The following is a 56,593-nucleotide window of genomic DNA, read 5'->3' on the forward strand; positions in this document are numbered from 1 at the left end:
GGGTAAGCTGCGACCGCGACCTTGCAGGATGACCCCATTGACCCACACCACCCCCCAAATCCTCATCAGCGCCTGCCTCCTCGGCCAACCTGTCCGTTACGACGGCAGAGGCAAACCCTTCTCCCACCCGGCGATAGACCGCTGGCGGCAGGAGGGCAGGCTGGTCACGATCTGTCCGGAGATGGCGGGCGGCATGCCTGTGCCGCGCCCGCCGGCGGAAATCGAGAAGGGTGCCTCCGGTGTCGATGTGCTGGAGGGCCGCGCCCGCGTGCTGGAAGTGACCGGCGGCGATGTCACGGCGCAATTTATCGCCGGCGCGGAAAGAGCGCTGGCCTTCGTCAGGGCCAATGGCTGCACATACGCGCTTCTGATCGACGGCAGCCCGTCCTGCGGGTCGGTTGCGATTTATGACGGTTCGTTTTCTGGCGTCAAACACGCGGGCAATGGGGTGACGGCGGCGCTGCTCGAAAAAGCCGGTATTGCCGTATTTTCACCTGCCGATATCGACCGGCTGGATGCGCTGACCCGTTAGAGTGTTTTGGCGCATTTCCGGACGGAAAACCGGGTTCCACTTTTCCTGGAAATGCTTGAAAAGAAAAGCGCCGGAGTTTCCCCCGGCGCCGTTGTTCATCGATGGCCCTGGGGCGTATCACCCCGCCATACGCATCTGCTCCGCCATGCCATGAAGCTGGTGGCCGGAGGAGACGCGGAAGCCGCGGATGAGGTTCAGCAGCTCCTCGGTGTCGACGGCGAGCGCCTCCGCCGAAGCCGTGGTTTCTTCCGCCATCGCCGCATTGTGCTGGGTGGCGACATCGAGCTGGTTGAGCGACGAGGAGATCGAGCGCAGCGTCGTATCCTGTTCGGCGGCCGAATGGGCGATCTTGCTGACGATCTCGTTTGCGGATTTGATCTGGTCCGAGATGCGTTTCAGCGCATCGCCGGCCTCGCCGACAAGCCGCACGCCGTTTTCCACCTGGGCGGAAGAGCGGGCGATCTGGTCCTTGATCTCCTTGGCGGCGGCGGCGGATTTCTGCGCCAGTTCGCGCACTTCCTGCGCCACCACGGCAAAGCCCTTGCCGGCCTCACCCGCACGCGCCGCTTCCACACCGGCATTCAGCGCCAGAAGGTTGGTCTGGAAAGCGATGTCGTCGATTACGCCGATGATGTTGGAAATCTGGTCGGATGACTGTTCGATACCGCTCATCGCGGTGATCGCCTCTTCCACCACCCGGTCGCTGCGCATGGCTTCGGAGCTGACGGTGGTGACGCGCTTGGCGGCGTCTGCCGCCCCTTCCGCCGTCTGGCGCACCGCAACCGTCAATTCATCGAGAGCGGCCGAGGTTTCTTCCAGATTGGCAGCCTGCCGTTCGGTGCGCTGCGAAAGCTCGTTGGAAGCCTTGCGGATTTCCTCCTTGGAGCCGCCGATGTCGATGCTCTTGGAATTCACCTTGGCCATGGCGGCGTCGAGATGGATCAGGGCCTCGTTGAAATTGTCGCGCAGCGCCGCGTAGCGGTTGCCGAGATCGCCGCAACGCACGGTCAGATCGCCGCCCGCCAGCTTTTCCAGCGCCTCGCCGATGGTGGTGACGACACGCGCCTGCAATTCCGCCTCGTCGCGCTGCATGTCGAGATTGTTCTGGCGCTCCGCATTGAGCTGCCGCTGCTGTTCTTCCTCACGGCGCTGCATGGCATGGCGCTCGCGCACCTTGTCCTGAAGCGAGGCGGTGGCTTTCGCCATCATGCCGACCTCGTTGGTGAGGCCGGTATGGGGAATGGCGAGCGAGACGTTCTCATTGGCCACTTCGCCGAGCGCACGGTGAATATCGCCAAGCGGTCTGGAAATGCCACGGATGACGTAGAAAGCGGCGGCAAGCGCCAGTACGAAGATGGCGGCACCGATGGACAGCGCCTTCATCACCTCGCCGCGCACCTGCGCGTTCAGATCGTCAATATAAACGCCGGTCACGACCACCACCTGCCACGGCTCGAAGGCAAGCGCATAGGAGCTCTTGGCGTAGTCATTGCCTTCCATGCCGGGCTTCGGACCATAAAAATCCGTCTGGCCGCCGCCATTGCGGCCAAGCCGCACCAGCTCGTCGCGATAGGCGAAACCCTTGCTGTCCGGCTTGCCCTTGAAGCTCTCACCGACGCGCTTGGCATCGGGATGGAACTTCATCGTCACGTCGTAGTCGTAACCGAACAGATAGCCGTCCGGCGTGAAGCGCATGGCGCTGACGGTGGCGTAAGCCTGTTTCATGGCCTCGTCGCGCGAAAGCGTTCCGGCCTTTTCCTTGTCGTGGAAGGATTGCAGGATGGAGATCGCCGATTGCACCTGCGTCCGCAGCATGCCGTAGCGTTCCTCATAGATTGCATCGGTGGCGGATTTCAGCTGGTAAAACGTCGCCACGGCGAAGGCGGCCATCAGGGCCACCACGAGAACGATCAACTGACGGGAAATGGAAAGGTTCTTCATGGGCGCTCACAAGCGTTTGGGATCGCGCGCCTGAAAACGCCGCGCGGTACCGATGTTTCGGAGAAGGAAGAGGCGCATGATGCGCGATAAAAGGGCCAAAAAGCGCGTGTCCGCGCCGTGGCCTCATTCTGTGCTGCATCGCACTATAGACGCACTTAGCGGCTAAAAATTTGAATAAATATTTAATTAGCGAAAGCTTTATCAGGCCCGACAGGTAGAATATGCGGGAGAAAAAGCAATATTCCCCGCATGGTTGCGGCGCCATTTCGGGAATGCAGCGATGACGCGATTATTTGACCTTCGTCATGAAAGACGTCATCGGCCGGTCAATTGCCGCGCAATTGGAAATCCGGGAACTGGGGGGCGGCGATCACCGAGGCGCTGGCCGGTTCGGCTGCGTTTTCGGTGGAAATTTCCTTGACGGCTGCCGTGGTCGTCGTCACGTCGATACCGGCCGATGTCGAAACCGTCTCAGCGGGATGTGCCACGGGTTCTGCGTCGTCATAGGTCGCGATGGCCGTGCTGGAGGTTTCCGCCATCCATGCGGGATTGGTGCTGACGAAGGTGACGGGCGCGCCGCCAAGCCAGGCTTCGGTGCGCAGCAGGGTGCGCTTGCCGTCGACTTCGCGCATTTCCGTGTGCTGCGTGCCTGGCTCAATGGAGGGAACGGCATAACCCTGCGCCACGGCTTTGCCCTTCATGGGCTTGCAGCCCGCGCAATCGCGACGAATGAAGCTGCCATTGGCCACATGAACGCCGTTTATATATTCGATGGAAGACGCCATCGCCGACCCGCCGGTCAGCGCGACAATCGCTGTCAGAAAAAGACGACGCATCGAAAAACCCCCGAAATGACGGCGCGGCCTCGTGATCGAGACGCAATGCGCCCTTCAATGTTCCGGCGAGTATTACCGATGTTTCGTTTCCATCGGGTCAGCAAACTTGGTAAAAATTGAACGAAATATTCGCGCCCAATCCCGTTTGCCTTAAGGATCAGGCTTTTTCGCGCGCGACGGCCTGCCAGCCGATATCGCGGCGGCAGAAGCCGTTTTCCCACTCCACCTTGTCGGCCAACGCATAGGCGCGAGCCTGCGCTTCCGTGACGGTCTTTCCAAGGGCGGTGACGTTCAGCACGCGTCCACCCGTGGCCACCAGCCCGCCGTCCTTCAGCGCGGTTCCGGCATGGAACACCTTTGCCTCTTCGCTCGCCTCGGGAATATGGGCGATCGGCGTGTTCTTGTCATAAGCGCCGGGATAACCCTTGGAGGCAAGAACGACGGTCAGCGCCGCATCGTCGCGCCATTCCGCCTCCACCTTGTCCAGCGTGCCGGTAGCGGTGGCATAGAGGATCGGCAGCAGATCGCTTTTCAGGCGCATCATCAGCACCTGGCATTCGGGATCGCCGAAACGCACGTTATATTCGATCAGTTCCGGGCCCTTGGCGGTAATCATCAGGCCTGCGAAAAAAACACCGGAGAAGGGATTGCCATCCTTGGCCATGCCCGAGATCGTCGGCTCGATGATCTCCTTCATGGTGCGCTCCACCATGGTAGATGTCATAACAGGGGCAGGGGAATAGGCGCCCATGCCGCCGGTATTCGGGCCGGTATCGCCATCGCCGACACGCTTGTGATCCTGCGCGGTGGCGAGTGCCAGCGCGGTCTTGCCATCGGAAAGGCAGAAGAAGCTCGCTTCTTCGCCATCGAGGAAGGCCTCCACCACCACTTCGGCGCCGGCCGCGCCGAAAGCGCCGTCGAAGCAGTCGTCAATCGCGGCAAGCGCTTCCGCTTCCGTCATGGCCACGGTCACGCCCTTGCCGGCGGCAAGCCCGTCCGCCTTGATGACAATCGGCGCGCCCTGTTGACGAACATAATCCTTGGCCGGTTCAGCGGTCTTGAAACGCTGGTAAGCGCCGGTCGGAATATCGTAGCGCGCGCAGAGATCCTTGGTGAAACCCTTGGAGCCCTCAAGCTGGGCGGCTGCCTTCGAGGGTCCGAAAGTGGCGATGCCGGCGGCGCGCAGATCATCCGCAAGACCGGCAACCAGCGGCGCTTCCGGGCCGACCACGACGAAGTCGATTGCCTTTTCCTTCGCAAAGGCGATGACGGCCGCGTCGTCTTCCACGTTCAGCGCTACCAGCGTCGCGTGATCGGCAATGCCGGGATTGCCGGGGGCGGCATAAAGCTCATCGAGCAGGGGAGACTGGGCGATTTTCCACGCCAGCGCATGTTCGCGTCCGCCGGAACCGATCAACAGAACTTTCATGGTCAATACCCCTGCAAATTCGCCAGTAACCTTGTGTCAGGGGCGTTAAGGGCAGGGGGGCGAAAGGTCAAGGAGAAAGCGCCGCAAATGCCCGTCTTTCCCTTGAACGCCGCCTTTCCTGTGGAATCGTTGCCGCCTCTTGTTGTCACGCCACAATCAGACATTATGTTCGCCGCTCCAGATGTGACATCAGAGAACCCCCAAGAGTCCCCTATGACCGCAGACAATGCCCGCCTCGCCTCGCTCATCGCCTCCGAAATCAACGCCCGCCCCGATCAGGTAAAGGCGGCGGTGGCGCTGCTGGACGAGGGCGCGACCGTTCCCTTCATCGCCCGTTACCGCAAGGAAGTGACGGGAGGGCTGGACGACACCCAGCTTCGCACGCTTTCGGAACGTCTTGTCTATCTGCGCGAACTCAATGCGCGCCGCGGCTCCATCGTGGAGTCCATCACCGGCCAGGGCAAGATGACCGATGAGCTGATGGTCAAAATCATGCAGGCGGGCACGAAGGCGGAGCTGGAAGACCTCTATCTGCCCTATAAGCCGAAGCGCCGCACCCGCGCGGAAATCGCCCGCGAACGCGGTCTCGGCCCGCTGGCAGAAGCGATATGGGAGAACCGCGCCGCCGATCCGTCAAAGCTTGCGGAAGCTTATGTTCAGGGTGAGGTGGCCGATGTGAAGGCGGCACTCGAGGGCGCGCGCGACATCGTGGCGGAAACCATGACCGAAAATGCCGATCTGCTCGGCCGCCTGCGCGATTACATGCGCCAGAACGCCACCTTCCGCGCCAAGGTGGTGGATGGCAAGCAGGCGACGGGTGAGAAATTCTCCGACTATTTCGATCATTTCGAGCGCTGGGCGACGGTGCCGGGCCACCGGGTGCTGGCCATGCTGCGCGGCTGGAACGAGGAAGTGCTGACGCTGACAATCGATGTCGATGCGGACGATCCCTCACCGGTCAAGCCCGCGCAGCGCACCATCGCCGCCGCCTTCGATATCCGCAATGCCGGCCCCGCCGATCAATGGCTGATGGAAGTGGCTGGCTGGACGTGGCGGGTAAAGCTTTCCATGTCGCTCTCGCTCGATCTGATGCGCGAATTGCGCGAGCGTGCCGAAGAAGAGGCGATCCATGTTTTCGCCCGCAATCTCAAGGATCTGCTGCTGGCAGCCCCTGCCGGTTCCCGCGCCACCATGGGTCTCGATCCGGGCATCCGCACCGGCGTCAAGGTGGCTGTGGTGGATGGCACCGGCAAATTGCTCGATACCACGACGGTCTATCCCTTCCCGCCGAAGAACGACGTGCGCGGCACGCAGGCGGAACTTGCCGTCCTCATCCGCAAGCACAATGTCGAACTGATCGCCATCGGCAATGGCACCGGCAGCCGCGAGACGGAAAAACTGGTCGCCGATCTTCTGGCGCAGATGCCGGCTTCGGGTGCAAAGCCCACCAAGGTCATCGTCTCGGAGGCGGGTGCTTCGGTCTATTCCGCTTCTGAACGGGCAGCGGCGGAATTCCCCAATCTCGATGTTTCGCTCCGCGGCGCCGTCTCCATCGCCCGCCGCCTTCAGGATCCGCTGGCGGAACTGGTGAAGATCGAGCCGAAATCCATCGGGGTCGGTCAGTACCAGCACGATGTCGATCAGGGTCGTCTCAGCCGCTCGCTCGATGCTGTGGTGGAAGATGCGGTGAATGCCGTCGGCGTCGATCTCAATACCGCCTCTTCGCCGCTTCTGGCACGGGTGTCCGGTCTTGGCAGCTCGATCGCCGATGCCATCGTTGCCCATCGCGACCAGACCGGCCCCTTCGCCAGCCGCAGGGAATTGCTGAAAGTGCCGCGCCTTGGCCAGCGCACCTTCGAACAATGCGCCGGCTTCCTGCGCATCCCGAACGGCAAGGAACCGCTGGATGCCTCCTCGGTGCACCCGGAAGCCTATGGCGTGGCGAAAAAGATCGTCGCCGCCTGCGGCCGCGATCTGCGCTCGCTGATGGGCGACAGCGCCGCGTTGAAGGCGCTCGATCCGAAGACGTTCATCGACGAGCAATTCGGCCTGCCGACGGTAAAAGACATCATCGCCGAACTGGAAAAGCCCGGCCGCGACCCGCGCCCGAGCTTCAAGACCGCGACCTTTGCCGAGGGTGTGGACGAGATCACCGATCTGAAACCGGGCATGCTTCTGGAAGGCACCGTCACCAATGTCGCCGCCTTCGGCGCTTTCGTGGATATTGGCGTGCATCAGGACGGGCTGGTGCATGTCTCGCAGCTGGCGGACCGTTTCGTGAAGGACCCGCATGAGGTCGTCAAGGCGGGCGATGTCGTCAAGGTGCGAGTCGTGGAAGTGGATGTGAAGCGTAAGCGCATCGGTCTCACCATGCGCAAGGATGGCGGCGAGGCAGCGCCGCAGCCGATGCGCGAAAAGGGCAATGCCAGCGCCATGCGGCACGCCACATCCAAACCGAAAGAGCGCAACGAGGGGTCGCAAACCGGTGGTGCGCTTGCCGCCGCTCTGGCTGAAGCCATGAAGCGACGCTGACCTCCGGTTGAAATGATTTTTTACCAAAAAGCCTCGCCGCACACCCCGGCGGGGCTTTTTGCTTGATGAAATCGTTCAATTTTTTTGAAATAAGACTATCTTGAAACTTGTGCCGAAAGGAATACGGTCAGCGAAATTGATAAGTGAGACTTAGCAATTGGGGGTGCCATGGCGTCGTCTCTGCATGTTCTTCTCGAAAAGATAATCAAGACCGGTGATCTCACCGTCAACAGCCCGGGCGGCAGCCGCACATTCGGCAACGGCGCGGGAAAAAAGGTGGTTCTGAACTTCACCGACGAAGCCGCCATGCAGGAGATCGCCGCCGATCCGGCGCTGAAGCTGGCTGAAATGTATATGGAAGGCCGGGCGAAGGTCGCGGAAGGCGACATCTACGATTTTCTGGCGCTGGTCAAAGGCAATACGCTGAGCGAGGCGCTATCCTTCGGCATGATCTGGCGCGGCATGGCGCGCATCATCGCCGCCCGCATCAAGATGCATCTGCCGGTCAACCACAACAAGAGCAACGTCGCCCATCATTACGATCTGAGCGCCAAGCTGTTCGATCTCTTCCTCGATGAGGACTGGCAATATTCCTGCGCCTATTTCAATCCGCCCGGCATCAGCCTCTATGAGGCGCAGGTTGCCAAAAAACGGCACATCGCCGCCAAGCTGATGACCGAGCCGGGCCAGAGCGTGCTGGAAATCGGCTCCGGCTGGGGCGGCATGGCGATGTATATTGCCGAAAGCGCCGGTGCGGATGTGACCGGCATCACGCTCAGCGAAGAACAGCTGCGCGTTTCCCGCGACCGCGCCGCCAAACGGGGCCTTGCGGCAAATGTCCGTTTCGAATTGCAGGACTATCGCTACCTGCCGGCTTCGAAAAAATATGATCGCATCGTCTCTGTCGGCATGTTCGAACATGTCGGGCCGACCCATTATCGCGATTATTTCGACAAGGTGGCGGAGGTGCTGGACGACAAGGGCGTGATGGTGTTGCATTCCATCGGCCAGCCCTATCCGGCGCTGGCGACCAATCCCTTCATCGAAAAATATATTTTCCCCGGCGGGTATATTCCCTCGCTTGCCGAGGTGCTGCCGGCCATCGAAAAGTCACGGCTGCTGGTGAAGGATATTGAAATCCTGCCCATGCATTACGCCCATACGCTTCGCCACTGGCGCGAGCGTTTCGTGGCGCGCAGGGCGGAAGCGGTAGCGCTTTATGACGAACGCTTCTTCCGCATGTGGGAGTTTTATCTGGCGGGCTCGGAAATGGCCTTTACCCACGAAAACTTCCACATTTTCCAGATCCAGATCGCCAAGGACCGGGATTCCGTGCCGCATAGTCGCGACTACATTGCGCAGAACGAAGCGAAGCTGCTGGAATTCGAGAAGACGCGCGCGCCGCTGGAGAAGGTGACGTTCTGACCACGGCGTAGGTAACGGGCGACCGAATTGTGGAGATTGTTGACAAACATCTCCGCAATCTCGGCGTCATCCTCGGGCTCGTCCCGAGGATCTATCCACGTTGCGTAAAGTCCTTCGGTTGCAGATGCTCGGGACAGGCCCGAGCATGACGGAGGTGGGGTTTTGGGGCCTTGTCGCCACCCTCCGCAGGAGTCGAATTTCAACCCGCGCTGGTTAATGGAATGGAAAGACAATCCCTCTAATTCTACGGACACCTGTCTGTATTGCGTTTCTGGGGTTCTTTCATGTTCAAGCCATCAGCGGCATTCGCCGCCTGTGTCCTGTCGCTTTTTGCCGTGGGCAATGCCCATGCGGAGGGCTGGTTTTCCGGCGACTGGTATCTGAAGCTCGGCGGCGCGGGTTTCACCGCGCCGAAATATCAGGGCGACAACAAGAATGAATTCGGCTTCTCGCCCATCATTTCGCTCGGCCGCCAGGGCCAGGGCGCGCGTTTCACCTCGCGCAACGACAGCGCCTCGATTTCGCTTCTGGACAACGGCCCGATCAGTATGGGTCTTGCCGGAAAGCTGGTGTCCCCGCGTGACGAGGGCGACTCGTCCGATCTGAAGGGCATGACCCGCATCAAGCGCGGCGGCGAGCTTGGCGGTTTCGCCGAGGCCTATCCGACCGACTGGCTGCGCGTTCGCGGCGAAGTCCGTCAGGGCATCCGCAGCCATAGCGGCGTGGTCGGCGACGTTGCCGTCGATGCCTTCACCGATATCGCCCCCGGCATCCAGATTTCCGCCGGGCCGCGCGCGACATGGGTGAGCAGCAAATACAATGAGCGTTATTACGGTGTAAGTGCCGCGCAGACGGCTGCCGGCGCGCCATCGCCCTATAGCCCCGGCGGCGGCCTGCATTCCGCCGGCATCGGCGCCGCCATCACCTGGAAAGTCACCGAGAACGCCGAAGTCGGCTCGTTTGCGGAATATCGCCGCCTGACCGGTGACGCCGCCGATAGTTCGCTGGTGCGCGAGCGCGGCTCGAAGAACCAGTTCATCATCGGCGTTCAGGCGAGCTACAAGTTCAATTTCTCGCTGCCCTGACAAATAGCCGAGATATCGTCCTGCAAAGCCCCGTCGCGAAACCGCTGCGGGGCTTTTCTGCATATGCGGCCAACTGCTGAAATCCATTCCGATTTTCCCGCCGATGCTGTAGAACCATCCCATGGTTCACCACAGCGATTTTTCAGATCGCGTCTCCGACGCGCCATCCAATAACTGGGTCTATCGGATTTTGCCGAGGCCCCTCTGGCCCTATGCGCAACTGGCCCGGTGGGATCGCCCCATCGGCTGGCAATTGCTGATGTGGCCATGTTTCTGGTCCGCAGCCCTTGCGGCAAATGTCGCGATGGCGAGCGGCGGCTTTTCCTGGGCGACGCTGATCTGGCATCTGGTGCTGTTCTTCATCGGGTCGGTGGCGATGCGCGGCGCGGGTTGCACCTATAATGATCTGGCTGACCACAAGATCGACATGGCCGTGGCGCGCACCCGTTCGCGGCCGCTGCCTTCAGGCCGCGTGAGCCGGTCGCAGGCCAAGCTCTTCATCGTCCTGCAGGCGCTTGCGGGGCTTGTCGTGCTCCTGCAGTTCAACAGTTTCGCAATCGCGACTGGCATATTCTCGCTGATCTTCGTGGCGATCTATCCCTTCGCCAAGCGCTTCACCAACTGGCCGCAATTTTTCCTCGGCCTTGCCTTTTCCTGGGGGGCGCCGATGGGCTGGGCGGGACAGTTCGGATCGATCGCCTGGCCGGCTGTCCTGCTTTATGTCGGCTCCATCGCCTGGACGATCGGTTATGATACAATCTACGCCCATCAGGACAAGGAAGACGACACCGCCGTGGGCATCGGTTCAACCGCCCTGCTGTTTGGCGAGAACACACATCGCTGGCTGGTTTTCCTTTATGGCACAGCCCTTGTCATGATGTTCCTGTCGTTCTGGGTCGCGGGTGTTAACGTCATTGCCTATAGCGGCCTTGCCGCTGCGGCCATCATGCTGTTCCGGCAGGTCTGGGTGCTCGATATCGACGATGTCGATCAGTGCCTCGTGCTGTTCAAATCCAACAACCGCGTCGGCGTGCTGATTTTCGCGGGCCTCATCCTGCCGCTCCTATTGGCGTAAGCCTGTGAAAACACGAAATGAAAAAGCCCGGCCGCGTCATCCGCGCCGGGCTTTTTTGATTTGTCTGGCTGAAGATTATCAGCTGCGGGCGATGATTTCCTTGCCCTCGATCTTCATGCTCATGCCCAGCGAACCGGTGGAGCGGCGAACGAGGAAGCGGGGGCGACGCTCCGCGAAATAGGAATGGCGGCGGCGCGGGCGGGTATTCTGGGTGCGCACCTTGCCGAGATGTTCTTCCAGCGGACGGGCGACGCCATCGGCTTCCACCATCAGCATGGGAATACGGTAGGCTTCGGACCAGCTGCGCCAGTCGGCGGCGATATCGCAGAGATCGTGGGCGACGAGAAGCGGAACGCAGAGATCCGGATCGTCATGGTGCAGCTCCAGCGTCACCGTTACCTGTCCGTCGCCATGGTCGATGGCGCGGGCGGCAACGCCCTTGAAGGCGCGGGCTGGCAAAGCGAAGGACAAAGGCAGGCCGGAAGAGGACAGAACCTTTCTCAGAACAGCGCCCCGTTCATCGAGAGTGACGGCGACATCGGTCGCGCCATTGCCTTTTCCATAAGTGACCTGTTGCGGAAAACGTGCCGGGTCGAGTCTGAGAGTGGCGACGGCCCAGTCGGGCTTCAGAACGGTCTTGGTCATGTTTATTCTACCCTTGTTTTACCTGAGAGCCGGTTTCCGGTCTTCTCATCGGGACTTTTCGTCCTCTGATGTCGGGAGAATATCCGCCGCATGTTCGAGACTGCTTAAAAATCGCGGTTAAGAAAACTTTGCATTCCCAAATGGTTAGCAAAACACACTGTGGCATGGTTTCGCTTAGGTAAAAGAGATCGGGACAATGCGGTTTTTATCCCGGCCGAAATTGTGCTCTTTCAAGCTCCGGGCAAGGCGTCTCCCGCATAGTCGGGCAAAGGCTTGCCGTGCGTCCCGATGGAGGCGCGATGGGTGGATTGAAAACCGGAGCATTCGGCGTCTGAAGCGACGCGCGGGTCTCCAGGGGGCATTCGGATGGTATCGACTTATCTCAGCTACGACCTCATCAACCGCGATATGAAGGCAAGCCTGTCGCGCGTGTCGCAGCAGGGGCTCATCGAGCGGCAGACGACATATTACAAGGAAAACATCGGCAATGTGAAAAGCGTCGATGAGTTCCTCGACAACTACCAGCTCTATTCCTATGCCATGGATGCCTTCGGTCTCGGCGAGATGACCTATGCCAAGGCCTTTATGAAAAAGGTGCTGGAAAGCGATCTGAACGACCAGAACAGCTTCGCCAACAAGCTCACCGACGAGCGCTATCGGGAATTCGCCGCAGCCTTCAACTTCACCACATCGACAAAGACCGTTCAGACGGAAGCGCAGCTCGACAAGATGATCGGGCTTTACGATACGTCGATAACCGATCTCGATGACAGCCTTGCGGAAGAGACCCGTTATTACAAGGCGATTGTCGGCACGGTAACCAATGTCGACCAGCTGCTGCGCAACGACCGCACCCGCGCCTATATCTTTCAGGTCTTCGCCATTGATGAGAAGACCTATTCCTATGCCCATATCAAGGGATTGATGACGAGCGACATCAACGATCCCGACAGCTACATCAACCAGAAATACGGCACGGCCTATAATGACGCGGTCGAAAAACTGACGATGAAGGGCAATATCGAGCTGCACGCGCAGGTCACCGCCCGGATTACCGCAATCGACACCGAACTCGCCGACACCGGTTTGACGGCTGAGGAGCGCACGGAGCTGGAGGCGGAAAAGGTGACGCGCCAGGACCAGCTGACCCAGCTCGAGGCGGTATTGCCGCCGCAGGATGAGTGGGAAGCGAAGCTCGCCGCCATCAAGGCCGAGCAGACGACGCTCACCAGCACCGTCACGCAATATAACAAGATGGCGCAGCTTGCCACCGCCTTCGAGTTCAAGAACGACGGCACGGTGACCGCCGGTCAGGCGCAGACGGCGGATAATCTCAAGGCCCTGACGGATGCCTATATCGGCAGCGCGCCGCGCGTGACGCCAACCGTCGCCACACTGAACCGGGATTATTTCGAATCGAAGATCGGTTCGATCAAGACGGTAACCGAACTGACCTCGGATACTCGGCTTCTCAACTATATCAGGACCGCCTTCGACCTTGACGACCTCACAGTCGTCACGGCAACGATCCAGAATATCCTGACCAGCGATCTGAGCGATCCGAGCAACTACATCGCGACCGTCGGCAAGAACGACAAGCGCTATATCGCCTTGAGAAATGCCTTCAATTTCCAGACGGACGGAACGCTGGCAGACGGCACGACACCCCAGACGACGGCACAGACCGCGACCACTACCAGCGGTTATATGACCTATTATAACGACAAGGATGACGCCGCCGACGAGAAGGCGCTGAAGCTGTTCAAGAGCGATATAGCCAGCGTCACTTCCGTCAAGGATTTCATCGACAGCAGCGCGGTCTATACCTATGCGCTGAAAGCCGTGGGCCTCGATCCGACCAAGGTGAATTCCGCCGATATTCGCAAGGTCCTCACCAGCGATCTGCAGGATAAAAAGAGCTTCGTCTACACGCTGAAAGACGAGCGTTATGTCAAGCTGGCGGAGCTGTTCAACTTCGCCTCCGATGGCAGCGTCGGTACACCGGTTCTGGCGCAGTCGGAAATCGAGATGCAGACCATGTCGGCCGACTACATCAAGAAAAAATCGGCTTTCGGCACGGAAAAGGACAAGGAAACGGCGACGAAGGAATCGGAATATTTCACGGCCGAGATGCAGAAGATCAAGACGCTCAAGGAATTCCTGAGCAATGATCGCCTGACCAAATTCGCGATGGAGTCGCTCGGTATCGATCCCGAAAGCGTGACGAAGGAACAGCTCGAAAAGGCCTTCACCTCGAAGCTCGATGACAAGGACAGCTACGTCAACAAGGAGATGGACCCGGTCTTCCGCCGCCTCGTCACCGCCTTCAACTTCAATACCGACGGTACGCTTCTTCACGAGGACCGCAGCCTGATCCAGACGCGGCGCGGCCTTTACGAGACGCTGGACAATTATCTCACCCAGACGCTGGAAACGCAGGCGGGCGAAGAAAATGCCGGTGTGCGCCTGGCGCTCTATTTCCAGCGCATGGCGGCCGGAACGACGTCCTATTACTCGATCCTCGCCGACACGGCGCTCCAGAGCTTCATCAACACCACTTTCGGGATTCCGGACGAACTCGCCAATGCCGAGGTCGATACGCAGGTGACGATGATGAAGAAATACTTCGACATCGAGGATTTTCAGGATCCGGAAAAGGTCAAGAAGCTGGTCGCCCGTTTCACCATCATGTACGACAATCAGCAGAACACCACCGATCCGATCATGACGCTCTTCAACGGCAGCGGTTCGGTGGGCATCAGCGCCGATACGCTGCTGGCGGTTGCCACGCTGCGGGCGCGGTAGCAGAGAAAGCGCGGACGAGCGACGGGAGGAGCGGGGTTCGCCGGCTTGAGGCTGATGACAAAGCCTCCCGCATACGCGACGTCATCCCCGGGATTTGTTCTATCCTCTTACCATCCCGGCAGCATGTGTCCGGCGCGCAGGCGCGGCATCTTGGGGTAGGTCTTCACATCGCTGTCCATTTCGTCGGCAACGCTCATCGGCGAAATATTGTCGAGGCAGGCGGTGATGTGGTCGGTGATGGCATTCACCAGCGAAGGGGAGAGGCCCGGCCGTTTCATCAGGCCGATCTGCACCGGCGGCAGGGGCGGGAACCCGTCCGCGGCGGTCAGAACCTTCATGCCGGTGCGCAGCGCCGATTCCGGCAGCACCGAGACGGCCATGCCCGCCAGTACGGCGGCGGCGACGACGGTGGAAGACCAACTCGTGAACAGGACCTGATAGTCCCGCCCATCGGCATCGAGCGCCGAACAGGCAAGCTGGCGCCAGTGGCAATCGCGCCGCCCGACGGCGAGCGGCACGGGTGCATCGTCCTTCAGCGGATGGTTGGCGGAAGCGACCCAGCAGAGCGGTTCGGTGCGCACCACATCCGAGGAGCGCGCGCGCGGATTATGGGTGACGAGCGCGATATCCAGCTCGCCGCGCGCCATTTTTTCGGCAAGGCTGACCGAAGGTTCGCAGACGATATAAAGCTCGACATTGGGATGGGTCTTGGCGAAGCGCCCGATAATCTCCGGCATGTAGCGGTCGGCATAGTCATCGGGCGTGCCGATGCGCAGCATGCCTTCCAACCGGTTGTCGTCGAAGGCGGCGATCGCCTCATTATTGAGGCGGATGATGCGGCGGGCGTAATTCATCAGCTTTTCGCCCTCCGCCGTCAGGCGGTTGCCGCGCCCGTCCTTGGCGAAAAGCTGCTTGCCGATCCGTTCTTCCAGCCGTCGCATCTGCATGGAAACGGCGGATTGCGTCTTGAAAACGCGGTCTGCGGCCTTGGTGAAGCTGCCCGTATCGACGATGGCGATGAAGGTATGCAGCTGGTCTATGTCGAGAGGTGCGGACATGGATGGTCATCCATCAGAATGATTGATGCCTCACATTAGAAACATTCGTTGGACTGATCAATAGTCTTGCGACATTTTGACACTCAGCAAATCAATATCAACCCCGGGCCGGCGAAACGTCAGGCCCCCAACCCGAGGCAGCTTCTCGCGCGTGGTGCGCCGGGGGCGGTGCCGCATCGTGCCGTTACGAAAGGATAAGTGTCATGCGCACGGCAGAACGGAGAATGGAACTGGAACTCGCAACCTCCCGGCAGAACGATACGCTTCGTCGTGTCGCTGGCCTCTTTGCTTTCCGCGTCAAAACGTTCTTGCAGCGCATCTACAATCGTATCGTGGCCAATGGCCTCACGGAACTTGATGACCGCCTTCTGGCCGATATCGGTCTGGCGCGCTCGGATGTGAGGGATGCGCTCAATACCGGCCTGCTCGAGGATCCGACCGCCCATCTGACCCGCGCCGCACGCAACCGCGCGGTGACCCGGTTCAAGACCGTTTAAAGCATTTCCGGGAAAGGCGGGCCCCGGTTTTCCGTCCGGAAATGCACCAAAACGTTCCAGAATGTTCGGGCAATTCCGGCAGACCTCCAGCCGCCGGAATTGCTTTCGAGCGGAAAAGTTTTCCCCGCAGGGTGATTTGCCAATAGCCCTGCCTTTGCCCGGTGTCAGGCCCCTCGGCCGCGCCGGGCTTTTTTAATCGCGGCACAATTTTAGCGGCACTGCCTCAATACTGATATTCTTCGAACACCGGCAGCACGGAGCCGCCCCAGCGACCGTTGTAAAGCGCAAGCAGGTCTTCGGCGAGCGTGGTCTTCTTGGCCAGAACTTCGTCCAGCGACGACAGAAACACGGTCTCGTCCTGGCCTTCGCCGTTCAGGCGCTTGCGGTTTTTGAGGCCGGTGCGGGAAATATCGAGCACCTCGCGGGCGAGACCGAGAAGCGGCTTGCCGGCGATCTCGGCGGAAAGACCCTTGGCCGGAACGGCATCGCGAAGGGCGATGACCTCATCGAAGCTCCAGCCGGCTGTCAGCGTATCGGCAGCGGTCAACGCCTCGTCATCGTAGAGAAGGCCGACCCAGAAAGCGGGAAGGGCGCAGATGCGTCTCCACGGGCCGCCATCCGCACCGCGCATTTCCAGAAAGCGCTTCAGGCGCACATCCGGGAACAGGGTGGAAAGATGGTTCGTCCAGTCGCCCATGGTCGGCTGCCAGTCGGCGATTTCGCCTTTCAGCGCCCCGTTCATGAACTGGCGGAAAGTGACATGGGTGCAATCATGATATTTGCCGTCGCGCACGATGAAATACATCGGCACGTCGAGCGCCCATTCCACATAGTCCTTGAAACCGAAGTCATCGCTGAAGGTGAAGGGCAGTACGCCCGAGCGGCGGTTGTCGGTGTCGCGCCAGATATCGCCGCGCCAGGAAAGAAGACCGTTCGGCTTGCCTTCGGTGAAGGGCGAGGAGGCGAAGAGCGCTGTTGCCAGCGATTGCAGCTTCATGGAAACGCGCATCTTCCGGCGCATGTCCGCTTCGGAGGAGAAATCGAGATTAACCTGAATGGTGCAGGTGCGGTACATCATGTCGAGACCCTTGGTCCCGACCTTCGGCATATAGCGCGTCATGATCGCGTAACGCGATTTCGGCATGCGCGGCGTTTCGTCGTAGCTCCACAGCGGGCTGCCGCCGATGCCGAGGAAACGGATGCCCATCGGCTCGGCCACTTCACGCAGCGTCGCCAGATGCTGGTTGGATTCCTTGCAGGTCTGGTGCAGGTTTTCGAGCGGCGCACCCGATAGCTCGAACTGGCCGCCCGGCTCGATGGAGATGGCGCCCATGCCGTGCTGCTCGCCAAGGCCGATGATGTTTCCGCCGTCCATGATCGGCTCCCAGCCGAGCTTTTCCTGCATGCCCTTCAAAAGCGCGGAAATGCTGGCTTCGCCGAAATAGGGAACGGGACTGTTATCCTCGCGGAAAAACGCGAATTTTTCATGTTCGGTGCCGATGCGGAAATCGGCTTCAGCTTTGCAACCGCCCGCCAGATAATCTGTAAGCTCCGTGACGGAGGAGAGGGGAGTCTGGTCGGTCGTGTCGCGTGCCATGGCTTACCTTGTTATGACGTCTCTGTTGCGGCGAGGCATATGATTGGCAGATAGGGCCGGATCGTATCCGGAGGCAAATGAATTTCTTTTAAAGATGCATGAAGCGCAATGGGGCCATTCAATTCCAGTCGCCGATCGCCGCCTGAATGACCGCGAGCGCGGCGACGGCGGCGGTATCTGCCCTCAGGATACGCGGCCCGAGCGGAATGGGGGTAACGAAGGCAAGGCCGTGCAGAAGCTCCCTTTCTTCCTCGGAAAACCCGCCTTCCGGGCCGACCAGCAGGGCAAGTTTGCGCTCCGTGACGGCTTGCAGGATCGGCAGCGGATTTTGCCCCGCATCGCCTTCGTCGCAATAGATGATGCGCCGGTCGTGGGGCCAGGTCTCGAGCATATCCCTCAGTTTCACCGGCTCGACCACCTCGGGCAGAGACAGTATGCCGCACTGCTCGGCGGCTTCGATGGCGTTGGCGCGCAGTTTTTCGGTATTGTGGATCTTGCCCTGAACATGCTGCGTCATCACCGGCTGCAACAGGCCGGCGCCCATCTCCACCGCTTTCTGCACCAGATAATCCATGCGCCCGACTTTCAGCGGCGCGAAAAGATAATGCAGGTCCGGGGCGTTCGGTTGGGGCCGTGTCTGCTCGAGGGGGACGAGCACGATCTTCTTGCGGCTCGGAAAGGCAAGTTTCGCTTTCCATTCGCCGTCGCGACCGTTGAACAGCAGGATTTCCGCACCGTCGGTCATGCGCAGCACATTGGCGAGATAATTGAACTGCTCGGCTGTTGCCTCCTGCGCGACGCCTTCGGCAAGGCTGGCTTCGATATACAGGCGTTGCATCCGGAAATTGGCGCGCATGGGATTCTGTTTCAGGTTCAGAGAAAGAGAGAGGACATGAGCCAGTAGAGCAGCGCCGAAAGCGCTGCACTGGAAGGAACGGTGACCAGCCAGGCGGCGATGATCGTCATGAAGTGGGAGCGGCGGACGAGATAACGGCGGCGTATCTCGGAAGGATTTTCGGCATATCTTTCGGACCGGCGGAGCCTGCCGTCACCAGCCTGAACGAGCTCCTGCCGCCGCCGCGACGATTGCGTGTACCATTCGCGGAAGAAACCGACGCCGAACACCGCGCCGATTGCCGTGTGGGTGGTGCTGACCGGCAGGCCGAAGCGTGAGGCAACGAGCACGGTGAGCGCCGTGGCCACGGAAACGCAGAAGGCGCGCATCGGATTGAGCTTGGTGATCTGCTCACCGACGAGGCGGATAAGGCGCGGGCCATAAAGAAGAATACCGCAGGAAAGCCCGAAGGCGCCGACCAGCATCACCCACATCGGTGCGCGGGCGGACGTGCTCACCGCCTCGTCATGCAGGGCCCGCACGATGGCCACGACTGGCCCGATGGCGTTCGAAACGTCATTCGCCCCATGGGCGAAGGACATCAGGCCGGCGGCGAGAACCAGCGGCCACTGGAACAGGATACGAAGCGACTGGTTGCGGTTTTCCAATCCTTCCGATTGTTTGCGGATGATCGGCACGCAGAGCCGCCAGACCACGAGCCCGGTCAACAGCCCTGTGAGGCTGGCATGGCCAAGCGACACATGCATGAGCTGCCGCAATCCGACCCAGATGAGGTAGGCCGTGAAGACGCCCGCCATCAAACCGATGAGAACCGGAACCCACAGCCGGGCGGAGGTGAGCTTGTCCTCGCGGTAAATGATGAATTCCTTGATGAAAGCAAGGATGGCAACGGCGATGATGGCGCTGATGAAGGGCGCCAGTACCCATGCGAAGGCAATGCTGCCGAGCGAAAGCCAGTCGACCGCCTTCGCCCCATAGGCGGCCATTCCCGCACCCGCAACCCCGCCCACCACCGTATGGGTGGTGGAAATCGGCGCCTTGGTCCATGTCGAGATATTGACGAGAAGGCCGGCCGCGAGAAGCGCCGACAGCATTGCCCATGAAAAGGCGGTCCTGTCGGGAATGGTCCCGATGTTGATGATGCCGCTGGAAATGGTCTCGACCACGTTGCCGCCGGTGATCAGCGCGCCGGCAATCTCGCAGATGGCGGCGACGATGAGGGCGGCGGCAAGCGGCATGGCTTTGGCCCCAACCGCCGGGCCGACATTGTTCGTGACGTCGTTCGCGCCGATATTGATCGCCATATAGGCGCCGATGGCGACGGCGGCGATGATGATGACCGAACCCGCGGTGCCGGTGACGAAGACGCCGGCGAAGATGGCCGCCAGAACAACGAACATGAACCCCGCGCCAAGGCCGGCAAGCTGCTGCGTGACATGCAGCGTCGCCTCTTCGACACGGGTAATCTTGTCGAGATCCTTGTCGAGCGTCGGTTTCATATTCGATGGCGGCTTGATTGCCATTCAGACCTCGTTTGCCAGCATTCCCTTTCGTCCGGCAGTGTCGCAGGTTGAAGGCAATTTTACAGAAAGACTGTTACATCTCGCACATCTTTCCAAAAGGAAAGACGATAAAAGCCATGTTGGAAAAACAAACTGCACATTGCCACGTTCGGGGCGGGCGCGCTATTTCGAATGCGTCATCCGTTTGTCGAAAGCGAGCATCAGCGCTTTCAATTCCGGCTCGTTGACGCGTTTTCCCGCCTCCTGGGGGCTGACCCATTCCAGACGTCTGGATTGTTTTTCGGGAAAACTTTCCTGCATCTCCGAAACTTCGAGCAGATGCACCTGAACCCTGCACGGCACGTTGACGCCGCTGTTCAGCTTTTTCTCGTATTCGTAATAACCGAAGGGCGCCTTTTCCACCGTGCCTCTGACACCGGCTTCCTCATAGGCTTCCTGCTCGGCCACCGCATGGGCCTTCTTGTTGGCCATGGGCCAGCCCTTGGGAATGACCCAGCGTCCCGTATCCCGGCTGGTCAGCAGCAATACTTCCGGCTCCGGATTCTTCTTGGACAATCGATAGCACAGCGCCGCATATTGCTGTCGCGGCGGTCTGCGCAACATCAAGCCAACATCTGTCGCCAATCGATTCAAAATCTTCAATCCGAATAGGTCCTTCTTTGCCCGCTAATGATAATTGCTAATATAGATATCCCGTAAATTCCGCCAATCCCTCATGACCCATAACCCACTACTGTCTTCATGCAGATGAAGCCTGTAAGCCCGGAAAATGCGGAAGATGTGCGAACAGGGCTTCGACCGGGCGGCTTCCCGGGCAAACAGCCGATTGCGGCAATACCGTCTCTGTCTGCTTTCACGTCCTGAAACGCAAAACCGTTATGAATAATCGCCGGTATTGCGTTTGTCGGGATTTAATCCCCAATGCCGGAGGCCTTCGATAACGCCGTCGGCTTCCGTCGCACGCGCCTGGAAAAAACGATTGTCGAGACCCGCCAGCGAGACGAGCTCCGGCAATGCATTGCCCACGATCACGCCGCGAATATCATTCAATTCGAACATCGCCCGATCGTTGCCAGTATCGCCCGCGACCGCTGATTCGTCGAGGCCGATGCGCAATTGTCCACATAACCATGCAAGCGCCGCACCCTTGTCAGCGGCCTTCGGCAATATGTCGAGATCGCGGTCGCTGGAATAGACGATGCGGGCATCGATATCGGCGGCCACAAGTGCTGCTTCGATCTCGCCAAGTGCCGCATCATCAGCGCCATGCAGGAACCAGCTGGATTTCAGGCCGTGCTGATAGCGCTCCTCCTGCATCGTCACGCCCGGCACGCCGGCCATCACGTCACCGATCCTCTGCGGATCGAAACCGGTGCCGAGAGAGGTTTTATAGGCGCTTTCGAGTTCGCTGCGCTCTTTCGCGTGAAGCATGGTGCCGACCCCGCCGATGATGTAGTCGGGCTGCGGCAGCGGCACCTCTTCGATGAGCGCAAGCTGGTCGTCGATCAGCCTGCCGCTGTTGAAAACCAGAAGGGGACGTTGACCCTCCGGCAACGAATGCCAGAAATCGCGGAACCGGCGCGTGGCGTTGTTATCGCCGACGACGGTTCCGTCGAGATCGGTGGAAAAAAGGCGAAGCGGTTTCAATCGCCGTCGTTCCATGGTTCGGCCCAATCGGCTTCTTCCAGAACCGGCATCATGGTCCTGCCTTCCACAAGGGCGAGAAGCTGCTGGGCAATGCCGGTCCATGTGAACAGGCTGCGCGCCTTGTGCGCCCCCATGCGGGAAAGCCGCCCGTAAAGTCGCTCATGCTTGAACGGCTTCATCATGGTGATGCCGAGGTCTTCCTTGTCGAAAGGATCGGCAAACAGCGCATGGCGGCCGTAGCTGATGGCCCGGAACAACCCGCCATGGGTGGTGACGACGGTGGGCGTACCGCTCGCCATCGCCTCGATCGCTGTCATGCCGAATGGTTCATAGCGGCTTGAGAGCACGAAGAGATCGGCGGCGCGATAAATATCCGGCAGGTCCTCATCCGTGACGTAACCGGAAAAGGCCACCTTGTCTTCGAGACCGAGCGCTTTCACCCGCTCCTTCAGCTGGTTGAGGATCGTGGTTTCCTGCTCGTCCATATTCTCGCCGCCGACCGCCAGATGCAGTCGGGCTTCCGGTTCGCGCTCGGCAAGAACGGAGAAGCCGTCGATCAGCAGGTCATAACCCTTGTTGGTGGCAAGGCGTCCGAGCGCCAGCACCGTCTTGCCCTCGAAACCGAAACGCTGCCGGATCATCTGCCGCGTCGCATCGGAAACCGGGAAGAAACGGTTGTCGTCATAACCCGGCGGGATCATGTGGATGTGCTTGCGCTTCAGACCGTAATCCTCGATCAGAACGTCGAGCTGCACCGGCGTCGTGGCGATCACCATATCGCAACTGCGGTAGATGATCAGCTCGTGCTGGATACGTTCCCTGAAGTTGAATTCCAGTTCGAACGTATCGGCCTTTTCCGGATAGTCGGTCTCCATCTGGCGCTTTTTCCAGATGCCGAGCGAATGCGGTGTGTGCAGATGCGGGATTTTCAGCGCTTCGGAAAGCCGCTGCCCGGCGACACCCGCATCCCAATAATGGCTGTTGATGAAAGAATAATTCAGGTCGTTTTTCTTGATGAAACGCAGCGCGTTTTCGCACCATTCCATCAGGTGCCGGTGCAGATATTCCTTGGGAATGAAATCGCGCCCGCCGCAGGGAATGCGCACCACGCGGACGCGCTCGTCAACCTCATCGAATTCCGGCTGGTCTTCGAAGCGGCGGGTATAAAGATCGACAGTATAACCGAGCTGGCCGAGTTTGCGTGCAAGCTCAAGCACATAAACCACCTGTCCACCGGTGTCCGCAGCACCCAGCGGCGGGTGCGCGGCGACATAGCCATGCGTCGATATGAGAGCTATCCGCGGATAGCGTTCAGTTTCGCTCGTGGTCGTCATGGGTCCCATCTTGGTAAATTTTTCCAATTAACCCGATAAAAAGACCAAAGAGCACAAAAGGTTCCATCAAAACCTGAAAAAACAGGGTGCCGCATTTCGCCGGATGGCGTTTTCAGGGGCTGCGCTGCTGCTGCCTCAGGCGCGAAATCCGGTCCCATTCCCGCGCCTGGTGGGCCTTGGATGTCGTCTCCACGATGAAGTCGATATGGGCCTCCGCCGCCGCCCTTGCCGCGGCCGGATCGCTGGCGGCAATCGCATCGTGGATGGCGATATGTTGCCTCAGCACCTCGTCATGGGCGCCCGCAACGGTGAAGATGAGGTGGCGATTGTAAAAGATATCGTCACTCAGAAGCCGATAGCAGGAGCGTAACGTGTGCATCAGCACGATATTATGCGCCGCCTCGCCAATGGCGTTGTGAAATTCCACATCGCCCGCAAGCTCCTCTTCGAAATGGCCCGCCTCATGCGCTTCTCGCATTCTGTCCACGATGGCGGCGAGGTTGCGCCTGTCCGGTTCCGTCGCCCGCTGTGCAGCAAGTTCGGCGGTCATGCCTTCGATATAGCGGCGATATTCGAGGAAATCCCGCGTCGCCCGGCTGTGGCGGGTAATCAGCGCGCTCAAGGGGTCGGAAAAAACCGGGCCGACAATATCGGCGACATAGGTGCCGCCGCCATGCCGGCTGGTAAGAAGGCCACGGGTCTCAAGTTCCTTCAGCGCTTCCCGCAGGATAGGCCGCGAGACATCGAGGCGTTGCGCCAGTTCGCGCTCGCCGGGCAGCCTGTCGCCATCCCGCAATATGCCGTCGAGGATCAGTTCCTCGAAACGTAAGATCACCTCCTGCGATGTGCGGCTGTGCTCGATGCGCGCAAAAAGCGTTTCGTCCATCGCAGAAGTCTCCGGCGAAATCCCGCCCCGTATTTCGATGGTGGGCAAATTATCAGCGAAGCATCGCACTGGTCAAATATTCTATCCAGTTCCACGCCTCATCCGTGCCATGCCTGCGGCAACACGGCATCTGCCTTTTCGAATTGGCTTTTGTTAAAGCAGCAGCAGGACAGGGTGACGATGGCGGATTTTTCCGCCAGGTGGATCAAAACAATGACAGCGGCTTCGATTGCGGTGTTTTCATCGTGATCGATGTTTTAGAGTTTTTTCGCTTTTCTTCGAATCGCGAAAAAACTCTAACTCTTTATTTTAGCGCATTTCCGGACGGAAAACCGGGGTCCACTTTTCCTGGAAATGCTCTAATGAAACCGGCGCAACAGGCGGGGACGATATTGCAATGGCCAAGGGTAGATTTGCTTTCGCAAGCGCGCCGGAAAGATCGCTGGCGCTCGGGGAAGTTCATGCGCGGCCGACGGTGCTTCTCGCACCCTCGCGCATCATCGTCCAGCTCGCCTTCATGATGGATGGCGGTTCGGCCGTGCATCACTCGGTCATCGCGGAAATGTCGCGCAGCCGCGGCGTTGCGCCGCCGGAGCGCGATGCCCGCCACCATGCCATGCCCTGGGGGCAGGGGACCTTGCGCTGGGAGCGGCATACCGAATTTTCGACCTGGTTCTGGGATGGCCCCGCGCCGGAAAAATTCGGCGGCGAGATTGCCGGCGATCCCTTCGGCGACGGCTTTTCGCCGCCCGGCTCGCTGATCTCGGGCGTGCGGCTGGAAATCCGCCCGGAAAATGGCGTGGCGTCTCAGGCGGAGACGATCTTCGAACCGACCAGCCTCTGTCACAGCGACGTGCGCGACGGTCAGGCGGCGATCCTCACCGATTTCCGGCAGGATCGCGACGGGCTGACGCAGATATTGGTGATCGACCGGGGCTTGAGCGATTACAGCCGCGGCGCGCTGGTGCAGCGGCTTCTCGATATCGAAACCTATCGCACCCTTGCCATGCTCGGCCTGCCGATGGCGCAGACGCTATCGCCGGAAATCCGCCGTATCGAAGATGGCCTGACCGGCATCACCCAGCGCATGAAAAACGGCGCGCGCGACGAGGCCGATGCGCTGCTGGCGGAAATGACCCGGCTTGCGGCCGAACTGGAAGCCAATGCCGCGCTCAGCCTCTATCGTTTCGGCGCCAGCCGCGCTTATGACGGCATCGTGCGCGAACGTATCCGGGCGCTTGCGGAAACCCCGGTGCAGGGCCACGAAACCATGGGCAGCTTTCTGGAACGGCGCATGGCGCCGGCCATGCGCACCTGTCAGTCGGTGGAGGAGCGACAGGCCAACCTGTCGCGCAAGCTCTATCGCGCCACGGCGCTCGTCCGAAGCTGGATCGATGTGGAGCTGGAGCGGCAGAATACAGTGTTGCTCAACACCATGAACAAGCGCGCCGCCATGCAGCTTCGCCTGCAGCAGACGGTCGAAGGCCTGTCGGTCGCCGCCATTTCCTATTATGTCGTCGGTCTGATCGGTTATCTCACCAAGGCGATCAGCCATGATGTGCTGCCGCTCGACCCTGCCGTCGTCACGGGCATCTCCGTTCCTTTCGCGGTTCTCGGCGTCTGGTGGGTGGTGCGCCGCATCCGCCGCTCCCATGCCGAGGGCGGGCACTGAGGGTCAAGTTTCCCTCATCCCTATGACAAGCACAGGGATGAGGATAGGTGGTGCCGACGCGACGCCTGCCTCAACCCTGCTCCCAATAGGGTGAAGGCCCATAGAGCCCGGCCAGATAATCGATGAACAGCCGCACTTTCGCAGGCAGGAACTGCCGGCTCGGATAAACCGCCGAGAGCGTGACGTTTCGCGATCCCTCATAACCCGGCAGAACCTGCACCAGCTTGCCGCTGCGCAATTCATGGCCGATATCCCAGGTGGAGCGCAGCGCAATGCCGAGCCCCGATATCACCGCCTCGCGGATCACCTCGCTGGAATTGGTGATAAGCATCCCTTCCGGGCGAATGCTCATCGCGCCGCCCGGTCCCTCCAGCCGCCAGACATCGTTATTATGGGCCGGCAGGCAGCGGTGCTTTTTCAGATCCTCGATTGTCGCGGGCATACCATGGGCCGCAACGTACTCCGCCGAAGCGCAAAGCACGCGGCGCACTGGCGCCAGCCTGCGGGCCACAAGGCTGGAGGAATTGAGATCGGCGATACGGATGGCCAGATCGTAACCACCCTCGATGATGTCGATGAATTCGTCGCTCAGCACCAGATTGACCGAAAGATCAGGATGCCGCTCCATGAAACCCTTCAGATGCGGCGCGATATGCATGCGCCCGAAGGAGGTCGGCGCGGAAACCTTAAGCGTGCCGTTGACCGTATTGGCGCGGCCGGACACGAAATCCTCGGCCTCCTCCAGCCCTTCCAGCACGGCAAGCACCCGCTCGTAAAAGCCCTGTCCCGCTTCGGTCAGCGAGATTTGCCGTGTGGTGCGCTGGAAAAGCCGCGCGCCGAGCTTTTCTTCCAGCCGCTTGATGCGCTTGGAAATGACGGCGGGCGAATAACCAAGCTCCCTTGCGGCCAGCGACATGCTGCCGGAGGCGGCAACGCTTGCGAAGACTTCCAGATCGCCCAGATTCGTCATAGTTGCCCTCGATTGTTTCCGGAATGGAAAAAATCCATAACATTTGATTGCGTCGTTTCAAAGTGGTAAAGAAAGAATACCAGTTGGTGAGATGGCATGGAGGAGGGGCGGTGACGCAGCCGATCAAGTTTCTGGAGCCGCGCGCGAAAGTCGTCGCAGGCCGCGACCGCATCATAGCGGACCTCAAGGATATTCTGCCGGCGGACTGTCTTGTGCACGAACCGCGCGAACTCGTGCCTTTCGAAACCGATGCCTTCGTTTCCTATCGCCGCCTGCCGCTGGCCGTGGCGTTGCCGAAAACGACGGAAGAAGTGGCGGCGGTCATGAAATATTGTCACCGTTACGGCATTCCGGTCGTGCCGCGCGGCGCCGGCACCTCGCTCTCCGGCGGTGCGATCCCGCAAGAGGATGCGGTGGTGATCGGCCTTTCCAAGATGGCCTCGATCCTCGAACTGGATTTTTACAATCGCACCGCACGGGTGCAGGCGGGCGTCACCAATCTTTCCATTTCCGATGCGGCCGGCGCGGAAGGTTTCTTTTATGCACCGGACCCCAGCTCGCAGCTTGCCTGCACCATCGGCGGCAATATCGGCATGAATTCCGGCGGCGCGCATTGCCTGAAATACGGCGTCACCACCAATAATCTGCTCGGTGTGAAAATGGTGCTGGTGGATGGCACAGTGCTGGAACTGGGTGGCAAGCACCTCGATGCTGCCGGCTACGATCTGCTCGCCCTCGTCTGCGGTTCGGAAGGCCAGCTCGGTATCGTGACGGAAGCGACGGTGCGGCTGATCGCCAGGCCGGAAGGTGCGCGACCGGTGCTGTTCGGCTTCGAGACGTCGGAGGAGGCCGGCTCCTGCGTGGCCGATATTATCGGCGCGGGCATCATCCCGGTCGCCATCGAATTCATGGACAAGCCGGCCATCGAAATTTGCGAGGCCTTCGCCAAGGCGGGCTATCCGCTGGATGTCGGCGCGCTGCTGATTGTCGAGGTCGAAGGCTCCGGGGCGGAAATGGACGCCATGCTGGCCGACATCGTGGCGATTGCCCGAAAACATGGCGTGAAGACGGTGAAGGAATGCCAGTCGGCCATGGAGGCGGCGGCGATCTGGAAAGGCCGCAAATCCGCCTTCGGCGCAACCGGCCGCATCGCGGATTACATCTGCATGGATGGCACCGTGCCGCTCTCCCAGCTTTCCTATGTGTTGAAAAAGACGAGCGAAATCACCGACCGCCTCGGCCTGCGCGTCGCCAATGTCTTCCATGCCGGCGATGGCAATATGCACCCGCTTATCCTGTTCAACGCCAACGATCCGGAGGATGCGGCCCGCGCGGAAGAGGCAGGCAATGAAATATTGAAGCTCTGCGTCGATGCCGGCGGCTGTTTGACCGGCGAACACGGTGTGGGCATCGAAAAACGAGATTTGATGCGCCACCAATATGGTGAGGCCGATCTTGCCCAGCAGATGGCGGTGCGTGCGGCTTTCGATGAGGGCTGGCTGATGAACCCTTCCAAGGTGTTTCCGCTGGAGGGGAGGGGATGATGGGTGTGGATTTTGTGATCTCTGTGGGTGTGGCTTACCCCCCTCTGCCCTGCCGGGCATCTCCCCCACAAGGGGGGAGATCGACTCGCCGCGACATCCCGCTAAATTCTCGAACGACGCGATTGAAACAATGCGCCAGCCTCTTGCCGATCTCCCCCCTTGTGGGGGAGATGCCCGGCAGGGCAGAGGGGGGTATCCCTCGCGCAAACGTCGCTGTCCCATGCCCGGAGCTCGCCGCCCCATGCTGACCCCCTACGCAGAAACCCAGGTCGCCGACATCATCCGCGACCACGCCACCCGAAAAGCCGCGCTGAAAATCATCGGCGGCAACACCCGCTCCGGTTTCGGCAATGCTATCACGGCAGATGAAGCACTCTCTTCCCGCGCCATGAACGGCATCGTCTCCTACCTGCCCGCCGAAATGGTCATGACCGTCAAGGCCGGAACCCCGCTCGCCACCGTCGAAGCGGCTCTCGCTGAAAATCGCCAGATGATGGCCTTCGAGCCTATGGATCACCGCCCGATCATGGTCACCGAAGGTGAGCCGACCATTGGCGGCGTCTTCGCCGCCAATATTTCCGGCCCCCGCCGTTATGTGGCGGGCGCCGCCCGCGACAGCCTGCTGGGTATCCGTTTCGTCAATGGCAGCGGTGAGGTCATCAAGGCCGGCGGCCGGGTGATGAAGAATGTCACCGGGCTCGATCTGTCGAAGTTCCTGGCCGGGTCTTTCGGCACGCTCGGTTTCCTCACCGAAGTCACCTTCCGCGTGCTGCCGAAACCGCCGGCGGAAAAAACCGTGGTCGTTTCCGGTCTCGACGATGAAGCGGCGACGCGCATCATGGCGGCGGCGATGGCGATGAGCGTCGAGGTTTCCGGCGCGGCGCATCTGCCGGAAAGCGTTCGTTCCCGTTTCATCGATGGCGGATTGCCGGACGGACCGGCGACCATCCTGCGGCTGGAAGGGCTCTCCGCCTCGGTGGAGGCGCGCACGGCCAAACTCCTTTCCGTCATGGACCGGGTCGGGCCGTGGGCGCTGCTGGAGGGTGAGGAGAGCAGGCTTTTGTGGCGGCAGGTGCGCGATGTCGCGCCCTATGCCGGACAGGCAGCGAAGCCCTTGTGGAAAGTCTCGGTCGCGCCTTCGGTTGGTCATCAGCTTGTCGCGGCGCTGCGCATGGAAGCGGGCATCGACGCCTTTTACGACTGGCAGGGCGGCCTTGTCTGGATGCAGATGGAGGCGGACCCCGAGGCGGATTTGCTGCGCGGCGCGATCCGGGCGCTCGGCGGCGGCCACGCAACTTTGGTGAGGGCGAGCGATGCGGTGCGCGCCACGGTCGCTGCCTTCGAACCGCGCCCGGCGGCGGAAGCGCTGCTTTCTGCGCGTATCAGGGAGAAGCTCGATCCGGCGGGCATCTTCAATCCCGGCAAGATGGCCGTAACGATGGAAGGGGCCGTCTGAACCATGCAAACATCCTTCACGCCCGAACAACTGGCCGATCCGCATGTGGCGGAATCCGAAAAAATCCTGCGCAAATGTGTGCATTGCGGCTTCTGCACCGCCACCTGTCCCACCTATGTCACGCTCGGCAACGAGCTGGATAGCCCGCGCGGCCGCATCTACCTCATCAAGGATATGCTGGAAAACAGCCGCCCGGCAGACCGCGAGGTCGTCACCCATATCGACCGCTGCCTCTCCTGCCTTGCCTGCACCACCACCTGTCCCTCCGGCGTGGATTACATGCATCTGGTCGATCATGCCCGCGCCCATATCGAACAGACATACAAGCGGCCCCTTATGGATAGGCTGATCCGCAATCTTCTGGTTGCCGTCCTGCCCCATCCCGCCCGTTTCCGGCTGGCGCTGCATCTGGCCCGGCTGGCACGGCCTTTCTCGGGTCTGCTTGCCAAAGTTCCGGCGCTGAAGCCGCTGCAATCCATGCTCGCTCTCGCCCCCGCCGCCGTGCCCGCGGCCTCCGCGTCAGCCCGTCCGGGAGAGCGGCCGGCCGAAGGCGAGAAGCGTGGAAGGGTTGCGATCCTCACCGGCTGCGCCCAGCCGGTGCTCGATCCCGGTATCAACGAGGCGACGTTGCGCCTGCTGGCGCGACTCGGCATCGAGGTCGTCGTGCCGAAGGGGGAGGGCTGTTGCGGTTCGCTGGTGCATCATATGGGGCGCGAGGAAGAGGCGCTCGCCTCGGCAAGGCGCAATGTCGATGTCTGGACGCGCGAGATGGAGAGTGGCGGTCTCGACGCCATCATCATCACCGCTTCCGGCTGCGGTACCACCATCAAGGATTACGGCCACATGCTGCGGCTCGATCCGGCCTATGCCGAAAAAGCCGCGCGGGTCTCGGCGCTCGCAAAGGACATCACCGAATATCTCGCCACCCTCGATCTGCCGCAAGGGCAGAGCCAGGGTCTCACGGTCGCCTATCATTCTGCCTGCTCCATGCAGCATGGCCAGAAGATCACGCTTGCGCCGAAACAACTCCTGAAGGCGGCGGGTTTTACTGTGCGCGATCCGGCGGAAGGGCATCTCTGTTGCGGTTCGGCCGGAACCTACAACATCCTGCAGCCGGAGATTTCCGCCAAACTCAAGGCGCGCAAGGTGAAGAATATCGAGGCCACCCGGGCGGATGTCATCGCCACCGGCAATATCGGCTGCATCACGCAGATCGGAACCGGCACGGATATGCCGATCCTGCACACGGTGGAGCTGCTGGACTGGGCCTATGGCGGGCCGAAACCGGCGAGGCTCTCGGTTTAGAAACGTCCCGTGGTACTTTCGACTGCGCAACACCCGAGGCAGCTTTCGCGCACGCACTTTCGGCATCCAGCCGGCGCGCGTCGGCGCGACGAGAAGAGTCTTTCCAGCCCAATGACTTGGGCTGACTGGATTCCGGCTCATGGCCGGAATGACGAAGAAAGAGAGCGTCGTCCACGCGGCACGCTCTGGGCCATATCTTTTAGAACTTATACGCCACGCCGAAATTCACCGCATTGGTAATGATATCGGTCTTCAACGAGCCGCCATTGTCGATATCGACGTCGACGAAGGAGTAGGTGCCCTTATATTCCACGAAAGTCGACCAGTTGTCGGTGATGCGGTAGCTGAGGCCGGCCTGCGCCTGCAGGGTTGCGCCGCCGAACTGGTATTCGAAGGTCTTGCCTGACGGGCGATATACTTCCACATGCGGCACGTTGATGCCGACGCCGGCGCCCACGTAAGGGGCGATCGGCAGCGATTCCAGCGGAAAACGGTAGAGCGCGTTGAGCGTCAGCAGGTTCAGGCCGTCGGTGAATTCGAAATGCGACCAGCCGGAACGGGCAAGCGTCTGGTCGTCGGCATAGACCTTGTCATGGGTAAAATCGAGCGAGATGCCGAAATTCCGCAGCTGGCCCTCATCGAACCAGTAGGTGCCGCGCACGCCCCAATAGGGCGGATTGGAAAACGACTTGCCTTCCCATCCGGCCCGGAAATCCGGCCCGTCGGAAACCTTCACATCGCTGTGCGGCGCGCTTTGCCAGCCGCCATAACCGGAAATTTCAAATTCGCCCGCGATTGCGGCAGAGAAGGAAACGCCGCTGAACAGCAGGGCGCAAACAAATAAACTATGGCGCGGCATGAAGTGAATCCAGATTGATATCAGTAATTCACCAAACCGTTTTTTGATAACATTTGAATGACAGAAACGAAAAACGGGCGGTCAGTTGACCACCCGTTTTAAGGCCGTTCCATCATCCCCCTGAGAGAGGTCCGGCTCCTGGCGTCCCCCGCCAAGTTTCATTCCAATGAAGTGAGCCGGATTGTACCGCCGCAAGGCGGCAATTCAAGCGGATACGCCGCCACACCGGCCCTGAAGCGGCCGGAAAGGCTGCACCGTTGCCGTCATATCACAATGACCTTGGTTCCGACGTTGACGCGCTCGTAAAGATCGGTGACATCCTCGTTGCGCATGCGGATGCAGCCGGAGGAATTGTTGCTGCCGATCGTCCACGGCTGGTTGGTGCCGTGGATGCGATAAAGCGTCGAGCCGAGATACATGGCGCGCGCGCCCATCGGGTTCGCCGGGCCGCCTTCCATGAAGGCCGGCAGGTAGTGTCCCTTCCTCGCCTCGCGGCTGATCATTTCCTTCGGCGGGGTCCAGCTCGGCCATTCCGCCTTGCGGGTTACCTTGTGGGTGCCGGCCCATTCGAAACCGGGCTTGCCGACGCCGACGCCGTACCGCCGGGCCTTGCCATCCGCGAGAACGAGATAGAGGAAGCGGTTCGGCGTATCGATGACGATGGTGCCGGGTTTTTCATTGGTCGGGTAGGTGACGATCTGCGGCAGGAATTGCGGCGCGATCTGGGTGCGCACCGGCGCGTTGGGGCGGACGGCGGCATTCTGCACCCGCGCCGGGCGCTGCGATGTGACGCCGGAGCTGGGGCGCTGCGGCATGGCGGCCTGGCGCTGCTGGAAGAACGGCTGGCGTGCGGCAGGCGCACGCGGATAAACCACGGGGCGGACATTGCCGCGACCGCCGAGCTGGGTGACCCAGGGGGCCGAAAGATCCGGGCTGACGACGACGGGCGGGCGCTCGCGATAACGCTCATTGGCCATGGCGGCCGGGGCGGCAAAGGTGGAAACGAGGCTCAGCGCCAGAAAAACGGACTTCATCGTCATCGGGTGGACTCTCTCTGCGGGATGTCGCAACTATGGATTTGCGGGACTGTTTGCCCGCTTTGCCGGACACGTTCGCACCTCGACGCCAGCGAATCGTAAATGGCTGTTCATTAAAAAGCGCTTGATTAGGGAAAGCTGGATTTAAGGTTAGCACCCGGTTTTGAAACGTGGTGAATGAGTGGTAAGTGCGCGGTCTGAACCGGTCACGGGCGGGAGCGGAAAAGGGTGGTTGCGGAATGAATGAAGCGGGACTTGAAACGGGCGCGGATGGCCTTGTGCGGTGTTTCTGGCAGCAGGGGCTTGCGGATTACAGCCGTTATCACGACGAGGAATGGGGTTATCCCGTCACCGACGATCGCCGCCTTTTCGAGAAGATCTGTCTGGAAGGTTTCCAGTCCGGCCTTTCCTGGCTGACGGTTCTGCGCAAGCGGGAGGCGTTCCGTCTCGCCTTCGCCAATTTCGAATTCGAAAAAGTGGCGGAATTCGGTGAGGCCGATATCGAGCGTTGCCTTGCCGACAAGGGCATCATCCGCCATCGCGGCAAGATCGTCTCGACCATCAACAATGCCCGCCGCGCCATGGAGTTGCGCGATGAATTCGGATCGCTCGCCCGTTATTTCTGGGGTTTCGAACCGGCCGCCGCAGAAAGGCCGCAAAGGCTGGACTATGCGACGTTAAGGGCCAACCCCACCAGCGACGCCTCCATTCGCCTCTCGAAGGACCTGAAGAAGCGGGGCTGGAGTTTCGTCGGCCCGACGACCGTCTATGCATTCATGCAGGCCATGGGTATGGTCAACGACCATATCGAAGGCTGTCATTGCCGCCAGCCGATAGAGGCCATGCGGCGGGAGTTTGTACGTCCATGAAGATAACCTCCCTTCTTCTGGCTCTTACCATGGCCGTGGCCGCCGTGCCGCATGCCTCCTTCGCGGAAGGCCGCAATGTCGACGGTATCTGGCTCGATGACGGCGAAAGGCTGAAGCAGGTGGCGCTGCCGCCGGCCGGGCCGCTGAAGCTTGACGGCTGGACGCGGCGCGGGCGCGGCGATGTCTATCGCCTGAAGGTGAAGGCTGGGCAGACGGTGAAGATCGAGCTTGCCGCCTCCAGCGAATTCGTGCTGATGGCGGTCTTCGATTTTTCGACGCCGGATGAGGACGCGATCTTCTTCAGCGATTCCGAAGGCAAGGTCGCAACGCTGACGCCGAAGGCGGATACGGAATGGCTGATCCGCCCGACGCTCATCCTGGGATCGCCACGCCGCGGTCTCGGCGCGCATTACACGCTGACGGTCAGCACCGGGAAATAACAGCCCGCCCTTTGTTTAAGCCGCCTGGGTCAGCACGATCAGGCCGAAACTCAAGACACCAAGCAGCACGAGCGACAGGCTGGCGGCGACGATGACCTTGCCGCCGGCATGGCGAAGGCTGCGAATATCGACCGAAAGGCCCAGCGCCGCCATCGACATGATGGTGAGGATGTTGGAGAGTGAGGCGACAGGGCCGATCAGAGCCTCGGGAATGAGGCCGAAGGACCGGGCCATGATCATCAGCACGAAGGCGATGATGAACCACGGAACCATCTGCTGCAATCTCAGGCGTTCCGTGCCGGACTGGCCATGGATGACGGAGAGGGCGGCGATGACCGGCCCCAGCATCAGCACGCGGATGAGCTTGACGATGGTTCCGGTCTGCACGGCGATTGCGCCGAGCGGGGCTGTGGCGGCCAGAACCTGCGGCACGGCATAGACCGTCAGGCCGGCGAAAATGCCATATTGGGTGGCATCGAGACCCAGAAGCTGCGGCAGGAATGGCATCAGCAGCACGGCGACGACGCCGAGAACCGCGGTGAAGGCAATCGAGGCGGCGACATCTTCCGGCTTCGCGCCGATGGCCGGTGCGGCGGCGGCGATGGCGGAATTGCCGCAGATGGAATTGCCGCAGGCGATCAGCGTCGCAAGCTTGGGTGGCAGGCCAAGCATCCGCCCGGCGGCATAGCTGACGATCAGCGACAGGGCGACGATCAGCGCAATGCCGCCGATCAGCAAACCGCCGGCACCTTTGAGGATGGAAAGGCTCAAGGACGCGCCGAGAAGCGCCACCGCGATTTCGAGCAGCGTCTTGGCGCTGAATTTGATGCCGGCCGAAGCGACCGCGGGCAGCGACACCAGCGAACGCAGCAGCGTGCCGATCAGAATGGCGAGCACCAGATCGCCGAGCCATGCATGGCCGGCAAGCCGCACCTGAAAGCGCTCCGCCAGAATGGCGGCGCAGCTGACCGCCGCGCAGATGAGAATGCCCGGCAGAAGCGGGGTGAGCCAGCGAAGCGAGAACTGAAAGGGATGAGCGAGGGTGCGATGTTGTGCCATGGCCAGACAATGCCGCAGCGGCCTGTTTTATTCTATCAAATAATATGGCATATATTATTCGATAAAATCGAATGAAAAGCCATGACCTTCGAACAGCTCCGCATTTTCATCGCCGTTGCCGAACGGGAGCACCTCACAAGGGCCGCCGAAGCCATCGGTTTGACCGCCTCCGCCGTCAGCTCCGCCATCAAGAATCTCGAGGCCTTTTACAATGTCGAGCTTTTTCACCGGGTCGGCCGCAACATCGAACTGACCGAAAGCGGCCGGGTGTTTCTGGGTGAAGCGAAGGCGACATTGGCGCGTGTGCGCAATGCGGAATTGATTCTCTCCGAAATGGGTGGGCTGACGCGCGGCGAAATCACCGTCTGCGCCAGCCAGACCATTGCAAGCTACTGGCTGCCGCCGATCCTGATGCAGTTCAAAAAACTTTATCCGGGCGTGACCGTGCGGCTCGATATCGGCAATACCAAGACGGTTACACAGGCCGTGCTTGACGGTCTGGCCGAGGTCGGTTTCATCGAAGGCAGGATTGATGAGCCGGCATTGATGGTGCAGCCCGTCGTGTCCGACAAGCTGCTGGTCGTCACCGGTTCGGCCCATCCTTTCGCGGATGGCCGTTATCTCACCGCGCTCGATATGCTCTACGGCACCTCATGGGTCCTGCGCGAACAGGGCTCCGGCACTCGCTCCGCCTTCGAGGCGGCGGTGCGGCAGATGGGGGTGGACCCCGGCGAGCTTTCGGTCATGCTCGAACTGCCGTCCAACGAGGCGGTGGTGATGGCGGCGCGCTCCGGCGGCGCGGCCACGGCAGTTTCCGCCTCCGTCGCCTCGCTGTTTCTGCGGCAGGGGCTGCTTGTCCGCGCCGGTATCGATCTGCCTGCCCGAAACTTCGCTTTGCTGCGTCACAAGGAACGTCATACCAGCCGGGCGGCCATGGAGCTGGAGCGCCTCAGCCGTGCGGCCTCGGAGGACTACAAGGCCGGTCTCGCGGGGTTGTAGCAGAGTGGCGAGTGGCACGGGTGGCATGGGAAGGCCGACGCTTGTTTCTTCTCCCCGCGGGGGAGAAGTCCGCGGTAGCGGGATGAGGGGGCGACGGTAGAGATAGACCGAGAGCTAACCCCCTCATCCGACCCTTCGGGCCACCTTCTCCCCGGCGGGGAGAAGAAAAGGGGAGCGCCGCAACCGGCGTTCCCCATTCGTCAGCATCAATTACTTGCCCTTGGACTTCAGCCAGGCCTTCATCATGGCGATCTCGCCTTCCTGTGCCTTGATGACCTCTTCGGCCAGCTTGCGGATTTCCGGGTCCTTGCCGTATTCGAGCTGGACCCTGGCCATATCGATTGCGCCCTGATGGTGTGGGATCATGCCGCGCACGAAATCGACATCGGCATCGCCGCTATAATCGATGGCCATATCGCCATGCATCTTCTTGCTGGCTTCCATGAAGGCCTTGGTGGACGCGCTGTCGCTCATGGTGCCTTTTGACATGTCGTGTCCGGCATGGCCGCCCGCTTCCTGTGCGAAAAGCGGCATGGCGAAGACGGTTGTGAAAGCGGCGGCGAGCGTGATGGTCTTGATAGACATGGATTATCCTTCCTGTGTCTGACGGATTTTTCGAAGATGGGTCTGAAAAAATCTGGGGTCAGGCGCGGGGAGGCGGTAGCGGCGGCGCGAAAGCCTTGCCGTCAAAGACGATGCCGCGCTGCGGCTTCGGATAGGCGAATGTCATCCGGCCGCTATCGGCGAAGATCGTTTGCGGAACCACGATCAGGCAGGCGGCGCAGGAACCGGGATGTGCGGCATCGCCACCATGCGGGCAGCAACCGCCCGCTCCCGCTCCATGAGCCCCATTCTCCGCATGCGCCTGAGATCCTTCGCTCCGATCAGCGGCTCGATGCGAATGGGCATCGTAATGTTTCATCGGCACCTGTGAGGATGCGGCCATGCCCGTAGCCATCGGCATGCTCATCGCCATCTGCGCTGGCATTGCGCCGTATAGCAGGCAGGCAAGGAACATCAATGTGCGGACCACCTGGGACATGGCGTGAATTTACCGCTGGAATTATGGAATAAGCATGGCCATCAGGTCAGTTCACGTGCAATGACGTGATGCACGATGCGGTAATCCCTGCTCTCCTCGCCAAACGGGGCAAGCGGCCATTCCCATGCGGCGGCGGGGGCAGGAAGCTCGATGCCATGCAGCAGGTCTTCATGCTGGTGGAGCTTACCGTCTTTGCCGATGATGTCGAAGGAGGTGTCCGTTATCAGGCAGGCTTTGCAGGGCAGGCCAACCAGCGCTTCTAGATGGGTGTGAATGAGCTTCGGCAGAAGATCGTCCGGGGCATTTGCGATCTTTTCCCGCTCCAGCCGGTGGCGTGCGCCGGTGCCGATCTGTGACAGGAGATTGGCCGATACCACGAGATCGAGATAGGGCACCCGCCGCAGGAAATCGAGCGGTTCGGCCGGCCGACCGGCGAGAACATCGTCAAAGCCGGAAAGATCGCGGTTGGCGATGCGGACATTCTTTTTGGCATTGAGGCGCAGCTTCGCCTGCACGCTGGCAAGATGCACCAGATCGACCAGCACGACCGTATCGAACATCGCCACCAGCGCATCATAAGGCACATCGCGCAACAGGCCAGACCCCAGCACCACTGCCGTTCGCCGCTGCTTCAGCTTTCGGGCCGATTGCAGCACGAATTGCCGGCTGTTGTTTTCATGCTCCGCCCAGGCTTTGGCACAACGGTTGGCGCGCGCCCACAGGTTGACGGAATAGCGGATATGCGGCCGGAATTCTTTCGGCGTGACCGCGCGTGTGGCGGCATATTGCAGGGCTTCGAGGATCATGAATGCCTAACGGTAGATTTAACGGCGATGGCCGATTTCGACCACCGGCACGACGAGCTTGTGATCCTGTATATCGCAGATGATGCGGTAATCGCCCACCCGGTAGCGCCAGAAATTTCCGAGCTCGGAGCCTTCCAGGGCGGCGCCGGTCTGGCGTGGATCATCCAGTGCCGCCAATCGTTCGTGCAGAAAACTCCGGATTCGCTGGCGCGTTTCCGGATTTATCTTGCGCATCTCTTTCTGGACAAGCGTGTGATACTCAATTGTCCAGATCACGCCAGAACTCCTCGGCGCTTACAACCTTCGATTCTCCACGCTGAATGCGCCGCGTCGCTTCCTCGGCGAGATGGAGATCTTCCATATCCTCGATATGTTTCTCGATCGCCTCGCGGATGTAATAGGCGGATGTGCGGCCGGTGCGCTCGGACAGCGCCTTCAGCCGCTCATAGGTCTCATCAGGCAAGCGGATGGCCGTCTGTTTGCTCATGGGTCGCGTCCTTCCCGATCCGAATTGGGATACATGTATCCCATATAGCCCGCTTGGCTGCGTGAGCCAGTAAAACCGGAGCCTTTGCGGCTTGCCGCACCGGGCTTCATCCTCTAATACACCGGCTTGATTTCAGGAAAATATCGGATCGGCCCCATGAGCGAAAAAGCAAAAAAGCCTCAGAAACTGAAAGCCCGCCTGCCGCGCGGCTTCGTGGATCGCTCGGTTGCCGATATTCATGCCACCAATGAGATGATCGAAAAGATCCGCAGGGTCTATGAGCTTTACGGCTTCGATCCGGTGGAAACCCCGCTGTTCGAATATACCGATGCGCTCGGCAAATTCCTGCCCGATAGCGACCGCCCGAACGAAGGCGTGTTTTCGCTGCAGGATGACGACGACCAATGGATGAGCCTGCGCTACGATCTGACCGCGCCGCTCGCCCGTCACGTCGCGGAAAATTTCAACGAAATCCAGCTGCCATACCGCACCTATCGCGCCGGTTATGTCTTCCGCAATGAAAAGCCCGGCCCCGGCCGCTTCCGGCAGTTCATGCAGTTCGATGCCGATACGGTGGGCGCCGCCGGCGTGCAGGCCGATGCGGAAATGTGCATGATGATGGCCGATACGCTGGAAGCGCTCGGAATTCAGCGCGGCGACTATGTCATTCGCGTTAACAACCGCAAGGTGCTCGACGGCGTCATGGAAGCCATCGGCCTCGGCGGCGAGGACAATGCCGGTCGTCGCCTCAACGTGCTGCGCGCCATCGACAAGCTCGATAAGTTCGGTCCCGAAGGTGTGAAGCTGCTGCTCGGCCCCGGCCGCAAGGATGAATCCGGCGACTTCACCAAGGGCGCTGGTCTTGGCGAGGAGCAGATCGAAAAGGTGCTGTTTTTCGTCAGCATCAAGGATTATGCGGCAAGCGCCGATGATCTGGCCAAACTGGTCGCGGGCACCTCGAAAGGCGAGGAAGGCGTTGAGGAGCTGAACGTCATCGGCGCTCTGGTTACCAGTGCCGGTTACGATGCGACGCGCATCAAGATCGACCCCTCGGTCGTTCGCGGCCTCGAATATTATACCGGCCCCGTCTATGAAGCCGAGCTGACATTCGACGTCACCAATGAAAAGGGCGAAAAGGTCGTGTTCGGCTCCGTCGGCGGCGGCGGGCGTTATGACGGCCTCGTTTCGCGCTTCATGGGCCAGCCGGTTCCGGCCACGGGCTTCTCCATCGGCGTTTCGCGCCTGATGACGGCGCTGAAGAACCTTGGCAAGCTCGGTCAGGTCAAGCCGCTTGCCCCCGTTCTCATCACCGTCATGGATGGCGATGTGGAGAGCATGGGTCGTTACCAGCGCTTCACGCAGGCGCTGCGCGCCGAGGGCATCCGCGCGGAAATGTACCAGGGTAACTGGAAGAAATTCGGCAACCAGCTGAAATATGCCGACCGCCTCGGTTCCCCCATCGCCATCATTCAGGGTGGTGATGAGCGCGCCGAAGGTGTGGTGCAGATCAAGGATCTGATCGAAGGCAAGCGCCTGTCCGGCGAGATCGAGGACAATGCCAGCTGGCGCGAGGCGCGCGTGGCGCAGGTCAGCGTACCGGAGGCCGATCTGGTGGCGAAGGTCGGCGAGATTCTGGAGCATCAGGCAGAGGACGTTCGCCGCGCCGCCGAAGGGCGCTGAAGCCATGGCGATCCTTGCGCTCGACCATGTTCAGCTGGCGATGCCGGCGGGCCGCGAAGATGAGGCGCGCTCTTTCTATGGCGGCCTGCTCGGCTTTACGGAGCAGGCAAAGCCCGCCAATCTGGCCGCGCGTGGCGGGTGCTGGTTCAGCCGAGGTTCGATAAAACTGCATCTCGGCGTCGAGCAGGATTTCCGCCCGGCGAAGAAATCCCATCCGGCCTTTCTGGTCGATGATATGGCAACCTTGCGAAAAACACTTGAAACAGCAGGCTGCCATGTGGTTGAGGATGAGCCGCTTGAAGGGTATCACCGGTTTTATGTCCATGATCCCTTCGGAAACCGCATCGAAATGATGCAGCCGCTCGAACCGTGACGAAAAGTACCGTTCCATGCCCCTGATCGACATGCCGGAATTTTCCGGAGAGCTACTGGAAGAATTCGCCGCGCGCCGCACGAGCCGCGTGAACACGCCCGTCATCCAGCCCGCCGAACCGTTTCTGGATATGGCCGGCGAGGATTTGCGCCGCCGTATCTTCATGACGGAGAGCGAGACGGGCGAGAGCCTGTGCCTGCGCCCCGAATTCACCATCCCGGTCTGCCTGCGCCATATCGAAACGGCGACCGGCACGCCGAAGCGTTATTCCTATCTCGGCGAAGTCTTCCGCCAGCGCCGCGAAGGTGCCAACGAGTTTTATCAGGCCGGTATCGAGGATCTTGGCGATACCGATATCGCCGCCGCCGATGCCCGTGCTGTCATTGACGCCACCGGCATTCTGCAGCGCCTGCTGCCGGGCCGGTCGCTTGCCGTCACGCTGGGCGACCAGCAGGTGTTCGAGGCGGTGGTTGCCGCCCTCGGCCTGCCGCTTGGCTGGCAGAAGCGTCTGGTGCAGGCCTTCGGCGATATGGCGCAGCTCGACGCGTTGCTGGAAAGCCTTGTGCATCCCAAGCCGATGACGGGGCTGGACGCCCGCGTCGCCGGCCTTCTGGCAACGGGCGACGAGACGGTGCTGGTCGATTATCTCGATACGGTGATGCAGGAAACCGGCTATTCCACCAATGCCAGCCGCGCGCCGCAGGAAATCGCCCGCCGCCTGCGGGAAAAACTGGCGCTTGCCGCCACGCGCCTGCCGGATGAAAGCTTCGCGCTGCTCAAGCAGTTCCTGGCCCTGAAGGCGCCGTTGCCGCAGGCATCGCAGGTTCTGGCGGATTTTGCCGCAAAGGCGAAGTTGAAACTGGATGGCGCGCTGTCCGCTTTCGACAAACGTGTCGCAGCGCTTGCCAATGCCGGTGTTGATCTCGAAACCGTCACCTATGGCGCGGCCTTCGGTCGTCCGCTCGATTATTACACCGGCCTCGTTTTCGAGGTGGTGGAAGCGGGTGGAGACAGTGTGCTGGCCGGTGGCGGCCGTTTCGACCGGCTGCTGACCCTGCTCGGCGCACAGGAAAAAATCCCGGCCGTGGGCTTCTCGCTCTGGCTGGATCGCATCGAAGCGGTGCGCAGGAGCGACAAGCCATGATCACCATCGCATTGCCCTCCAAGGGCCGGATGAAGGAAGACGCCTCCGCCGTTCTGGAACGCGCCGGGCTGAAAGTCGCGGCTGTCGGCAATGACCGCTCCTATCGCGGCCGCATCGAAGGGCGCGACGATATCGAGATCGCTTATCTGTCGGCCTCCGAGATCGCCCGCGAGATCGGCGCCGGTACGGTGGATTTCGGCGTGACGGGAGAGGACCTCGTGCGCGAGGGACTGACCAACGCCGATGCGCAGGTGGAGTTCTGCGCCCGCCTCGGTTTCGGCCATGCGGATGTCGTGGTCGCCGTGCCGGAAATCTGGCTGGATGTGGACAGCATGGCCGATCTCGGCGATGTCGCTTCGGAATTCCGCGCCCGCCATGGCCGCAGGCTCGCCATCGCCACCAAATATTGGCGGCTGACTCAGCAGTTCTTTTCGCGCCAGCACGGCATTCAGCTTTATCGCATCGTTGAGAGCCTTGGCGCGACCGAGGGTGCGCCGGCAGCGGGGCAGGCGGATATCATCGTCGATATCACCTCGACCGGCTCGACGCTGAAGGCCAACCACCTGAAAATCCTCTCGGACGGCATCATCGTCCGTTCGGAAGCCTGCTTCGTGCGCGCCCGCAAGCCGGAACACGAAGGCGATGCGGCGGTTCAGGAGATCGCCTCGCGCATCAGGGCTGCGGTCTGACGACGTAAAACAAAAAGCCGCCGGAGCGATCCGGCGGCTTTTTTATTGGTCGATCCATTTGGCTTATGCGTGGGCCACAGCCGCGCCGCGTCTTGCGTCGACGGAGTAGGCGCCGGGGCCGAAGGCGGCAAGCAGGATGTAAGCGCCGGCAAGGGTGATGTTCTTCACCATCATGATGCCGTTCAGCGTGTTGATCCAGCCAAGAGCCGGCTCAGGCCAGCCGGGAACGGCAACGGTGCCGCTGTGGAACACCAGACCGGTGAAGACGCAGAAGACGGCAAGCGCCCAGGCAGCGATTTTAGTCTGGAAACCAGCGAGAATGGCCAGACCGGCAACGAGTTCGAACAGGCCTGCGATATAGGCAAGGGCGGTTGCGGCGGGCAGGCCGGCGCCCGTGATCATGCCGGCCGTGCCGGCCGGATCGACGAGCTTGCTGAAGCCCGAGGTGATGAAGATGAAGGAAAGCAGAATACGGGCGATGAGAACGAGAACGTTCTGGCTGCTGGACATGGATATCTCCGGTAAATAGTCGGCGTGTCGCCGGTTGAACTGCAATGTCTGGAGATATCAATGACCGAAAATCATCCGCCCATAAAGATGAACAATAGAAGACAAATCGTCTTCATTTTGTGAACGGTGCTGAGCGTCTGTCCCGCTATGTTCAGGCGGCGAAGCGAATATCCTCAAAGCGCGGAAACAGGAAAAGCCCTGATATGCGCCCTTGCTGCCCGTCTTCGAAGCCGGAAGATTCACCCATGCAGATGACCGGCTGCCGCATCGCCGGCAAGATGGAGAGGCCGGTTGAAAAACAGAAACGTGAAGGTGCGGTGGAGACCTGCTCGAAAAGTTCCAGAACGCGGGCGTGGTCAGCGCGGTCGTAACAGCGGACAAGGCTGAGCAATCCGCACTCGCCCGGCGGCAGGCCGTGCATGAACGATGCGTGTTCGCCGAGCCGGATGACGCCACTGGAAAGATCGCTGCTCCACTCCTCCGACATGAAGAAATGCGACAGGGTCCGGGGATCGGGCGCGGTTGTTACCGCCGCAGGCAGAGCATCGTTGCGTCTTGATATTTCAAACAAATCGCGCCCCCGCATGAACACGTGCCAGCGCCGCCACTTCAAGCGCCACTGCCAGGTTGAACCTTTACCGCCACCCGCAGTCGAACGTGTTTGCCAGGCATCGAAACCCCTTCAATGCTGGCCGCCCCGTCGCGGAACCCTTACGGGGGGTGACTTATAGTTTATTTTCCCCTACCTACAACAACCAGCCAGTGAGAAAATCAAAAATATTATGTATTTCTTCTTCAAAATCGCGAGACATGCGAAAAAGCACAACTAAATAGCGCACTTATAAGCCGATCCGAGTGGAAATCGGCCCCGTATGGGGCGGTGATTCGCTCTTGAATGTGCCCCATTATTGCATAGGGCTGCAAAAAATAGCCGGATAAAATCATGCCTGTTCCAAAACGGGACAATACACGAACCTTTCCGCTTTCGGCCTTCAGAATTGTGCAACCTGTTGATTTCATGAGGCATCTCTCGCGAGAGCGCCGGCGTCATCCTTGGACCTGTCCCACTGCCGTCCGATTTAAATTCCGGACGGCCGGCAGCCTTTTTAAAGACAGTAGTGGAGGGTCAACATTCCCTCGACGTCATCCTCGGGCCTGTGCCGAGGATCTAATCACGTCGAATAAAATCAATCGGTTGCAGATCCTCGGGACAGGCCCGAGGATGACGTCGGCGTGATTGGCTTTGGCACGGCATACCCGAAAATAATAGAACCAATGACACATGACTTCTTCGAGAAATTTAAACCGGACAGCAATGGGCCTGTCCCAAGGATGACGCCGATAAGATGTGCCGCCTTCCGTCAATCACACAGGCACGACAAAGAAAAAGGGCGGTCCGAAGACCGCCCTTTCTTAATTCCGGTGACAGGACTGATTAGAAGTCCATGCCGCCCATGCCGCCGCCCGGCATTGCCGGCATCGGAGCGTCCTTCTTCGGAAGCTCGGCGATCATGGCTTCGGTGGTGATCAGCAGCGAAGCAACCGAAGCTGCGTTCTGCAGAGCCGTACGAACAACCTTGACCGGGTCGACGATGCCGAGCTGGATCAGGTCGCCATATTCGCCGGTCTGGGCGTTGTAGCCGTAGTTGTCTTCGTTCTTCTCGAGGATCTTGCCGACAACGATGGAAGCTTCGTCACCTGCGTTGTCTGCGATCTGGCGAACCAGAGCCTGCAGAGCGCGGCGGATGATGTTGATACCGGCTTCCTGGTCGTCGTTTTCACCCTTTGCGGTGATCTTCGTGGACGAACGCAGCAGGGCAACGCCGCCGCCCGGTACGATGCCTTCCTGAACGGCAGCGCGCGTCGCGTTGAGAGCGTCGTCGATGCGGTCCTTCTTTTCCTTCACTTCGACTTCCGTCGAACCGCCGACGCGGATAACGGCAACGCCGCCAGCGAGCTTGGCAAGACGTTCCTGCAGCTTTTCGCGGTCGTAGTCGGAGGTGGTTTCTTCGATCTGGGCCTTGATCTGGGCAACACGACCTTCGATGTCGGACTTCTGGCCGGCGCCGTCAACGATCGTGGTGTTTTCCTTGGAGATCGAAACCTTCTTCGACTTGCCGAGCATGTCGAGGGTAACGTTTTCGAGCTTGATGCCGAGGTCTTCGGAAATGACGGTACCACCGGTCAGGATGGCGATGTCTTCCAGCATGGCCTTGCGGCGGTCGCCGAAGCCAGGAGCCTTGACGGCAGCGATCTTGAGGCCGCCACGCAGCTTGTTGACGACGAGCGTTGCAAGAGCTTCGCCTTCGACGTCTTCAGCGATGATGACGAGCGGCTTGCCGGTCTGAACGACGGCTTCGAGAACCGGCAGCATGGCCTGAAGGTTCGAGAGCTTCTTTTCGTGCAGGAGGATGTATGCGTCTTCGAGGTCCGCAACCATCTTTTCCGGGTTGGTCACGAAGTAGGGCGACAGGTAGCCGCGGTCGAACTGCATGCCTTCGACGACTTCGAGTTCGGTTTCGGCGGTCTTGGCTTCTTCGACGGTGATGACGCCTTCGTTGCCGACCTTCTGCATTGCTTCAGCAATGTCGAGACCGATCTGACGCTCGCCGTTTGCGGAGATCGTGCCGACCTGCGCAACTTCTTCAGACGTGTTGATCTTCTTGGCCTTGGCCTGAAGGTCCTTGACGACTTCAGCAACGGCCAGATCGATACCGCGCTTCAGGTCCATCGGGTTCATGCCGGCAGCAACTGCCTTGGAACCTTCGCGAACGATGGCCTGGGCCAGAACGGTCGCGGTGGTGGTGCCGTCACCGGCGATGTCGTTGGTCTTGGAGGCAACTTCGCGAACGAGCTGTGCGCCCATGTTCTCGAACTTGTCTTCCAGTTCGATTTCCTTGGCGACGGAAACGCCGTCCTTGGTGATGCGCGGAGCGCCGAAGGACTTGTCGATAACGACGTTACGACCCTTCGGGCCGAGGGTGACCTTTACTGCATCAGCAAGAACGTCGACGCCCTTGAGCATCTTTTCGCGTGCTGTGCGGCCGAATTTTACTTCTTTGGCTGCCATTTTCAAAACTCCTGGTTTCGAATGGCCGGATCGGGTCCGGCTTGGAATTTAAGGAAACGATGGGTCGACTGAAATCAGCCGATGATGCCCATGATGTCGGCTTCCTTCATGATCAGAAGGTCTTCGCCGTTGAGCTTGACTTCGGTGCCCGACCACTTGCCGAACAGAACGCGGTCGCCAACCTTGACGTCGAGAGCGACGACCTTGCCGGCCTCGTCACGTGCGCCGGAACCGACGGCGACGATTTCGCCTTCCTGCGGCTTTTCCTTGGCGGTATCGGGAATGATGATGCCGCCCTTGGTCTTTTCTTCGGACTCAACGCGACGAACGACGACGCGATCGTGAAGCGGGCGGAAATTGGTGCTTGTCATTGTCTAATCCCTCGATCAAATGACTGCGCGAGCTTTTGGAACTCGCCTGATGGGTGTTAGCACTCTCCTTTATCGAGTGCCAGCGGAACCGAGATAAGGAGGGCTTCTGCCGGAGTCAAGAACGCCCTGTCTGAAAAATTTCATGGCTTATGGTTATCAGCGTTCCATGACAGAAATTTCCCATGCGCGGACGGGCGCGGCGACGTCGTTCTTTTTGCCCGTTGCGGCCGCATCGCATCTAAGGGGCATTTGTGTTCATGCTGCGTCAGGCTGGCCAAAGACCGGTCTGGCGGCGCTTTTTTCCTTGCCATCGGCGTCCCGCTTTGCGATGTGACGCTCACCCTCTTCTCGCATCCGGAAAGCATCTCATGGCCCATCGCATTCTCACTCTCGGCGAAATCACGGCTGGGTTCGACGTTATTCTTTCGGATGTCTGGGGCGTGCTGCACAATGGCGTCAGCGCCTTTCCGGATGCGGCGGTTGCGTTGCGGGAAGCGCGCAAGGCCGGCAAGACGGTGGTGCTCATCACCAATTCGCCGCGTCCCGCTCCCGGCGTCATCGCCCAGCTTCGCGTTCTCGGCGTGCCGGATGAAGCCTATGACCGCATCATTACCTCTGGTGACGTTACCCGCGGCCTGATCGCGGAAGGTCCGAAAAAAGTCTTCCTGCTCGGCCCGGAGCGGGATCTGCCGCTGCTGGACGGTCTCGATGTCGAGCGCGTCGGCGAGGCGGAAGCGCAGTCCGTGGTCTGCACCGGCTTTTTCGATGACGAGACGGAAACGCCCGAGGATTATACCGAAATGCTCAAGGGCTTCATTGCCCGCAACGTGCCGATGATCTGCGCCAATCCCGATCTGGTGGTGGAGCGCGGCGAGCGCATCATTCCCTGCGCCGGCGCCATGGCCGCTTACTACGAACAGCTCGGCGGCGAGGTCCGCATTGCCGGCAAGCCGCATGCGCCGATCTATGAAGCCTGCCTTGCGGCGGCCAAAGAAGTGCGCGGCGCCTTCGCCAAGGATCGCGTGCTCGCCATCGGCGACGGCATGCCGACGGATGTGAAGGGCGCGATTGCGAGCGGTCTCAACCTTCTTTATATCAGCGGCGGCATTCACGCCGCCGAATATACGCTGAACGGCCAGACGGACGAGGCGCTTCTCAACGCCTATCTCAAGGGGCAGGGTGCTGCTCCCGGCTGGTGGATGCCCCGTCTCGCCTGAGGACGTCTTGCCTGAGGAATAGCTGGCGCAGGAATGGATCGATTGCCATGACCGTCTTTCACCGCAATGAAAAAAAGGAGCCGCTGCCGGAAGCTCTTCGCGGCGGCGTCATCGCCATCGGCAATTTCGACGGCGTGCATCGCGGCCACCGGGCTGTGCTGGATCGTGCCCTGGAACTGGCGGAAGCCCGCGGCGTTCCCGCGCTGGTGCTGACCTTCGAGCCGCATCCCCGTTCCGTCTTCCGTCCCGATACGCCGGTCTTTCGCCTCACGCCCGCGCCATTGAAGGCGCGCATCCTTGAGGCCATCGGTTTCCGCTCCGTCATCGAATATCCCTTCGACCGGGAATTTTCGCAGCGCTCGGCGGAGGAGTTCGTCCAGTCCATTCTGGTCGACTGGCTTCATGCCAGCGCTGTCGTCACCGGCTTCGATTTCCATTTCGGCAAGGGCCGCGAAGGCGGCCCGGCATTTCTGATGGAGGCCGGCAAACGCCATGGCTTCGACGTGACGCTGGTGGATGCCTTCCGCGACGAGGGCGCTGATGTCGTCTCCTCCAGCCGGATCCGCTCGCTTCTGTGCGAAGGCGATGTGGCTGGCGCCGCAGGCCTGCTCGGTTATCGCTTCACGGTGGAAAGCGAAGTCATCGGCGGCCAGAAGCTCGGCCGCACGCTGGGTTATCCTACCGCCAACATGGCGCTGGCGCCGGAAACGGAACTGAAGGCGGGCATCTATGCCGTGCGGTTCCGCCGCCCGGACGGTTCGATCCGCGATGGCGTGGCAAGCTTCGGTTACCGCCCGACCGTCACCGAAAACGGTGCGGCGCTGCTCGAAACATTCGTCTTCGATTTTTCCGGCGATCTTTATGGTGAGGTCTGTTCGGTCTCCTTCTTCGGGCACCTGCGCGACGAGCTGAAATTCGACGGTCTCGATCCGCTCGTCGCCCAGATCAGGCGCGATGAAGAAGAGGCGAGGGCGATGTTATCGGGCGTGCGCCCGCTCAGCGAACTGGACGCCAGGATCGCGTTCTGACCGGGTAAGGCCGGTCAGCCTCTGTTCCGGCCGATATTGCCGTCGCTTTTCTCTTCCTTTTTGCCGGAAAACCGCATAAACAACCGGCCATGTCCCAATACCGGTTGATGTTCAAAACTCAGATTGGCCGAATTATTGGCCCGGCCTTCCGCCCGCTCTGACGAGCCGGAAGGTCCGGGATTTTGGCGCTTGTCATGACTTTGGTCATGGCGCTTTCCGTATTTGCCCTCTTTGAAATTGAGACGGCGCGACCGACACGGCGCGCAACAACGGTACGATTATGAGCGACACCGCAGAAAAATTCGACTATTCCGCCACCCTCTATCTGCCGCAGACGGATTTTCCGATGCGCGCCGGCCTGCCGCAGAAGGAACCGGAAACGGTGAAACGCTGGCAGGAAATGGGCCTCTACAAACGCCTGCGCGCCTCCGCCGCCGGCCGCGAAAAATTCGTGCTGCATGACGGCCCGCCCTACGCCAACGGCAATATCCACATCGGCCATGCGCTGAACAAGATCCTGAAAGACGTCATCACCCGCTCGTTCCAGATGCGCGGTTACGACGCCAATTACGTTCCGGGCTGGGATTGCCACGGCCTGCCGATCGAATGGAAGATCGAGGAAGCCTATCGCGCCAAGGGCAAGAACAAGGACGAGGTTCCGGTCAACGAATTCCGCAAGGAATGCCGTGACTTTGCGGCTGGCTGGATCAAGGTTCAGTCAGAAGAGTTCAAACGCCTCGGCATCGAGGGCGACTTCGACAATCCCTACACCACGATGAACTTCCACGCCGAAGCCCGCATCGCCGGCGAACTGCTGAAGATCGCCCGCACCGGCCAGCTTTATCGTGGCTCGAAGCCCATCATGTGGTCGGTCGTCGAGCGCACGGCGCTGGCGGAAGCCGAAGTCGAATATGCCGATGTCGAGAGCGACATGATCTGGGTGAAGTTCCCGGTTGTGGAATACCATCTCGGTTTCAATCCCGATGATACCAATTCAGTCGAACGAAAAGATCTGCTTCGGGCTGATCTTTATAGTGCTTCCGTCGTCATCTGGACCACCACGCCGTGGACCATACCTGGCAACCGCGCCATCGCGTTTTCGTCGCGGGTCGAATATGGCCTCTACGAAGTCGAAAGCGCGCAGAACGATTTCGGTCCGCAGCCGGGCGAAAAGCTTATCTTCGCCAAGAAGCTCGCCGATGAGGCAGCCGCCAAGGCAAAGCTGACCTTCAAACTCGTTCGCGACGTGAAAACCGAAGAACTGGCCGCCATCACCTGCGCCCATCCTTTGGCGTCGCTTGGCTACGATTTCCCGGTCCCGCTTCTCGAAGGCGATCACGTCACCGACGATGCCGGTACGGGTTTCGTGCACACCGCGCCGAGCCATGGTCGCGAGGACTTTGACGTCTGGACCGCACATCAGCGCGAGCTGGAAGCGCGCGGCGTTTCGTCGGCCATCCCGTTCCCGGTTGGCGATGACGGTTTCTACACCGAAGACGCCCCCGGTTTCGGCCCGTCCGCCGAAGGCGGCGCTGCCCGCGTCATGGACGATAACGGCAAGAAGGGCGATGCCAATGACCGCGTCATCAAGGCGCTGATCGCGGAAAACAACCTGTTTGCCCGTGGCCGTCTGAAGCACAGCTATCCGCATAGCTGGCGCTCCAAGAAGCCGGTCATCTTCCGCAACACGCCGCAATGGTTCGTCTATATGGACAAGGAACTGGGCGACGGCACGACGCTGCGTTCGCGCTCGCTGAGCGCTATCGACGACACCCGCTTCGTTCCGGCTTCCGGCCAGAACCGGCTGCGCGCCATGATCGAAGGCCGGCCCGACTGGGTCCTGTCGCGCCAGCGCAGCTGGGGCGTGCCGATCGCCGTCTTCGCCGACGAGAAGGGTGAAGTCCTGATCGATGAGGCCGTCAACGCCCGCATCCTTGAGGCCTTCGAGGCCGAAGGTGCTGACGCCTGGTTCGCCGAAGGCGCCAAGGAGCGTTTCCTCGGCAATGACCACGACCATGCCCGTTGGCAGCAGGTCATGGACATTCTCGACGTCTGGTTCGACAGCGGCTGCACCCACACCTTCACGCTGGAAGACCGCCCGGACATGAAGTGGCCGGCGGATGTCTATCTGGAAGGTTCCGACCAGCATCGCGGCTGGTTCCATTCGTCGCTGCTCGAAAGCTGCGCGACGCGCGGCCGTGCGCCTTACAACGCCGTTGTCACCCATGGTTTCACCATGGATGAGAAGGGCGAGAAGATGTCGAAGTCCAAGGGCAACGTGGTTTCTCCCCAGGAAGTCATGAAGGACGCCGGCGCGGATATCCTGCGCCTGTGGGTCATGACCACGGATTATTGGGAAGACCAGCGCCTCGGCAAGGCCATCATCCAGACCAATGTCGATGCCTATCGCAAGCTGCGCAACACCATCCGCTGGATGCTCGGCACTCTTGCCCATTACAAGGGCGAGGAGATCGCCTATGACGATCTGCCGGAGCTGGAAAAGCTGGTGCTGCACCGCCTGTCCGATCTGGATAAGGTCGTGCGCGAAGGTTATGACGGTTTCGAGTTCAAGAAGATCGCCCGCGCGCTGGTGGATTTCGCCAATGTCGAGCTTTCGGCCTTCTATTTCGATATCCGCAAGGACACGCTTTATTGCGACGCGCCATCGTCGCTGAAGCGCCGGGCGGCCCTGTCGGTCATTGCGAAGCTGTTCGATTGCCTCGTCTCGTGGCTCGCGCCCATGCTGCCCTTCACGACGGAAGAAGCGTGGTTGTCACGTTATCCGGATGCGGAATCGGTGCATCTCGTCCAGTTCCCGGAAATCCCGGCCGAGTGGAAGAACGATGCGCTGGAAGCGAAATGGGAAAAGATCCGCAAGGTCCGCACGGTCGTCACCGGCGCGCTGGAAGTGGAACGCCGTGAAAAGCGCATCGGCTCTTCGCTTGAGGCAGCCCCTGTCGTACACATCGCCGACGCCGATCTTCTGGCGGCGCTGAAGGGGCAGGATTTCGCCGAAATCTGCATCACCTCCGCCATCTCGGTGGTTGGCGATGAAGGCCCGGCCGATGGCTTCCGCCTGCCGGAAGTGGCAAAGGTCGTGGTCGAGCAGAAGCTGGCGGAAGGTGCAAAATGCGCCCGTTCCTGGCGCATCACCACCGATGTCGGCTCCGATCCGGCCTATCCGGAGGTTTCCGCCCGCGATGCGGCCGCGCTGCGAGAGCTTGCAGCCCTCGGATGATCCGAAGCTGCGCATCGTTCCTGTCGAAACCCGATTCCGGGTTTCGGGCCGATGCGCGATGAAAATGACCGGATGAATTGCGCTTTGCCTCTTCATCCGGTACACCTGCCTGAAAATGGCCGGATTTGCACGGCAATGCGGGCTGCCGCCTGCCGAAAGACGATGTCTGGCGAAGTGGGACGGACGGCTGGAAGGGTTTCAATGAAGACGATGCAGGGTAATGCGCAGGGTTTGGGCATGTTTCGCACGGTTGTTGGCATCACGACGATAGGCGTGTTGCTCGGCGCGTGCACGAGCCCGACCTACGGCACAGGCAAGACGGCGGCGGAACAGCTTGTCGACGATCTTGGCAACGCGACCTCGATCACCGGCAATGACCAGGAAAAGCGCAACCTGAAATACAGCCCCCGTCCGGGCCTCGTCGTTCCCGCCCAGGCCCGCGCCGAACAGCTGGCAGAGCCGCAGCAGAACATGGCAAGCCGCGAAAACAATCCGCAATGGGTCGAATCGCCGGAAGAAACCCGCGAACGCCTGCGCGAAGAGGCGGATGCCAACAAGAACAACCCGCATTATCGCTCGCCGCTGCTCGCCGGCAACGGCACGGCCGGCCAGATGACCGAAACCCAGAAATGGGAAGCCTTCCGCAAGGCCAAGGCCGATGCCCAGGGCGGCTCCGTCGTCAACGCCCAGCGCAAGTTCCTCACCGATCCGCCGGCTGAATATCGCAGCGTTCCGCAGGATCAGCTGACCGATCTCGGCGAACCGGAGCAGAAGAAGGAAAAGCGCCGCAAGAAAGAAGCGGCCGTGGCAAATACCGGCAAGAGCTGGTGGAACCCCTTCCAGTAATAACGAATGGCTGATGGCTTGCGGGAAAGCTTGCGTCTCCCGCCGGTCGCTCAATCGTCGAGACGTTTCTCGCGAAAAAATTGCCGCAGGATTTCCGCACTTTCGCTTTCCGCCAGTCCCGAATAGACATCCGGCGCATGGTGGCATGTCGGCTGGCTGAAGAAACGCACACCACTCTCCACTGCGCCGCCCTTCGGGTCTCGCGCGCCGTAATAGAGCCGGCGGATACGGGCGAATGAAATCGCCGCCGCGCACATGGTGCAGGGCTCCAGTGTCACGTAGAGATCGGCGCCGGGCAGGCGTTCCTGCTCCAGCGCTTCGCAGGCCATGCGGATCACGGCGATTTCGGCGTGAGCCGTCACATCGTTCAATTCACGGGTGCGATTGCCGGAACGGGCAATGACGCGGCCGTCCATAACCAGTACCGCGCCGATCGGAACCTCCTGCCGCTTAGCCGCGGCACGGGCTTCCGAAAGCGCCAGCTCCATGAAATGCGTCCTTTCGGCCATTGCGTTTCAATTTCCTCTTAACCCTTGTGCTTGGACCTGATAGGACAGCCCAAACAACAGGCAAACAGCAAATGACTTTTAAAGACAAGCCGAAGCGTGACGGCGGCAAGACATTTAGCCGCGACAGGAAGCCGAAAGGCCCCGGCAAGCCCGCCGCAGAGCGCGAAAAGAAACCGACCGAGGCAAAGGCCGCCCCGGTGCCGGAAACCGTTGGCGCTTCCAAGCCCGAGCGCATTTCCAAGATCATGGCGCGCGCCGGTGTGGCCTCGCGCCGCGATGTCGAGCGCATGATCATGGAAGGCCGCGTGTCGCTGAACGGCGTCAAGCTGGATACGCCGGTGGTCAACGCCACGCTGTCCGACAAGATCGAAGTCGACGGCATGCCGATTCGCGGCGCCGAGCGCACGCGCCTGTGGCTTTACCACAAGCCCGCCGGTCTGGTGACGACCAATTCCGACCCGGAAGGCCGCCCGACCGTTTTCGACAATCTGCCCGGTGAACTGCCGCGCGTGCTCTCCATCGGCCGCCTCGATATCAATACCGAAGGCCTGCTGCTGCTCACCAACGATGGCGGACTTTCCCGCGTGCTGGAACTGCCGACCACCGGCTGGCTGCGCCGCTACCGCGTGCGCGCCCATGGCGAGGTCGATCAGGCCGCACTCGACAAGCTGAAGGAAGGCATTGCCGTCGACGGTGTGCTCTACGGCGCGATCGACGCCACGCTCGACCGCACCCAGGGTCACAATGTCTGGATCAGCATGGGCCTGCGTGAAGGCAAAAACCGCGAAATCAAGAACGTGCTCGGCGCGCTGGGTCTCGAGGTCAACCGCCTGATCCGCGTTTCCTACGGTCCGTTCCAGCTCGGCGATCTCGCTGAAGGCAAGGTGCTGGAAGTGCGCGGTCGCATGCTGCGCGACCAGCTCGGCCCGCGTCTGATCGAACAGGCCGGCGCGAATTTCGACGCGCCGATCTACAATGCGCCCGTTGAGGATGAAGAAGACGACGCGCCGAAGCGGCCCGTAAAATCCGAATGGGCGAAGAGCGATGCGCCGGAAGGCAAGCCGCGCTTCGAAAAGAGCGGCAAGTCCGAGGATCGTCGTGAAAAGGCGCTCGGAAGGCTCGACACCAAGCGCGGCGACAAGCCGGCTGGCAAGTTCGGCTCCAAGCCCGCCGGGAAATTTGGCGTCAAGGGCCGCAGCGAGGATGAAGGCGACGACCGCCGCCCACGCCAGGCCGCCGGCACCAGCCGCACGGCCAATGTCTGGATGGCGCCCGGTGCAAGGCCCACCCGTGACGGCAAGGAACGCAAGTCTTCCGCCCGCGCGGAAGCCGAAAACCTCTTCAAGAAGCCTTCCGCTCAGGACGAGGCGCGGCGCAACGTCGTGCGGCATGCCGATGCCGAGGGCGAGTGGATCCGTTCTGATTCCCCCCGCGAAGAAGAAGGTGGTCGCGGACGCGGCGACCGTCCGCGTGGCGAAAAGAGCTTCGGTGATCGCGGTGGACGCGGCGGAAAGCCGTTCGGCGACCGGCCATTCCGCGACAAGCCGCGTGAAGATGGGGACCGCCCGCGCAGCGACCGTCCACGCGGTGAAAAGAGCTTCGGTGACCGCCCGGTACGCGGCGGCAAACCTTTCGGCGACCGGCCGTTCCGTGACAAGCCGCGCGAAGAGGGTGACCGCCCGCGCAGCGACCGCCCACGTGGCGAAAAACCTTTCGGTGACCGTCCGTTCCGCGACCGGCCCCGTGAAGACGGTGACCGCCCACGCGGCGAGCGCCCGGCGGGAGACAAGCCCCGTGGCGGCAAGCCGGCCGGTAAATCCGGATTCGGCAAGCCATCTTTCGGAAAATCGGGCGAGCGTGGCGAACGTTCGGGTTTCTCAGGCAAGAGCAAAGGCCCCGGTGGTCCCGGCGGCGGCAAGCCGGGCGGCAAAGGCCCGGGTGGCAAACCTTCTGGAGGCAGGGGAATGACACGTAATGCGGATCGTAGGCGGTGAGTTCCGCGGCCGGACACTGGCCGCGCCGAAATCGAATTCCATTCGTCCGACCATCGACAGGACGCGGGAAAGCCTCTTCAATATTCTGAGCCATGCCTATCCGGAAAGTCTGGATGGCACGCGCGTTCTGGACGTTTTCGCCGGAACCGGTGCGGTCGGTCTGGAGGCGCTTTCGCGCGGCTGTCGCGTGGCGCTCTTCGTCGAAAACGGCGTGGAGGGCAGGGGGCTGCTCTGGGAAAATATCGATGCGCTGGGTCTGCATGGCCGCGCCCGTATCCTGCGGCGTGACGCCACCAAGCTCGGCGGCGTCAACAATATCGAGCCCTTCGATCTTCTCTTCGCCGATCCGCCCTATGGCTACGGCCATGGCGAGAAGGCTTTCGCGGCCGCCCATGGCGGCGGCTGGCTGAACCCCGGCGCGCTCGCCATCCTCGAAGAGCGCGGCGATGTGACGGTCAAGGTCGATCCGGTTTTCAAACCGCTCGAAAGCCGCATCTTCGGCGATACGAAAATGCATTTCTACCGTTACGAGCCCTAAAGCATTTCCAGGAAAAGTGGAGCCCGGTTTTCCGTCCGGAAATGCGACAGAACAAAGAGTTAGAGTGTTTTCGCGATTCGAAGAAAAGCGAAAATGCTCCAACAGGAGCGTTTACCGTCACGCCACGGTCTTGTCTTGTTTGCGCAATAGGCAGAGTCTTTGCCGTGGAAAGAATTTGGGTATTCGCATGGAGCAGGGTGTAAACGAGAGCATAACGATCGTCCGCGCCGGGGAAGAGGTTCTCGAAGGTGACGGTGCGGGGGGCCATGAGCCGACTTTCGGACTGGCCCTCGGCGGCGGCGGCGCACGCGGCATCTGCCACATCAACGTCATCGAGGCGCTGGACGAACTCGGTATCCGGCCCGTTGCGATTTCCGGTTCGTCCATCGGCTCCATCATCGGCGCGGGCATGGCGGCCGGCATGACCGGCCGGGAAATCCGTGAATACACGCTTGAACTGATGGGACGAAAAGGCTCGGTCGCCAACCGGCTCTGGAGCCTCGGCCCGGCATCGATGCGCCATGCGGTGGACGGTTTTCGCCTCGGGCAGTTCAACCTCGAACTCATCCTGCACGCCCTGATGCCGCAGGCTCTGCCGAAGGATTTTTCCGAGCTTGCCATTCCGCTCAAAGTGATAGCCACGGATTATTACGCCCAGACCGAGGTGGTGGTGGAACGCGGCGAGATCATCCAGGCGCTGGCCGCATCTGCCGCCATTCCCGCATTGTTCATGCCAGTGCGTATCGATGGCCGCATCATGATCGACGGCGGCATTTTTAATCCGGTGCCCTATGAGCATCTGCTGGACCGCGCCGATATCGTCATCGGCGTCGATGTCGTCGGCGGCCCGGAAGGCGACGGAACCACCATGCCGAACCGGCTGGACAGCCTGTTCGGCGCCAGCCAGCTGATGATGCAGGCGGCGATTGCCCTGAAACTGCGGTTACGCCCGCCGCATATTTTCCTGCGCCCGCCCGTGCACCGTTTCGGTGTGCTGGATTTCCTGAAGTCCGAAGAGGTGCTGAACGCATCGGCCGGCATCAAGGACGATCTGAAACGGCAGATCGACATGCAGGTGGAACTGTTTCACCGCGGGCAGGGTGTGGAGGCGTGACAAGTGAGGCGAGTTTTCTTCTCC

Annotated in this window: 51 protein-coding genes; 25 read left to right on the forward strand and 26 right to left on the reverse strand. The window is 60.8% G+C overall.

Annotation, left to right across the window (positions count from 1 at the left end):
- Window positions 1–37: 37 nt before the first annotated feature.
- Window positions 38–532, forward strand: coding sequence for a 2-thiouracil desulfurase family protein (locus tag I3J13_RS16355; RefSeq protein ID WP_196379465.1), 495 nt, complete (start codon window positions 38–40; stop codon window positions 530–532).
- A gap of 117 nt (window positions 533–649) precedes the next feature.
- On the opposite strand, the gene I3J13_RS16360 is transcribed toward I3J13_RS16355, so the two are convergent.
- The 3 genes from I3J13_RS16360 to purD all read right to left on the reverse strand — a co-directional run bounded on the left by I3J13_RS16360 (window position 650) and on the right by purD (window position 4,738).
- Window positions 650–2,473 carry a methyl-accepting chemotaxis protein gene (locus tag I3J13_RS16360; RefSeq protein ID WP_196379466.1) on the reverse strand — a complete coding sequence of 608 codons (1,824 nt, stop codon included), beginning with the start codon at window positions 2,471–2,473 and terminating at the stop codon, window positions 650–652.
- A 326-nt stretch (window positions 2,474–2,799) separates the two neighbouring features.
- On the reverse strand, window positions 2,800–3,309 hold the full coding sequence (locus tag I3J13_RS16365; protein WP_196379467.1) for a plant virulence effector HPE1-like domain-containing protein: 510 nt from the start codon (window positions 3,307–3,309) through the stop codon (window positions 2,800–2,802).
- A 157-nt stretch (window positions 3,310–3,466) separates the two neighbouring features.
- The gene (purD, locus tag I3J13_RS16370) at window positions 3,467–4,738 is read right to left on the reverse strand and encodes a phosphoribosylamine--glycine ligase (RefSeq protein ID WP_059760691.1); all 1,272 of its coding nucleotides are present in this window, start codon (window positions 4,736–4,738) and stop codon (window positions 3,467–3,469) included.
- A gap of 213 nt (window positions 4,739–4,951) precedes the next feature.
- Between purD and I3J13_RS16375 the strand changes: the two genes are divergently transcribed.
- The 4 genes from I3J13_RS16375 to ubiA all read left to right on the forward strand — a co-directional run bounded on the left by I3J13_RS16375 (window position 4,952) and on the right by ubiA (window position 10,855).
- A complete protein-coding gene (locus tag I3J13_RS16375) occupies window positions 4,952–7,270 on the forward strand; it encodes a Tex family protein (RefSeq protein ID WP_196379468.1) in 2,319 nt (772 codons plus the stop codon).
- A gap of 168 nt (window positions 7,271–7,438) precedes the next feature.
- Window positions 7,439–8,695 carry an SAM-dependent methyltransferase gene (locus I3J13_RS16380; protein WP_196379469.1) on the forward strand — a complete coding sequence of 419 codons (1,257 nt, stop codon included), beginning with the start codon at window positions 7,439–7,441 and terminating at the stop codon, window positions 8,693–8,695.
- 284 nt (window positions 8,696–8,979) lie between these two features.
- Complete coding sequence (locus I3J13_RS16385; protein WP_174038820.1) at window positions 8,980–9,780, forward strand: MipA/OmpV family protein; 801 nt, start codon at window positions 8,980–8,982, stop codon at window positions 9,778–9,780.
- 121 nt (window positions 9,781–9,901) lie between these two features.
- Window positions 9,902–10,855, forward strand: a complete 954-nt coding sequence (ubiA, locus tag I3J13_RS16390; RefSeq protein ID WP_196379470.1) for a 4-hydroxybenzoate octaprenyltransferase — start codon at window positions 9,902–9,904, stop codon at window positions 10,853–10,855.
- Between the two features lie 78 nt (window positions 10,856–10,933).
- Here ubiA and I3J13_RS16395 read toward each other — a convergent pair whose 3' ends face one another.
- On the reverse strand, window positions 10,934–11,500 hold the full coding sequence (locus tag I3J13_RS16395; RefSeq protein WP_003503226.1) for a DUF6101 family protein: 567 nt from the start codon (window positions 11,498–11,500) through the stop codon (window positions 10,934–10,936).
- 366 nt (window positions 11,501–11,866) lie between these two features.
- Here I3J13_RS16395 and I3J13_RS16400 point away from each other — a divergent pair, with 366 nt between their 5' ends.
- Complete coding sequence (locus I3J13_RS16400) at window positions 11,867–14,305, forward strand: DUF1217 domain-containing protein (RefSeq protein WP_196379471.1); 2,439 nt, start codon at window positions 11,867–11,869, stop codon at window positions 14,303–14,305.
- Between the two features lie 107 nt (window positions 14,306–14,412).
- Here I3J13_RS16400 and I3J13_RS16405 read toward each other — a convergent pair whose 3' ends face one another.
- Entirely contained in the window at window positions 14,413–15,363 is a 951-nt protein-coding gene (locus tag I3J13_RS16405; protein WP_004432791.1) for a LysR substrate-binding domain-containing protein, read from the reverse strand.
- 203 nt (window positions 15,364–15,566) lie between these two features.
- On the opposite strand from I3J13_RS16405, the gene I3J13_RS16410 reads away from it, so the two are divergent.
- Window positions 15,567–15,860: a YjiS-like domain-containing protein gene (locus I3J13_RS16410; RefSeq protein ID WP_004432794.1), complete on the forward strand. Its 294-nt coding sequence runs from the start codon at window positions 15,567–15,569 to the stop codon at window positions 15,858–15,860.
- A gap of 223 nt (window positions 15,861–16,083) precedes the next feature.
- Here the strand turns inward: I3J13_RS16410 and I3J13_RS16415 are convergent, their stop codons facing one another.
- The 7 genes from I3J13_RS16415 to I3J13_RS16445 all read right to left on the reverse strand — a co-directional run bounded on the left by I3J13_RS16415 (window position 16,084) and on the right by I3J13_RS16445 (window position 23,703).
- Window positions 16,084–17,457: a glutamate--cysteine ligase gene (locus I3J13_RS16415; protein ID WP_196379472.1), complete on the reverse strand. Its 1,374-nt coding sequence runs from the start codon at window positions 17,455–17,457 to the stop codon at window positions 16,084–16,086.
- Window positions 17,458–17,575: 118 nt separating this feature from the next.
- On the reverse strand, window positions 17,576–18,313 hold the full coding sequence (locus I3J13_RS16420) for a 16S rRNA (uracil(1498)-N(3))-methyltransferase (RefSeq protein ID WP_196379473.1): 738 nt from the start codon (window positions 18,311–18,313) through the stop codon (window positions 17,576–17,578).
- A gap of 17 nt (window positions 18,314–18,330) precedes the next feature.
- Window positions 18,331–19,836: an inorganic phosphate transporter gene (locus I3J13_RS16425; RefSeq protein ID WP_196379474.1), complete on the reverse strand. Its 1,506-nt coding sequence runs from the start codon at window positions 19,834–19,836 to the stop codon at window positions 18,331–18,333.
- Window positions 19,837–19,998: 162 nt separating this feature from the next.
- Entirely contained in the window at window positions 19,999–20,439 is a 441-nt protein-coding gene (locus I3J13_RS16430) for an NUDIX hydrolase (protein WP_059760707.1), read from the reverse strand.
- Window positions 20,440–20,712: 273 nt separating this feature from the next.
- Window positions 20,713–21,483 carry an HAD family hydrolase gene (locus I3J13_RS16435; protein WP_196379475.1) on the reverse strand — a complete coding sequence of 257 codons (771 nt, stop codon included), beginning with the start codon at window positions 21,481–21,483 and terminating at the stop codon, window positions 20,713–20,715.
- Window positions 21,480–22,826 (reverse strand): glycosyltransferase family 4 protein, encoded by a 1,347-nt coding sequence (locus tag I3J13_RS16440; protein WP_162144093.1) that lies wholly within the window; start codon window positions 22,824–22,826, stop codon window positions 21,480–21,482. The genes I3J13_RS16435 and I3J13_RS16440 overlap by 4 nt, the downstream gene beginning before the upstream one ends.
- Window positions 22,827–22,929: 103 nt before the next feature.
- Window positions 22,930–23,703, reverse strand: a complete 774-nt coding sequence (locus I3J13_RS16445) for a FadR/GntR family transcriptional regulator (protein WP_196379476.1) — start codon at window positions 23,701–23,703, stop codon at window positions 22,930–22,932.
- Between the two features lie 397 nt (window positions 23,704–24,100).
- Between I3J13_RS16445 and I3J13_RS16450 the strand changes: the two genes are divergently transcribed.
- Complete coding sequence (locus tag I3J13_RS16450; RefSeq protein ID WP_020812658.1) at window positions 24,101–25,375, forward strand: DUF3422 family protein; 1,275 nt, start codon at window positions 24,101–24,103, stop codon at window positions 25,373–25,375.
- Window positions 25,376–25,445: 70 nt separating this feature from the next.
- Here I3J13_RS16450 and I3J13_RS16455 read toward each other — a convergent pair whose 3' ends face one another.
- Window positions 25,446–26,345, reverse strand: a complete 900-nt coding sequence (locus I3J13_RS16455; RefSeq protein WP_020812657.1) for a LysR family transcriptional regulator — start codon at window positions 26,343–26,345, stop codon at window positions 25,446–25,448.
- A gap of 110 nt (window positions 26,346–26,455) precedes the next feature.
- Between I3J13_RS16455 and I3J13_RS16460 the strand changes: the two genes are divergently transcribed.
- The 3 genes from I3J13_RS16460 (at window position 26,456) to glcF (ending at window position 30,650) form a co-directional block, all read left to right on the forward strand.
- Window positions 26,456–27,889, forward strand: a complete 1,434-nt coding sequence (locus I3J13_RS16460) for an FAD-linked oxidase C-terminal domain-containing protein (RefSeq protein ID WP_196379477.1) — start codon at window positions 26,456–26,458, stop codon at window positions 27,887–27,889.
- A 241-nt stretch (window positions 27,890–28,130) separates the two neighbouring features.
- Window positions 28,131–29,345, forward strand: a complete 1,215-nt coding sequence (locus I3J13_RS16465) for an FAD-binding protein (protein ID WP_196379478.1) — start codon at window positions 28,131–28,133, stop codon at window positions 29,343–29,345.
- Window positions 29,346–29,348: 3 nt separating this feature from the next.
- Window positions 29,349–30,650, forward strand: a complete 1,302-nt coding sequence (glcF, locus tag I3J13_RS16470; RefSeq protein ID WP_196379479.1) for a glycolate oxidase subunit GlcF — start codon at window positions 29,349–29,351, stop codon at window positions 30,648–30,650.
- Between the two features lie 199 nt (window positions 30,651–30,849).
- Here the strand turns inward: glcF and I3J13_RS16475 are convergent, their stop codons facing one another.
- Both I3J13_RS16475 and I3J13_RS16480 read right to left on the reverse strand, forming a co-directional pair.
- Window positions 30,850–31,509, reverse strand: a complete 660-nt coding sequence (locus tag I3J13_RS16475; protein WP_196379480.1) for an outer membrane beta-barrel protein — start codon at window positions 31,507–31,509, stop codon at window positions 30,850–30,852.
- Between the two features lie 263 nt (window positions 31,510–31,772).
- Window positions 31,773–32,549 carry a L,D-transpeptidase gene (locus I3J13_RS16480; protein WP_127756312.1) on the reverse strand — a complete coding sequence of 259 codons (777 nt, stop codon included), beginning with the start codon at window positions 32,547–32,549 and terminating at the stop codon, window positions 31,773–31,775.
- Between the two features lie 236 nt (window positions 32,550–32,785).
- Here I3J13_RS16480 and I3J13_RS16485 point away from each other — a divergent pair, with 236 nt between their 5' ends.
- Together I3J13_RS16485 and I3J13_RS16490 are read left to right on the forward strand one after the other, a co-directional pair.
- A complete protein-coding gene (locus I3J13_RS16485) occupies window positions 32,786–33,415 on the forward strand; it encodes a DNA-3-methyladenine glycosylase I (RefSeq protein WP_003524902.1) in 630 nt (209 codons plus the stop codon).
- Window positions 33,412–33,855: a hypothetical protein gene (locus I3J13_RS16490; RefSeq protein ID WP_078051211.1), complete on the forward strand. Its 444-nt coding sequence runs from the start codon at window positions 33,412–33,414 to the stop codon at window positions 33,853–33,855. The genes I3J13_RS16485 and I3J13_RS16490 overlap by 4 nt, the downstream gene beginning before the upstream one ends.
- Window positions 33,856–33,870: 15 nt before the next feature.
- On the opposite strand, the gene I3J13_RS16495 is transcribed toward I3J13_RS16490, so the two are convergent.
- Complete coding sequence (locus I3J13_RS16495) at window positions 33,871–34,914, reverse strand: YeiH family protein (protein ID WP_196379481.1); 1,044 nt, start codon at window positions 34,912–34,914, stop codon at window positions 33,871–33,873.
- Window positions 34,915–34,995: 81 nt separating this feature from the next.
- Here I3J13_RS16495 and I3J13_RS16500 point away from each other — a divergent pair, with 81 nt between their 5' ends.
- Window positions 34,996–35,913: a LysR substrate-binding domain-containing protein gene (locus I3J13_RS16500; protein ID WP_020812649.1), complete on the forward strand. Its 918-nt coding sequence runs from the start codon at window positions 34,996–34,998 to the stop codon at window positions 35,911–35,913.
- Between the two features lie 210 nt (window positions 35,914–36,123).
- Here the strand turns inward: I3J13_RS16500 and copM are convergent, their stop codons facing one another.
- From copM to relB, 5 genes are read right to left on the reverse strand one after another with little or no spacing between them, the layout of a single operon-like run.
- Complete coding sequence (gene copM, locus I3J13_RS16505) at window positions 36,124–36,498, reverse strand: CopM family metallochaperone (RefSeq protein WP_196379482.1); 375 nt, start codon at window positions 36,496–36,498, stop codon at window positions 36,124–36,126.
- A gap of 58 nt (window positions 36,499–36,556) precedes the next feature.
- Complete coding sequence (locus tag I3J13_RS16510) at window positions 36,557–36,955, reverse strand: hypothetical protein (protein ID WP_236000975.1); 399 nt, start codon at window positions 36,953–36,955, stop codon at window positions 36,557–36,559.
- 41 nt (window positions 36,956–36,996) lie between these two features.
- A complete protein-coding gene (locus I3J13_RS16515) occupies window positions 36,997–37,761 on the reverse strand; it encodes a hypothetical protein (RefSeq protein ID WP_196379483.1) in 765 nt (254 codons plus the stop codon).
- Window positions 37,762–37,779: 18 nt separating this feature from the next.
- On the reverse strand, window positions 37,780–38,037 hold the full coding sequence (locus I3J13_RS16520) for a type II toxin-antitoxin system RelE/ParE family toxin (RefSeq protein ID WP_196379484.1): 258 nt from the start codon (window positions 38,035–38,037) through the stop codon (window positions 37,780–37,782).
- Complete coding sequence (gene relB / locus I3J13_RS16525; RefSeq protein WP_059760738.1) at window positions 38,021–38,248, reverse strand: type II toxin-antitoxin system RelB family antitoxin; 228 nt, start codon at window positions 38,246–38,248, stop codon at window positions 38,021–38,023. The genes I3J13_RS16520 and relB overlap by 17 nt, the downstream gene beginning before the upstream one ends.
- Window positions 38,249–38,404: 156 nt before the next feature.
- Here relB and hisS point away from each other — a divergent pair, with 156 nt between their 5' ends.
- The 4 genes from hisS to hisG are packed head-to-tail and all read left to right on the forward strand — an operon-like array spanning window position 38,405 to window position 42,134.
- Window positions 38,405–39,928 (forward strand): histidine--tRNA ligase, encoded by a 1,524-nt coding sequence (hisS, locus tag I3J13_RS16530; RefSeq protein WP_196379485.1) that lies wholly within the window; start codon window positions 38,405–38,407, stop codon window positions 39,926–39,928.
- A 4-nt stretch (window positions 39,929–39,932) separates the two neighbouring features.
- Complete coding sequence (locus I3J13_RS16535; protein WP_196379486.1) at window positions 39,933–40,301, forward strand: VOC family protein; 369 nt, start codon at window positions 39,933–39,935, stop codon at window positions 40,299–40,301.
- Between the two features lie 16 nt (window positions 40,302–40,317).
- Window positions 40,318–41,445, forward strand: a complete 1,128-nt coding sequence (locus I3J13_RS16540) for an ATP phosphoribosyltransferase regulatory subunit (RefSeq protein ID WP_196379487.1) — start codon at window positions 40,318–40,320, stop codon at window positions 41,443–41,445.
- Window positions 41,442–42,134 (forward strand): ATP phosphoribosyltransferase, encoded by a 693-nt coding sequence (gene hisG, locus I3J13_RS16545; protein ID WP_020812640.1) that lies wholly within the window; start codon window positions 41,442–41,444, stop codon window positions 42,132–42,134. The genes I3J13_RS16540 and hisG overlap by 4 nt, the downstream gene beginning before the upstream one ends.
- A gap of 63 nt (window positions 42,135–42,197) precedes the next feature.
- On the opposite strand, the gene I3J13_RS16550 is transcribed toward hisG, so the two are convergent.
- The 4 genes from I3J13_RS16550 to groES all read right to left on the reverse strand — a co-directional run bounded on the left by I3J13_RS16550 (window position 42,198) and on the right by groES (window position 46,085).
- Complete coding sequence (locus I3J13_RS16550; protein WP_196379488.1) at window positions 42,198–42,644, reverse strand: DoxX family protein; 447 nt, start codon at window positions 42,642–42,644, stop codon at window positions 42,198–42,200.
- Window positions 42,645–42,795: 151 nt separating this feature from the next.
- The gene (locus tag I3J13_RS16555; protein ID WP_020812638.1) at window positions 42,796–43,230 is read right to left on the reverse strand and encodes a hypothetical protein; all 435 of its coding nucleotides are present in this window, start codon (window positions 43,228–43,230) and stop codon (window positions 42,796–42,798) included.
- Window positions 43,231–44,079: 849 nt separating this feature from the next.
- On the reverse strand, window positions 44,080–45,714 hold the full coding sequence (gene groL, locus I3J13_RS16560) for a chaperonin GroEL (RefSeq protein WP_063947704.1): 1,635 nt from the start codon (window positions 45,712–45,714) through the stop codon (window positions 44,080–44,082).
- Between the two features lie 74 nt (window positions 45,715–45,788).
- Window positions 45,789–46,085: a co-chaperone GroES gene (gene groES / locus I3J13_RS16565; protein WP_004440196.1), complete on the reverse strand. Its 297-nt coding sequence runs from the start codon at window positions 46,083–46,085 to the stop codon at window positions 45,789–45,791.
- A gap of 368 nt (window positions 46,086–46,453) precedes the next feature.
- Between groES and I3J13_RS16570 the strand changes: the two genes are divergently transcribed.
- The 4 genes from I3J13_RS16570 to I3J13_RS16585 all read left to right on the forward strand — a co-directional run bounded on the left by I3J13_RS16570 (window position 46,454) and on the right by I3J13_RS16585 (window position 52,414).
- Entirely contained in the window at window positions 46,454–47,302 is an 849-nt protein-coding gene (locus I3J13_RS16570) for a TIGR01459 family HAD-type hydrolase (protein WP_059760748.1), read from the forward strand.
- A gap of 47 nt (window positions 47,303–47,349) precedes the next feature.
- Complete coding sequence (locus tag I3J13_RS16575) at window positions 47,350–48,330, forward strand: bifunctional riboflavin kinase/FAD synthetase (RefSeq protein WP_080852603.1); 981 nt, start codon at window positions 47,350–47,352, stop codon at window positions 48,328–48,330.
- Window positions 48,331–48,610: 280 nt separating this feature from the next.
- The gene (gene ileS / locus I3J13_RS16580) at window positions 48,611–51,568 is read left to right on the forward strand and encodes an isoleucine--tRNA ligase (protein WP_196379489.1); all 2,958 of its coding nucleotides are present in this window, start codon (window positions 48,611–48,613) and stop codon (window positions 51,566–51,568) included.
- Between the two features lie 201 nt (window positions 51,569–51,769).
- On the forward strand, window positions 51,770–52,414 hold the full coding sequence (locus I3J13_RS16585) for a hypothetical protein (protein ID WP_020811782.1): 645 nt from the start codon (window positions 51,770–51,772) through the stop codon (window positions 52,412–52,414).
- Between the two features lie 50 nt (window positions 52,415–52,464).
- Here I3J13_RS16585 and I3J13_RS16590 read toward each other — a convergent pair whose 3' ends face one another.
- The gene (locus I3J13_RS16590; RefSeq protein ID WP_059760756.1) at window positions 52,465–52,923 is read right to left on the reverse strand and encodes a nucleoside deaminase; all 459 of its coding nucleotides are present in this window, start codon (window positions 52,921–52,923) and stop codon (window positions 52,465–52,467) included.
- A 71-nt stretch (window positions 52,924–52,994) separates the two neighbouring features.
- Between I3J13_RS16590 and I3J13_RS16595 the strand changes: the two genes are divergently transcribed.
- From I3J13_RS16595 to I3J13_RS16605, 3 genes are all read left to right on the forward strand, one after another.
- Window positions 52,995–54,917 (forward strand): pseudouridine synthase, encoded by a 1,923-nt coding sequence (locus I3J13_RS16595; protein WP_196379490.1) that lies wholly within the window; start codon window positions 52,995–52,997, stop codon window positions 54,915–54,917.
- On the forward strand, window positions 54,898–55,455 hold the full coding sequence (gene rsmD, locus I3J13_RS16600) for a 16S rRNA (guanine(966)-N(2))-methyltransferase RsmD (protein WP_003522938.1): 558 nt from the start codon (window positions 54,898–54,900) through the stop codon (window positions 55,453–55,455). Before I3J13_RS16595 ends, rsmD begins: the two co-directional genes overlap by 20 nt.
- Before the next feature lie 187 nt (window positions 55,456–55,642).
- A complete protein-coding gene (locus I3J13_RS16605; protein ID WP_196379491.1) occupies window positions 55,643–56,569 on the forward strand; it encodes a patatin-like phospholipase family protein in 927 nt (308 codons plus the stop codon).
- Window positions 56,570–56,593: the final 24 nt, after the last annotated feature.

Origin of the sequence: Agrobacterium leguminum, assembly GCF_015704895.1 — a bacterium.
GTDB lineage: Bacteria > Pseudomonadota > Alphaproteobacteria > Rhizobiales > Rhizobiaceae > Agrobacterium > Agrobacterium leguminum.

What these genes read in the sequence shown, in the direction of transcription:
- I3J13_RS16360 (WP_196379466.1), bottom strand. Translation starts at nt 2,473, where the DNA reads ATGAAGAACCTTTCCATTTCCCGTCAGTTGATCGTTCTCGTGGTGGCC.
- I3J13_RS16365 (WP_196379467.1), bottom strand. Translation starts at nt 3,309, where the DNA reads ATGCGTCGTCTTTTTCTGACAGCGATTGTCGCGCTGACCGGCGGGTCG.
- purD (WP_059760691.1), bottom strand. Translation starts at nt 4,738, where the DNA reads ATGAAAGTTCTGTTGATCGGTTCCGGCGGACGCGAACATGCGCTGGCG.
- I3J13_RS16375 (WP_196379468.1), top strand. Translation starts at nt 4,952, where the DNA reads ATGACCGCAGACAATGCCCGCCTCGCCTCGCTCATCGCCTCCGAAATC.
- I3J13_RS16380 (WP_196379469.1), top strand. Translation starts at nt 7,439, where the DNA reads ATGGCGTCGTCTCTGCATGTTCTTCTCGAAAAGATAATCAAGACCGGT.
- I3J13_RS16385 (WP_174038820.1), top strand. Translation starts at nt 8,980, where the DNA reads ATGTTCAAGCCATCAGCGGCATTCGCCGCCTGTGTCCTGTCGCTTTTT.
- ubiA (WP_196379470.1), top strand. Translation starts at nt 9,902, where the DNA reads ATGGTTCACCACAGCGATTTTTCAGATCGCGTCTCCGACGCGCCATCC.
- I3J13_RS16395 (WP_003503226.1), bottom strand. Translation starts at nt 11,500, where the DNA reads ATGACCAAGACCGTTCTGAAGCCCGACTGGGCCGTCGCCACTCTCAGA.
- I3J13_RS16400 (WP_196379471.1), top strand. Translation starts at nt 11,867, where the DNA reads ATGGTATCGACTTATCTCAGCTACGACCTCATCAACCGCGATATGAAG.
- I3J13_RS16405 (WP_004432791.1), bottom strand. Translation starts at nt 15,363, where the DNA reads ATGTCCGCACCTCTCGACATAGACCAGCTGCATACCTTCATCGCCATC.
- I3J13_RS16410 (WP_004432794.1), top strand. Translation starts at nt 15,567, where the DNA reads ATGCGCACGGCAGAACGGAGAATGGAACTGGAACTCGCAACCTCCCGG.
- I3J13_RS16415 (WP_196379472.1), bottom strand. Translation starts at nt 17,457, where the DNA reads ATGGCACGCGACACGACCGACCAGACTCCCCTCTCCTCCGTCACGGAG.
- I3J13_RS16420 (WP_196379473.1), bottom strand. Translation starts at nt 18,313, where the DNA reads ATGCGCGCCAATTTCCGGATGCAACGCCTGTATATCGAAGCCAGCCTT.
- I3J13_RS16425 (WP_196379474.1), bottom strand. Translation starts at nt 19,836, where the DNA reads ATGGCAATCAAGCCGCCATCGAATATGAAACCGACGCTCGACAAGGAT.
- I3J13_RS16430 (WP_059760707.1), bottom strand. Translation starts at nt 20,439, where the DNA reads ATGTTGCGCAGACCGCCGCGACAGCAATATGCGGCGCTGTGCTATCGA.
- I3J13_RS16440 (WP_162144093.1), bottom strand. Translation starts at nt 22,826, where the DNA reads ATGGGACCCATGACGACCACGAGCGAAACTGAACGCTATCCGCGGATA.
- I3J13_RS16445 (WP_196379476.1), bottom strand. Translation starts at nt 23,703, where the DNA reads ATGGACGAAACGCTTTTTGCGCGCATCGAGCACAGCCGCACATCGCAG.
- I3J13_RS16450 (WP_020812658.1), top strand. Translation starts at nt 24,101, where the DNA reads ATGGCCAAGGGTAGATTTGCTTTCGCAAGCGCGCCGGAAAGATCGCTG.
- I3J13_RS16455 (WP_020812657.1), bottom strand. Translation starts at nt 26,345, where the DNA reads ATGACGAATCTGGGCGATCTGGAAGTCTTCGCAAGCGTTGCCGCCTCC.
- I3J13_RS16465 (WP_196379478.1), top strand. Translation starts at nt 28,131, where the DNA reads ATGCTGACCCCCTACGCAGAAACCCAGGTCGCCGACATCATCCGCGAC.
- glcF (WP_196379479.1), top strand. Translation starts at nt 29,349, where the DNA reads ATGCAAACATCCTTCACGCCCGAACAACTGGCCGATCCGCATGTGGCG.
- I3J13_RS16475 (WP_196379480.1), bottom strand. Translation starts at nt 31,509, where the DNA reads ATGCCGCGCCATAGTTTATTTGTTTGCGCCCTGCTGTTCAGCGGCGTT.
- I3J13_RS16480 (WP_127756312.1), bottom strand. Translation starts at nt 32,549, where the DNA reads ATGACGATGAAGTCCGTTTTTCTGGCGCTGAGCCTCGTTTCCACCTTT.
- I3J13_RS16485 (WP_003524902.1), top strand. Translation starts at nt 32,786, where the DNA reads ATGAATGAAGCGGGACTTGAAACGGGCGCGGATGGCCTTGTGCGGTGT.
- I3J13_RS16490 (WP_078051211.1), top strand. Translation starts at nt 33,412, where the DNA reads ATGAAGATAACCTCCCTTCTTCTGGCTCTTACCATGGCCGTGGCCGCC.
- I3J13_RS16495 (WP_196379481.1), bottom strand. Translation starts at nt 34,914, where the DNA reads ATGGCACAACATCGCACCCTCGCTCATCCCTTTCAGTTCTCGCTTCGC.
- I3J13_RS16500 (WP_020812649.1), top strand. Translation starts at nt 34,996, where the DNA reads ATGACCTTCGAACAGCTCCGCATTTTCATCGCCGTTGCCGAACGGGAG.
- copM (WP_196379482.1), bottom strand. Translation starts at nt 36,498, where the DNA reads ATGTCTATCAAGACCATCACGCTCGCCGCCGCTTTCACAACCGTCTTC.
- I3J13_RS16510 (WP_236000975.1), bottom strand. Translation starts at nt 36,955, where the DNA reads ATGTCCCAGGTGGTCCGCACATTGATGTTCCTTGCCTGCCTGCTATAC.
- I3J13_RS16515 (WP_196379483.1), bottom strand. Translation starts at nt 37,761, where the DNA reads ATGATCCTCGAAGCCCTGCAATATGCCGCCACACGCGCGGTCACGCCG.
- relB (WP_059760738.1), bottom strand. Translation starts at nt 38,248, where the DNA reads ATGAGCAAACAGACGGCCATCCGCTTGCCTGATGAGACCTATGAGCGG.
- hisS (WP_196379485.1), top strand. Translation starts at nt 38,405, where the DNA reads ATGAGCGAAAAAGCAAAAAAGCCTCAGAAACTGAAAGCCCGCCTGCCG.
- I3J13_RS16535 (WP_196379486.1), top strand. Translation starts at nt 39,933, where the DNA reads ATGGCGATCCTTGCGCTCGACCATGTTCAGCTGGCGATGCCGGCGGGC.
- I3J13_RS16540 (WP_196379487.1), top strand. Translation starts at nt 40,318, where the DNA reads ATGCCCCTGATCGACATGCCGGAATTTTCCGGAGAGCTACTGGAAGAA.
- hisG (WP_020812640.1), top strand. Translation starts at nt 41,442, where the DNA reads ATGATCACCATCGCATTGCCCTCCAAGGGCCGGATGAAGGAAGACGCC.
- I3J13_RS16550 (WP_196379488.1), bottom strand. Translation starts at nt 42,644, where the DNA reads ATGTCCAGCAGCCAGAACGTTCTCGTTCTCATCGCCCGTATTCTGCTT.
- I3J13_RS16555 (WP_020812638.1), bottom strand. Translation starts at nt 43,230, where the DNA reads ATGCGGGGGCGCGATTTGTTTGAAATATCAAGACGCAACGATGCTCTG.
- groL (WP_063947704.1), bottom strand. Translation starts at nt 45,714, where the DNA reads ATGGCAGCCAAAGAAGTAAAATTCGGCCGCACAGCACGCGAAAAGATG.
- groES (WP_004440196.1), bottom strand. Translation starts at nt 46,085, where the DNA reads ATGACAAGCACCAATTTCCGCCCGCTTCACGATCGCGTCGTCGTTCGT.
- I3J13_RS16570 (WP_059760748.1), top strand. Translation starts at nt 46,454, where the DNA reads ATGGCCCATCGCATTCTCACTCTCGGCGAAATCACGGCTGGGTTCGAC.
- I3J13_RS16575 (WP_080852603.1), top strand. Translation starts at nt 47,350, where the DNA reads ATGACCGTCTTTCACCGCAATGAAAAAAAGGAGCCGCTGCCGGAAGCT.
- ileS (WP_196379489.1), top strand. Translation starts at nt 48,611, where the DNA reads ATGAGCGACACCGCAGAAAAATTCGACTATTCCGCCACCCTCTATCTG.
- I3J13_RS16585 (WP_020811782.1), top strand. Translation starts at nt 51,770, where the DNA reads ATGAAGACGATGCAGGGTAATGCGCAGGGTTTGGGCATGTTTCGCACG.
- I3J13_RS16590 (WP_059760756.1), bottom strand. Translation starts at nt 52,923, where the DNA reads ATGGCCGAAAGGACGCATTTCATGGAGCTGGCGCTTTCGGAAGCCCGT.
- I3J13_RS16595 (WP_196379490.1), top strand. Translation starts at nt 52,995, where the DNA reads ATGACTTTTAAAGACAAGCCGAAGCGTGACGGCGGCAAGACATTTAGC.
- rsmD (WP_003522938.1), top strand. Translation starts at nt 54,898, where the DNA reads ATGCGGATCGTAGGCGGTGAGTTCCGCGGCCGGACACTGGCCGCGCCG.
- I3J13_RS16605 (WP_196379491.1), top strand. Translation starts at nt 55,643, where the DNA reads ATGGAGCAGGGTGTAAACGAGAGCATAACGATCGTCCGCGCCGGGGAA.